Below are 55,609 nucleotides of genomic sequence, written 5' to 3' on the forward strand. Positions count from 1 at the left end.
ACGCGTCGACGCGAACAAGAAGCTGCACACGAAGGTGCCCGTGCACTTCATGAACCAGGAAACGAACCCGGCCGTGAAGCTCGGCGGCGCGATCATCTCGCACGTCATCACGGAAGTGGAAATCGAGTGCCTGCCGGCCGATCTGCCCGAATTCGTCGAGCTCGACCTGGCGAAGGTCGAAGCCGGCCAATCGCTGCACGCGAAGGACATCACGCTGCCGAAGGGCGTGTCGCTCGTGGCGCACATCGAAAGCGAAAACCCGGTCGTGGCCGCAGCAGCGGTGCCGGCTGGTGCCGCGGCTGACGCCGCTGCGGAAGGCGCCGCGGAAGGCGAAACGCCCGCCGCCTAAGGCGTTTCTCGCGCCTATCCTCTCGATCCGTTTCTTTGAAACGGACGACGTGACCCGCCGCGGCTTGCCCGGCGGGTTTTTTTTCGCATATTTTCGTCTCTCGTTCTCGGACCGGTTCTCCGGCAACACAGCAATGATCAAGCTCATCGTCGGGCTCGGTAACCCGGGCGCGGAATATACGGCCACTCGGCACAATGCCGGCTTTTGGCTCGTCGATCAGCTCGCGCGCGACGCGGGCACCCAGCTTCGCGACGAACGGCGCTTCCACGGCTTCTATGCGAGGGCGCGCTTGCACGGGGAAGAGGTCCATCTGCTCGAACCGCAGACGTACATGAACCGCTCCGGGCAATCCGTCGTCGCCGTGGCTCAGTTCTTCAAGATCCTGCCCGATGAAATTCTCGTCGCGCACGACGAACTCGACCTGCCGCCCGGCGCCGTCAAGCTCAAGCTCGGCGGCGGCAGCGGCGGACACAACGGGCTCAAGGACATCTCGGCGCACCTATCCTCGCAGCAGTACTGGCGGCTGCGGATCGGCATCGGCCATCCGCGCGATTTGATTCCCGAAGGCGCGCGCGCGGGTGCGAAACCCGACGTGGCGAACTTCGTGCTGAAGCCGCCGCGCAGAGACGAACAAGATGTGATCGATGCGGCGATCGAGCGTGCGCTCGTCGTCATGCCGCACGTTATTCAGGGCGTGCCCGAGCGCGCGATGATGCAACTGCACAGCGGCGGCTGAATCGCCCCTTATGCCTTGTGCTCGTTGGCCTTGGCCGCTTGGAGCGCGTGGTATTTCGCGAGCAGCCCTTCGGGCGTCTCGAGGTGTTGCGGGTCGTTGGGGATACATTCGACGGGGCAGACCTGCCGGCACTGCGGTTCGTCGAAGTGGCCGACGCATTCCGTGCACTTCGAGGGGTCGATCACATAGATCTCGGGCCCCATCGAAATCGCGTCGTTCGGGCACTCGGGCTCGCATACGTCGCAGTTGATGCACTCGTCGGTAATGAATAAAGCCATGCTTTCACCGGAAAAACGATATCGAACGGTTCGCGGTAGGCGAAACGCCTGCTGCAAGCTCGATATTTTACGCCCGGCTTGCGCTCGCGTCGGCCAGACGTTCGGACGCTAGGGGCTTTCCGGCGCTCAAGGCCGCGGCTGCGACCCTTGCGTCATTTCGGCAACCTTGTCCGTCAGCCATTTCTCGACCGAGGGGAACACGAATTTGCTGACGTCGCCGCCGAGCTGCGCGATCTCGCGCACGATCGTGCCCGAGATGAACTGGTATTGATCCGAGGGCGTCATGAACATGGTCTCGACGTCGGGCAGCAGATAGCGGTTCATGCCCGCCATCTGGAATTCGTACTCGAAATCGGACACGGCTCGCAGCCCCCGGACGATCACGCGAGCGCTGTTGGTCCGCACGAAATCCTTCAGCAGCCCCTTGAAGCTCATCACCTGAACGTTCGGATAGTGGCCGAGCACTTCCTGCGCGATGTCCAGCCGTTCTTGCAGGGTGAAAAACGGTTTCTTGCTACGGCTGTCCGCGACGCCGACGATCAGCGTATCGAAGATGCTCGACGCGCGCCGAACGAGGTCTTCATGACCGCGCGTAAGCGGATCGAACGTACCCGGGTACACGGCGACTACCATCGGCGATCTCCTGTCATTGTGGGGCGCGGGCATGCGTTCGACCGCCGCCGGCCTTGACGCGGCTTACCGTGGCCGGCGTCTATTGCTGTTCGAAAGGCGCATTATTCATCATTTTCGCGCTGCAGCAAATGGTAGTGTACGGCGCCCGCCTTGCCTTGTCGCGCGATCTGCCAGCCTGCCAGAGCGTCGATCTCGGCGAGCTCCAGCGACGCCCCCGCCTCGACATACAGATAGCCGCCTTCGGCGACGAGCGGCGCGGCCGATTCGAGCGCGCGAGCCAGCACGAGCGGCTCGCCGAACGGCGGATCGAGAAAAACGACGTCGAACGAGCACGGCGGCAACCCGGCCGCAAGCCTCATTCCATCAGCCTCGACGACCTCCACGGCCTGCGCCGACAAGCGCTCGCGAATCTCGCGCAGCTGGCGCGCCGCCTTCGCGTTGCGCTCGACCATCAGCACGCGAGCGGCGCCGCGCGAAGCCGCCTCGAATCCAAGCGCACCCGTGCCGGCGAACAGATCGAGACAGCGCAAGCCGTCGAGCCGCTGGCCCAGCCAATTGAACAGCGTCTCGCGCACGCGATCGGGCGTCGGACGCAAACCTTCGAGATCGAGCACTTGCAACGGCGTGCGCTTCCAATCACCGCCGATGATGCGGACGGTGTGCGGCTGCTTGCCGCGGGCGGGCGCCGCGCTGGGCGTGCGGGAGGCGGTGGAGGAACGGGGCATGCAGGGTAAAAGGGGTAGCGAGTAAAAGGCAACGGGACCCGAGGGCAAAACCCATGCGGACATGAGCGCCAACGTTACCACAGCCGCCACCCCGCCTGGGAGGCGCGGCCGGGAAGCAAGGCAACCCCGCCGCACTCGGCGCGCCTGGTAAAATAATGCGCTCATTGAGCGTATCGCCGCATCGTCGGTCCGCCGCGGCGCATGCGCGGCCATGCGCCATCCATTGCCGCCGCCGGCGCCTCGCCGCGGCACCCATCACGGCACACCATGTTCAGCTTTTTCAAACGATTCAAGGGCGGGAAGACGTCCGACACGCCGCAGGAAACGCCGGACGCGCAAGAGCCAACTCAGGCCGAGCCCGAAGCGTCTCCCGCGCCCGCAGCCGCGCAGCGAGCACAAAGCTCGCCGAACGTGCCGAGTGCTTCCGCTCCCTCGACCGTATCGAGCACACCGGCGGCATCCAGCGCGCCCTTCACCGCACCGCCGCCTGCCGCTCCAGCCGCCGCGCAGCCGGGCGCCGCGCCATCGGCCGTCGCCACTGCGCCTGCGCTCGCCGACGAGTTCGAAACCGAGGAGATCGTCCCGCCGCCAGCCCCCGAGCCCGCGCAAAAGCAATCTTGGATGGCCCGGCTGCGCTCGGGCCTGTCCAAAACGAGCGCGGGCCTCACGGGCATCTTCGTGCGCACGAAGATCGACGAGGATCTCTACGAAGAACTCGAAACGGCGCTGCTGATGTCGGACGCGGGCGTCGAGGCCACTGACTTCCTGCTCGGCGCATTGCGCGAGAAAGTCCGCACGCAGCGGCTCACCGATCCCCAACAGGTGAAGACCGCGCTGCGCACGCTGATCGTCGAACTCCTCCAGCCGCTTGAAAAATCGCTCATGCTGGGCCGTGCGCAGCCGCTCGTCATGATGATCGCGGGCGTGAACGGCGCCGGCAAGACGACGAGCATCGGCAAGCTCGCCAAGCACCTGCAGCGCTTCGAGCAATCGGTTCTGCTGGCTGCCGGCGACACGTTCCGCGCCGCTGCACGCGAGCAGCTCGCGATTTGGGGCGAGCGCAACAACGTGACGGTCGTCTCTCAAGAAAGCGGCGATCCGGCCGCCGTCATCTTCGATGCCGTCAGCGCCGCGCGCGCGCGCAAGATCGACGTCGTCATGGCCGATACGGCCGGCCGTCTACCCACCCAGCTGCATTTGATGGAAGAACTGCGCAAGGTCAAGCGCGTGATCGGCAAGGCCTACGACGGCGCGCCGCACGAAGTGCTGCTCGTCATCGATGCCAATACCGGTCAAAACGCCCTCGCGCAGGTGAAAGCGTTCGACGACGCGCTGTCGCTGACGGGCCTCATCGTCACGAAGCTCGACGGCACGGCCAAGGGCGGCATCTTGGCAGCGATCGCGCGCCAGCGCCCGGTACCCGTCTATTTCATCGGGGTCGGCGAGAAAGTCGAGGATCTGCAGCCGTTCGACGCCGAAGAATTCGCCGACGCCCTGCTCGGCTAAGCCTCGAGGGCAAAAGCGCGCGTCCCGCTCGTTGGCGGCACGCGCGCTTTTTCATTTCCGGCGGCCATCGTAGCCTCCCGTGCGCACTACTCCGCGTCGGGCTGCGCCGCGGGTGCCGCGCGCACGAACGCATCGTGCCGCATCGCCTCGTCGTAGATCCGTTGAATCGTCGGATACGGCTGCATGTCGACGTTGAATCGCTGCGCGTTGAACACCTGCGGCACGAGCGCGAGATCGGCCATCGTCGGCGTATCGCCGTAGACGAACTTGCCCGTGCGTGGATCGCCGGCAAGCGTCGACTCGAGCACGCCGAAGCCGTTCTTCACCCAGTGCTGGTACCAAGCGTCCTTCGCTTCGTCCGCGACACTGAGCTGGTGCTTCAGGTACTTGAGCACGCGCAGGTTGTTCAGCGGATGGATTTCGCAGGCGATTTGCAGCGCGATCGCGCGAACGTACGCGCGATCGACCGGCGTGCTCGGCAGCAGCGGCGGATTGGGATGCGTCTCCTCGAGGTACTCGATGATCGCGAGCGACTGCTGCAGCACCGCGTCGCCATCGACGAGCGACGGCACGATGCCGTCGGGGCACACGCGCCGATAGTCGGGGGCGAGCTGCTCGCCGCCGCCGCGCAGCAGATGCACGGCGGCGTATTCGTACGGCAGGCCCTTCAGATTGAGCGCGATGCGCACGCGATAGGACGCCGAGCTGCGGAAATAACTGTAGAGCTTCATCGATCGTCTCCTTGCCTTCTTGGCGTTCGAATCCCGCCTTAGACCACACGCACGTTCAATTCGCCCAAGCCCTCCACGCCGCCCGTCATGAGATCTCCGCGCGCAACGGCCGCGACGCCCTCGGGCGTGCCCGTAAATATGAGGTCGCCAGGCTGGAGCGTGAACAACGTCGACAAATAGGCGATCGTCTCGGCCGTCGACCAGATGAGCTGCGACACGTCGGAGCGCTGGCGCTCGACACCGCCCACCTTCAGCCATATCGCGCCGTGATCGATGTGCCCGACGCGCGAGACGGGATGGATGGGGCCGAGCGGAGCGGAATGATCGAAACCCTTCGCGACGTCCCAAGGACGGCCCGTCTTCTTCGCTTCGGCTTGCAGATCGCGCCGCGTCATGTCGAGACCGAGCGCGTAGCCGTACACGTGGTCGAGCGCCTCGCCGACGGCGATGTCGCGCCCGGCGCGGCCGATCGCAACGACGAGTTCCATTTCATGATGAACGTCGTTCGAGCGCGGCGGGTACGGAAATTCGCCGGTCGTGCCGGGCGCGACGTACACCACGGCGTCGGCCGGCTTGGAGAAGAAGAACGGCGGCTCGCGGTCCGGGTCGTGCCCCATCTCGCGCGCGTGCGCCGCGTAATTGCGGCCGACGCAATAGATGCGGCGTACCGGAAAGGCTTCCCGCGTGCTGGCGACATCGGCGCTGTCCGCAATCGGCACGGCGACTGCCGGCGCGGGGGCAAAAACAAATTCCATCGCTCTCTCCTTTTAGTCATTGAGCGCCACTGACCGGTGCGCACGGCGTGGGCGAAAGCATCGAGTTTAGCGCGGCCACGCGAGCGCCGCCCGCCATCCGTTCGCCCGCCCGGCTCTTCCTAGCGGCGGACCCGGGGCGCGAATCCCAGCGCGGCGGCTTGCCAGATCGCGGCGAATGCGGTACTCGTTGAGCTTTCCCCCAATTTTTTCGGCGGGCCATCGCCGCCCGCCTTCGCGCCACATGACCGAATCCGTCGTCGAACCTTTCCCGTGCGCCCGTTTCATCAAGGAAATCGGGCGCGGCCCGCACGGCGCCCGCGCATTGTCGCGCGAGGACACCTACGCGCTTTACGGCGCGATGCTCGATGGGCGCGTCTCCGATCTCGAACTCGGCGCCGTGCTGCTGGCCTATCGCCTGAAAGGCGAGAGCGCCGACGAACTCGCCGCCATGCTGGCCGCGGCTCAGGCCTCGAGCGCGCCGCTGCGAGTAAGCGGGGCCGTATCGATCCCGAGCTACAACGGCGCGCGCAAGCAGCCGAATCTCGTGCCGCTGCTCGCCTTGCTGCTCGCGCGCGAGGGCGTGCCCACGCTCGTGCACGGCGTCACCGAGGATCCGGGCCGGGTGACGAGCGCCGAGATCTTCGCCTGCTTGGGGATTGCCGCCTGCGCCTCCCATTCGGACATCGAGACGGCACTGGCCGAGCGCCGTCTCGCATTCGCGCCCGTCGAAGTCCTCGTACCGAAGCTCGCGCGGCTGCTCGCGCTGCGGCGCGTGATGGGCGTGCGAAATTCCACGCACACGCTGATCAAGATCCTGCAGCCGTTCGCTCCGGCCGGCCTGCGGCTCGTCAACTACACGCACCCGTCGTATCGCGACAGCCTGGCCGAGTTGTTTCTGGGCCATCCCGAGGCGGCCGCGGGCGGCGCGCTGCTCGCGCGCGGCACCGAAGGCGAAGCGGTGGCCGACACGCGCCGGCAGGTGCAGATCGACTGGCTTCACGACGGCATCGCCGACACGCTGGTCTCGCCCGAGCGCTCATCGCAGGGCGAGACCGGCCCCGAACTGCCGGCCGCGCGCGACGCGGAAACGACGGCACGGTGGATCGAATCGGTGCTGGCCGGAAAGGCGCCCGTGCCCCCGACGCTCGCCCGGCAGGTCGAACACATCGTGGGAATCGCCCAGGGACAAGCTCGTCAAGGCTGAGAAGGCTGATCCCGCCTCGCTTTCGCCCCGCTGCGCGCCGGCCACACCGGGGGCTGCGGGGCCTTTTCGCACCGTCGCCTCCCGCTTACCCTGTTGACAGTTTGCCGCGCGCTGTCATAGAGTGCGATTCATGTGTTCTATCCTGAACCCCCTCCGAATTACCTCCGGCCGCCTAGCGCGGCCCCTATCGCTACGACTAGCGTAAGCCAGGCGTAGTGCCGCGCATCGTCCGCGCGGTCCTCCAGCAGTACCCCGAGCCGTTTCCGTATCACCCCAAACCGCAGTTCCTTCTACAACCCGTAGTCGTCAGCATTCGGCCGAGTATCGCTCGGACGGATCGCGAAACATCCGACGCGGCAGCATCGCGTCCCGGTGGAAATCGGCCAGCCGCTCGATCCGCCCTGTTTCGCAGACGACCCGACGAACCGAGGTCCGTCATGCTTCGCCACCCAGCAGTCAAGTATCGCCCCTTCCCGCCCGTGCAATTGACCGGGCGCAAATGGCCCAACCGCACGATCGAACGCGCCCCGATTTGGATGAGCACTGACCTGCGCGACGGGAATCAGGCCCTCATCGAGCCGATGAGCATCACGCAAAAGCTCGAGTTCTTCGAAATGCTCGTCGCGATCGGCTTCAAGGAAATTGAAGTCGGCTTCCCGTCCGCCTCGCAGACCGACTTCGAGTTCGTGCGCAAGCTCATCGACGAAAAGCGCATTCCCGACGACGTGACGATCGAGGTGCTCGTCCAATCGCGCGCCGATCTGATCGCCCGCACATTCGAGGCGCTCGCGGGCGTGCCGCGCGCGATCGTGCATCAGTACAACGCGATCGCCCCGTCGTTCCGCCGGATCGTTTTCAACACATCGAAGGACGACGTCAAGGCGCTGGCGGTGGAAGGGGCACGCCTGATCAAGGCGGAAACCGAGCGGCGGCCCGAAACGCACTGGACCTACGAGTATTCGCCCGAGACGTTCAGCATGACCGAGCTCGCCTTCGCACGAGAAGTGTGCGATGCGGTGAGCGGCGTCTGGCGCCCCACGCCTGCGCGCAAGATGATCGTCAATCTGCCGGCGACGGTCGAAGCGGCGACGCCGAACGTCTTCGCCGATCAGATCGAGTGGATGGACCGCAACCTCGCCTACCGCGACAGCATCGTGCTCTCGGTGCACCCGCACAACGACCGCGGCACCGCGGTGGCCGCGGCCGAACTCGCGCTCTTGGCGGGCGCGGATCGCATCGAGGGATGCCTCTTCGGCAACGGCGAGCGCACGGGCAACGTCGATCTCGTCACCCTCGCGCTGAATCTCTACACGCAGGGGATCGACCCGCAGCTGGACTTCTCCGACATCGATGCCGTGCGCCGCGTCGTCGAGCGCTGCAACGCGATCGCCGTCCATCCCCGTCATCCGTACGCCGGCGAACTCGTCTTCACGGCATTCTCCGGCTCGCACCAGGACGCGATCCGCAAGGGCTTCGCCCATCAAAAGGCCGATGCGCTCTGGGAAGTGCCGTACATGCCGATCGATCCGGCCGACGTCGGACGCGGGTACGAAGCCGTCATCCGCGTGAACAGCCAATCGGGCAAGGGCGGCGCCACCTATCTGCTCGAGCGCGGCCTCGGCTTCGCGCCGCCGCGGCGCGTGCAGATCGAGTTCAGCCATGCCGTGCAGCGCATCGCCGACGATTCGGGTGCCGAAGTCACGGGCGATGCAGTCTGCGCCCTGTTCTCGAGCGAATACTTCGATGCGAGCGGGCCCGCCGAACGTGTCGATGCCGTCGTGCGCTGGCGCCGTCGAGAGGTCGCCCGCGTCGATGCGGCCGCCGGCTACGACAATGGCGAAGCGTGGCTGCGGGCCGTTGCCGAAGCGATCTCGACGGCCTCGCGCGAGCGCGTGCAAGTTTGCGATTACGAAACGGTCCAGACGAGCGACGGACGCACCGCGGCTTTCGTTGCGTGCCGCGTGGAGGGACAAGACGACGCCGACGCGGGCGTTCACGCCGTACGGTACGGCGCTGGCGTACATATGAATCCGGCGACGGCCGCTGCCGATGCGCTCGTCTCCGCGGTCAATCGGCTTCAATGGGATCGAGAGTGCGAGGACGAACCCGCCGCGGCTTGAACCGGCTTTGATCGACCGGGCGGCCGCCTGTCACGAGCGGGCGGCGCCCACGGTGCGCTGCGCGGCTCTACTCGAGCGCGCAGCGCGTCGCCTGCCAAGCGACGAGGCGCCAATGCCCGCCTTCCTGCGCTTGGATCGCCGTATAGGCGATCGGGAACAGCAGCGCGCCGTTGTTCGCCTCCATCTCGAGCAGGGCGCGCCCCGTGACGACGCACGTTTCCCTGCCGACGGCCACGACGTCCTGAGATTGCACTTCGATCTGCCGGTAACGGCGATGCCCGCCCGAGATGGCGTCGATGAACTGCTGCTTCGTCTCGCGTTTGCCGCTGGTGTGGATGAAGCTCACGCTGTCCGACAGCAACTGGTTGAGCAACGGGACGTCGCCGTCCACCATCGCGCGAAACCGATCTCGCTCAAGCGCCCGAATCGCCTCGATCACCTTTGCCGCCATCGCTCCGCCCCCATGCCCCGGCGTGGATGCGCCGGCTTCAGAAGTTGTATTGCACGTATAGCTGGGTGAAATTTATACCAGGATTCGGCTCTTTCATACCGCCATTAGAGATGTGCTGCAGGCGAACTCCCGCTTGATACTGCTGATGCCCACCAAACTGTGCGCCGATGCCGACGGTTTCGGTGAATTGAAACGCCGTGGACAGCGTGTAGGTATTGGTGATCGTCGGGTGCGAGAGCAGGCGCACACCGGCGCCGGCCTCGATGTACGGGCGAATGGCACCCGAGTCCTTGATGAAGCGCACCATCGGCTGGACGCCGAGCGCGTAGACGTCGTTGTGGAAAGCCCCTTCGCTCGTATGCCAGTAGGCCAGATGCGCTTCGCCGGTCAGCGAAAAATGCCAGCCGCCGATCTCCCACCCGTTCAGCCCCGGATCCCAGACGAACCCGAGATCGACTTTGTCGACCTTGTGCTGCGCGACGCCGTAGGCGAGCTGGGCGCCGAAGGTGTGATCCGCGGACGGATCGATCAACGCCGTGGCGTGCGCTGCGGCCGCACCGCCAAGCAATGTCGCCGACACGGCGCAGTGGAGCGCGATTGCTTTGACCCGGATCAAATCGTTCTTTTTCTTCATATCGATACTCCAACGAACGGGGTTGGGCTGTCGAATGGTCCGGGACGCACTCCCGGGGGTCGGATGATTTTACTTTGTAGACATAGTTCGTACGGTACCGTTTCCTGCAAAACATTGTTGGCGAGTTGCATAGATCCTTGCGCCGTGGGCGGATCGGCCGGATTTCGCTGCGCGGCGGCGCCGCACGCGGTTGCTGCAAGGGGTGTAAAATAATCTATCAAATTCAGATTTCAATAGGGATCATGGGAACTTCGCATCGAAGGCTGACTCGAATGGTTAGCACTCGATGAAAGGGAGTGCTAATATCCCCCGTGGACTTTGTCTTCGTGTCTGTCGTGATTGAGCAGTGATCTGTTTCACAAGGAGTTTGTTACGTGAGCAACGCTATGACCCTTCCGAATACTCTGCGCCCGGCGTCCGCTAAGGCGGCTTCGGCAGGTGCTCTGACGCTCGCGCCCTCGATGTTGCCCGGACAGCTCGGCAACATCGACGCCTACATCCAGGCCGTCAACCGGATTCCGATGCTGAGCGCCGAGGAAGAACGCGAGCTCGCCACCGATTACCGCCAGAAGGCCAGCCTCGATTCGGCTCGCCGTCTGGTGATGTCGCACCTGCGCCTCGTCGTCTCGATCGCGCGCAACTACCTGGGCTACGGCCTGCCGCACGCCGATCTGATCCAGGAAGGCAACATTGGTCTGATGAAGGCCGTGAAGCGCTTCGATCCCGAGCAAAACGTGCGCCTGGTGTCGTACGCGATCCATTGGATCAAAGCGGAGATTCACGAGTACATCCTGCGCAACTGGCGCATGGTGAAGGTCGCCACGACGAAGGCGCAGCGCAAGCTGTTCTTCAACCTGCGCAGCCATAAGCAGGGCCTGCACGCGTTCACGCCCGACGAGATCGACGGCCTGGCGAAAGAGTTGAACGTCAAGCGCGAGGAAGTCTCGGAGATGGAGACGCGTCTGTCGGGCGGCGACGTCGCGCTCGAAGGGCAAGTCGAGGACGGCGAGGAGTCGTTCGCTCCGATCGCCTATCTGGCCGATTCGCACAGCGAGCCGACGGCCGTGCTGGCCGCGCGCCAGAACGACCGGCTGCAAACGGACGGCATCGCGCAGGCGCTCGAATCGCTCGACGCGCGCAGCCGCCGCATCATCGAAGCACGTTGGCTCAACGTGGCGGACGACGGTTCGGGCGGCTCGACCCTGCATGAACTTGCCGACGAATTTGGCGTGTCCGCCGAGCGCATTCGTCAGATCGAGGCCAGCGCCATGAAAAAGATGCGCACGGCGCTGGCCGAGTACGCGTAAGCGGATTCGAGCCGACGCAAGCCGGCGCAACAAGCAAACGAAAAACGGCGCTTCGAATCACGAAGCGCCGTTTTTCTTTACTGCGTTTTTACTGCGGACGCCTCTTACGAGGCGTCAGGTTCTATCGATGAACCCTCAAACCGGTTGCGGCGTGGGTCCGCCCGAAGCGGGCAGGCGCGTCGCGAGTTGCTGCGCGTAGCGCTGCGCCGCCGGTCCGCAGACGATGTGGAACGTGTCGGCCGACACCCAGGCTACATCGAGCACGGCCAAGCGCTGACGGTCGACGGACGCCGGATCGCGCACGACGACGCGCAGCCGCGTAGCCGCCACCGAATCGAGCGCCACGACGTTCGTCGCGCCGCCGAACACGGCCAGCCAGCGCATCGGATCCGGGTCGAGCGGGCCCGCCTGGCCGTCCGGCGCCTTCGCAGCCGCGGCAGGAGCCGATGCAGCTTGCGCGGCACCGCCCGCCACCACTGCCCGCATTTCGTCGGCGATCATATCGGCCTCGGGCCCGATCACCACTTGCACGTTGCGCGCGTCTTTCTTGAGCACGCCGCGGGCACCCGCTGCCTTCAAGGCAGGCTCCGAAATCTTCCCCGAATCGGCGACGGACAAACGCAGCCGCGTCGTGCAGGCATCGATCAGCGTCAGGTTCTGCGCACCGCCCAGCGCGGCGATATAACGATCCGCGCGCGAATTCGCGGCACTGGCGACCGGGGCGACGTATCCGCCCGTGGCAAACGACTCGACTTGCGCTTCGGCCGTCGCGGGTTCACGGCCCGGCGTGGCCATGTTGAACTTGCGAATGAAGAAGCGGAACAGCACGTAGTAGACGACGCCATAGGCGAGACCAACCGGAATCGCGAGCCAGCCCTTTGTCGACAGGCCGTAGTTGAGCACGTAGTCGATCGCACCGGCCGAGAACGTGAAGCCGAGATGGATGCCGAGCGCTTGGCAGATCGCAAGCGAGAGCCCCGTCAGCACCGCGTGAATCACGTAGAGCACCGGCGCGAGGAACATGAACGTGTACTCGACCGGCTCGGTCACGCCCGTGAGGAACGACGTGAGGGCCATCGAGAGCAGCAGGCCGCCGACCAGCGCGCGGCGCTCCTTCGGCGCTTCATGGAACATCGCGAGACAGGCCGCCGGCAGACCGAACATCATGATCGGGAAGAAGCCCGTCATGAAGCCGCCCGCGGTGGGGTCGCCCGCGAAGAAGCGGTGCAGGTCGCCCGTCACGGCCGCGCCGCCGCCCGGGGGCGTGAACGTGCCGAAGACGAACCAGGCGAGCGAGTTGATGATGTGGTGCAAGCCCGTCACGAGCAGCAGCCGGTTCAGCGTGCCGTAGACGAACACGCCGATCGCGCCGGCCGTCGTCAGCCAGTGGCCCGTGGCGTTGATCGCCAGCTGCACGGGCTGCCAGACGTATCCGAACACGACACCGAGCACCACACACGCTAACCCTGTGATGATCGGCACGAATCGCTTGCCGCCGAAAAAGGCCAGGTACTCGGGCAGCTTGATGTCCTTGTACCGGTTGTAGAGCAGCCCGCCGACGACACCGGCGATGATGCCCGAGAGCACGCCCATGTCGAGCTTGGCGTTGATGTCCTTCATCACGGCGATCTCGACGAGATAACCGATCGCACCGGCGAGCGCCGCCACGCCGTTGTTTTCCTTTGCGAAACCCACCGCGACGCCGATCGCGAAGAGAAGCGGCAAATTATCGAAGATCGTGCCGCCTGCGTCGGCGATCATCTTGATGTTCAGGACGTCGGCTTGTCCGAGTCTGAGCAAGATGCCCGCGACGGGCAAGACCGCAATCGGCAGCATCAGCGCCCGCCCTAGGCGCTGTATCTTTAGAAATGGGTTCGCATCCATTGAATCCTCCAGTTGGTCTGTCTCGTCGTTGATAGTTCGTTTTGTCTATCAACTATCGTCTAATTGCGATTTCGGCGCCCGAATTAGTTAGTAATCCTAATAATTAGGATTTCCAATCAATCCAACGGCCAGATTTCGCGGCTTGCTGCTCTTACCGCCTGCGCCGAGTCGAGCGCGAGCAAATCGCTCGCACGCTGACGGCACAGCTGATAATCGAGATTGCGCACGCGCGCCTTGATGCCGGGCACGGCGACCGGATCCACCGACAGCTCCGTGACACCGAGGCCCACGAGCAGCGGGACGGCCACGGGATCGCCCGCGAGCGCACCGCATACGCCCACCCACTTGCCGTGCTTGGCCGCGCCTTTGGTCGTCTGGTCGATCAGACGCAGCACGCCCGGGTGCAAACCGTCGGCCTGCGCGGCGAGATCGGCTTGGCATCGATCCATCGCGAGCGTGTATTGAGTCAAATCGTTCGTGCCGATCGACAGAAAATCGGCATGACGCGCGAGCTGGTCGGCGAGCAGCGCCGCCGACGGCACCTCGATCATCACGCCCACTTCGATCGGATCGGTGCGTCCCAAACCGCGCGCGAGATCGTCGATGCGTTTGCGCACGCGCACGAGTTCGCCCGCATCGGTCACCATCGGCAGCAGGATGCGAACGCTCCCGGCCGGCTGCACCGCGATGAGGCCGCGCAATTGATCGTCGAGCAGATCCGGGCGCACCTGCGCGAGCCGGATGCCGCGCAGGCCGAGCGCCGGGTTCGTCTCGGGCGGCAGCGTCAGGTAGGGCACTTCCTTGTCGGCGCCGACGTCGAGCGTGCGAATGATCGCCGTGCGGCCGCCCAGCGCTTCGACGATCGCTTGGTAGCTTTGCCGGTGCTCGTCGGCGTTGGGGGCCGACTCGCGATGAATGAACAGCAGTTCGGTACGCAGCAGGCCCACTGAATCGGCGCCGTTCTCGACCGCCGTGCGTGCATCGTCGATCGTCGCAATGTTCGCGGCGACTTCGATCGCGCGGCCGTCGCGCGTCGCCGCGGCTTGCTGCGACGTGCGGCGGTTCGCTTCACGCACGCCGGCCAGACGATCGCGCTCGAGACGCGCGCGTTCGACGTCGAGTTCGGTCGGCGCGTATTCGAGCCGGCCCGCGCTCGCGTCGACGACAACTTGAGTGCCGTCGGGAATCGCATGCAATGCATCGCCCACGGCCACGAGCGCCGGAATCCCGAGTTGACGCGCGATGATCGCGGCATGCGACGTGGCCCCGCCGGCGGCCATGACGAGCGCGGACACGCGCGAGCGGTCGAGCGAGGACAAGTCCGACGGCGTGAATTCGGCCGCGGTCAGCACCGCTTCCTCGGGCAGCACGCGCGCCGCCGAATTCGTATGGCCTAGCGCGCGCAGCACGCGCTTCTCGATGTCGCGCAGATCCGCGGCGCGTTCGGCGAGCAGCAGATCCTCGACGTTCGCCAGCACGGCGATTTGCGCGCGGATCGCCTCGCGCCAGGCGAAGCCCGCGCTCTTGCCGAGGCTGATGAGATCGCGCGCCGCATCGACGAGCGTCGGGTCTTCGAGCAGCACGCGATGCACCGCGAAAATACCCGCTTCTCCAACGGCGCCGCGCTGCGATGCGTCACGCACGGTCGTGTTCAACTCCGCATCGACGGTGGCCAGCGCACGGTCCAGCAAGCGGCTCTCGGCCGCCGACGTGCCGCTCGCGAGCTCGGGCGGGGTGAGGTCGGCATCGTCCCAGCGCACGAGCTTGCCCACCGCGATACCGGGCGCCGCGCACACGCCCGCGAGCGTGTTCGGATCGAGCGGAATACCCGAGGGCCGAGTCGCTGCCCCCGGCGCGGGCGACTTCATGCGTGCCGGCGTTTCCTCGAGTTCGCCGTGCACCTCGCGCAGCAGCTCGCGCGCCACCGCATCGACCGCTTGCGCCGCATCGCGGCCCGTGCCGATCAACTCGACGGTCGCCCCCTCTCCCGCGCCGAGCCCCAGCAAACCGACGACGCTCTCGACGTTCGCCTGCCGGCCCTCGTGATGCACGTCCACGCGCGCCTGCAGCCCGCGCACGGCCTCTCTCGCGCGCGCCGCGGGACGGGCGTGGAGGCCCCCCGCCTGCACGAGTTTGATCGTGCGGCTCGCTTGAACTCTCACTTCGCTCGGGCTCGTGCCGGCGCTCTCCTCGGCGGCCGTGCCGCCTTTCGCGCGCAGCGACAGCAGCGGGCTCACGCCGGCCGTCACGCGTCCCGATCCGCGCTCGATCACGTCGAACGCCTCGGAGTTCGCGATCGCGATGACGGAAACGAGACTCGGCGCCTTCATGCCGACCGCGTCCTGGTCGAATTCGATGAGCAGGTCGCCGGCGCGCACGTGATCGCCTTGGGCCACCTTTGTCGTGAACCCCTCTCCGCCGAGCTCGACCGTGTCGATACCGATATGCAGCAAGATCTCGGCGCCTTCGCGCGTTTGCAGCGTGACGGCATGGCCCGTGCGCGCGAGATGGGTGACGACGCCGTCGCAAGGCGCCAGAAGGCGCCCGTCCAGCGGATCGATAGCGATGCCGTCGCCGAACATGCCGCCCGCGAATACGGGATCGGGTACGTCGGCGAGCGGCACTACGGGACCCGTCAGCGGCGCGAGCAGAATCACTTTGTCCGGGGACTGATTCATTAATCGGGACTCCTCAGCACGTTCCATCTGCATCTCTCGCTCAGTGGGTTTCGGTGATTTTGTTCAAATGGCGCGGCGCATCGGGATCGCGTCCGCGCGCGGCCGCGAGTTGGGCGGCCATCACATAGAACGTTTGGATTGCCGCGATCGGGTCGAGCGACACGTGGCGGCTCGTCGCGAGCATCAGCCGCGCATCGAAGCCCGATGCGCCGGCGATATCGGCCGGGGCGGCCAGCAGCACGCGCGCACCGCGCGCGCGCATGTCGGCGGCGAGCCGGATCAGTCCGGCTTGCTCGGGACCGCGCGGGGCGAACACGAGCAGCGGGTAATCGCGGTCGATCAGCTCCATCGGGCCATGGCGCACTTCCGCGCTCGAGAACGCCTCGGCTTGTATGCCCGACGTTTCCTTGAGCTTGAGCGCGGCTTCTTGCGCGATGGCCAGCCCGAGGCCGCGGCCGATCACGATCATGCGCTCGACGTCGCGCAGCATATCCACCGCCAGCGTCCAGTCGAGCGCGGCCGCGTCGCGCAGCGTATCGGGCAGCGCGCGCAGCGCGTCGAGCAGCATCGGGTCGCGCTGCCAGTAGGCCACGAGCTGTGCGGACATCGACAGCATCGCGATGTAGCTCTTCGTGGCGGCGACCGAGCGCTCCGGTCCCGCCAGCAGCGGCAGCTGCCATTCGCAGGTATCGGCGAGCGGCGATTCGGGTGCGTTCACCGCACTCACGGTCAACGCGCCGGCCTCGCGCAGCGCCTTCATCGTGTCGACGAGATCGGGGCTTCGCCCCGACTGCGAAAACGCGATCGCCAACTCGCCGGACACGCGCAACGGCGCCGCCTGCAGCGTGGCGATCGACATCGGCAGCGAAGCGACGGGCAGGCCGATGCGGCTCATCGCGAGGCTCGCGAAATAGCTCGCGGCGTGATCGGAACTGCCGCGCGCGATCGTCAGCGCGACATGGCGCGGCGACGCCGCAAGCCGCGCGGCCAGTTGCTCGACACGCGCGCTATCGGCGCACTGCGCCTCGACAACGTCGCTCGCGGCGAGCGCCTCTTCAAGCATATTCGACAATCTGTTCCCCTTCGACATAGGTCGCGGCCAACGTGAGGTCGCGTTCGAAAACGACGGCGTCGGCCCATGCGCCGCGCGCAAGGCGGCCGCGGTCTTCGATACCGAGGTAGTCGGCGGCATAGCGCGACATACGGTTCGAGACATCGGCGAGCGGCAGGCCGATCGAGACGAGATTGCGCAGCGCCGCGTCCATCGTCAGCGTGCTGCCGGCGAGCGTGCCGTCGGCCAGGCGTACACCGCCCAAACACTTCGTCACGTGCTGGCTGCCCAGGCGATATTCGCCGTCGGGCATACCCGTCGCCGACGTGCTGTCGGTCACGACATACAGACGCGGAATCGCGCGCAGCGCCGCCCGGATCGCACCGGGATGCACGTGCAGCAGATCGGGAATGATCTCGGCGAATTCGGCATGCGCGAATGCGGCGCCGACCAAGCCGGGATTGCGGTGATGCATCGGCGACATCGCATTGAACAAATGCGTGAATCCGCAGGCGCCGTGCTTGAGCGCGGCCACCGCGTCGTCGTAGGTGGCGAGCGAATGGCCGAGCTGAACGCGCACGCCTCGCGCGACCATCTCCGAAATGATTTCCATGTGCCCTGCGATCTCGGGCGCCAGCGTGACGACGCGGATCGGCGCGACCGACAGGTACTTCAGCACCTCGTCGAGCACGGCCGAGACGGCTGCGTCGGGCTGCGCGCCGAGCTTGCCGGGATTGATGTAAGGGCCTTCGAGGTGGACGCCGAGCACGCGTGCGCCGCCCGGCGTGCGCGTACGCGTGACTTCGCCGAGGCCGGAGACGACAGCGAGCAACTCGTCCCGGGGCGCCGTCATCGTCGTGGCCAGCATGCTCGTCGTGCCGTGGTGAGCATGCGTGCGTGCAATCGTTTCGATGGCCGCGCCCGATTCCATGACGTCGGCCCCGCCGCCGCCGTGAACGTGCAAATCGATGAAGCCGGGCAGGATGTAGGGATCGCCATTCTTGGAAGGATCGGCAGGCGAGCCTTCGAGCGCCGTGATGCGCCCGTTCTCGCAATGCAGCGTGCCGCGAATCCAACCGTCCGGCGTGAGGATGTTTCCGTTCAGCATGGGGTTGCTATCTCAATAAAGCGCGAGCACGCGAAGCGATGCGATGCGTGACGTTGTTACTGGGCAATGCGCCCCCGCGTCTGTCGAACGCGGGAGCGTTCTCGTGATGGGCGATTAAATTGGAGCCCATTATATAACCAGAATAGTACCAGTCAATCGGCCCTACGAACGGCCGGAAAAATCTTCCAGAGCCTTGCTGGGCAAGGCATTAACGTCGAAATCGGCGATACTTGCCGGCGATTTTCGGCATCGGGATTTACCCGGATGGCATACCAGTCGCGCCCTCCGGACAGGCCCGCGAGTGGTGGAGAAATCGTTGCGGCAAGTGGAAGCACCTGTTTAGTACCACCTGGTCTGCCGAGCAAAACTTGTTTGTTGACGACGATCCCATATAGTTCTGGATAATTTAGACGATACGGTGACGCCCGCATTGACCGAGACCACTCTGCAGCACCGCGCGGAAGCGGTGCGCCGCTTCAACCGTTTCTACACGCAGCACATCGGCGTGCTGCACGAGTTTTTACAGAAAAGTCCGTTCTCTCTGACCGAAGTGCGGGTGCTGCGCGAGCTGATGCTCGGGACCGTTTCCACCGCCACGGAACTCGCGCGCGTGCTGGGCCTCGACAGCGGCTATTTGAGCCGCTTGCTGACGAGCTTCGAGCGCCGCCAACTGATCACCCGCCGCCAATCCGAAGCCGATGCGCGCCAGTCGCTGCTCGAGTTGACGCCGGCCGGAAGGGCGGCTTATGCGCCGCTCGAGGTTGCCGCCATCGACGAGGTGTGCGGTGTATTGAAGGTGCTCTCCGCCGCGGGGCAGGAGCAGTTGATCGCGGCGATGCGCATCATCGAACGTCTGCTCGACCGGTTGCCGCCGAACACGGCCGTTTCACTACGCGCGCCGAAGCCCGGCGATTACGGGTGGCTCGTGCATCGGCAAGCGCTGCTGTTCGGTGCCGCATATGGCGCGGATATGGGGTTTGAGGCGTTCGCGGCGCAGGAGATGGCGGAATTTTCGCGGCTGCGCGATCGCGAACGCGCGATGTGCTGGATCGCCGTGCAGCACGACAGCATCGTCGGTGCGGCCTTTGTTGCCGCGCTGTCGGAGCGCGCGGCACGCATGCGCCTTCTGTACGTTGAACCGGAAGCGCGCGGGCTCGGCATCGGGACGCTGCTCGTCGCGCAAAGCATCGGCTTCGCGCAGCGCGCCGGCTACGACACGCTGACGCTGACCACGTGCGGCGTACTCAACGACGGCCGGCGCGTGTTCGAGCGCGCCGGCTTTCACTGCGTCGCGACGGAGCCCGAGCGGCGCTTCGGGCGCAATCTCATCGCGCAGACTTGGGAGCGGAAGTTGTGAGGTGGTGGCTTCAAGCCGCTTAGAACGACGGCACCATCGAGCCCTTGAACTGCGTGTCGATGTAGTCGCGCACTTCTTGCGAGTGATAGGCCGCGACGAGCTTCTTCACCCAGGGCTTGTCTTTGTCCTGTGCACGCACGGCGATCAGATTCGCGTAGGGGCTGTGCACGTCTTCGCGCGCGATCGCGTCCTTCGTCGGGCTCAATCCCGCCGACAACGCGTAGTTCGTGTTGATCACGGCCGCATCGACGTCGCCGAGCGAGCGCGGCAATTGCGCCGCATCGAGTTCGACGAGCTTGAGCTTCTTCGGATTCTCCGCCACGTCGAGCGCCGTAGCATTGTTGCCGTTCGTGCCTGCACCGGCATTCAGCTTGATGAGCCCCTGTGCTTGCAACAGCAGCAGCGCGCGATTCTCGTTCGACGGATCGTTCGGCACCGCAATCTTCGCGCCCTTGCCCAGATCCTTCAGCGACTTGAGCTTCTTCGAATAGATGCCGATCGGCGAAATGTACGTCAGGCCGGCGGTGACGATCTTGTAGCCGCGCTGTTTGATTTGGCTGTCGAGGTAGGGCTGATGCTGGAAGGCGTTCGCGTCGAGGTCGCCCGCATCGAGCGCCGCATTCGGCTGCACGTAGTCATTGAACGTGACGATCTTCACGTCGAGCCCTTCGCGTTTTGCCACTTTCCGCACGACTTGCCAGGTCTGCTCGTCGGGCCCTGCGATCGTGCCGACCTTGATGACTTGGTCCGCATGCGCAGCGGAGCCGACGACGAATGCCGCCGTAGCCGCGACCGACGAGAGGAGCTTTAGAAGCGTTCTGCGTTGCATAAAATCTCGCTTTCTTTATAGGAAAAATAAGATGACGGTGTGATGGTGTCATGGCCGTCTCGCAAAGTGAAATACGTTGATTGCATATCGATATGCTGCAGCGCAACGCGGTTTTGCCTGGGTCGCAACGGCGCACCGAACCGGCCGCGCCAGCAGACCGGTTCAGCCGATTCAAGATCGATTCAATTAGGAGTGCGAACGAATGGGACGAAAGCGCTCCGGCCGAATCATTCGGAGCCGGAACGTCAAAGCGGATCGGGAGATCAGTCGACCAGCAGCTTGAGGTCGTGAACCCACGGCTGCACGCCCTGCCCGTCGCGGGCGAACAAGCGCAACTGGCCGGACGGATCGAACACGTAGCTCGCCGCGGTGTGATTCATCGTGTAGTTGTCGGGCTTATCGCCCGGCACCTTCGCGTAATAGACGCGAAAATCCTTCGCGACCTTGGCGAGCTGCGCGTCATCCGGCCGCAAGCCGACGAACGCGGGGTCGAACGCATGCACGTATTGCGAGAGCACCTGCGGCGTATCGCGCTCGGGATCGACCGTCACGAACAGCACTTGCACGCGCTTGGCGTCGGGCCCGAGCTGCTGCATCGCTTGCGCGAGTTCGGCCATCGTCGTCGGGCAAACGTCGGGACAGTGCGTGTACCCGAAGAACAGCACCACGGCCTTACCCTTGTAGTCGGCGAGCGTGCGAATCTTGCCGTTCGTGTCGGGCAGCGAGAAATCGGAGCCGAACTGCTTGTTGCCCGTGAGGTCCAGATTTTGGAAAGCGGGCTCGCTCTTGCCGCAGCCGGCAACGAGAAGCGTGCCGCCGACCAGGCACGCAGCGAGCAAAGCGCGCGCAGCGCGCATCATCGAAAGCTTGGGCATGTGAAGTGTCAAAGGCCGATCAGGCCACGCGCGTAGTGATCGACGAGCAGCGCGGCGAACAGCAGGGACAGATAGACGATCGAATACCGGAAGGTCTTGCGCGCGAGCGCGTCCGAATACTCGCGGTAGATCTTCCATGCGTAACCGAGAAATATCGCGCCGAGCACGACCGCCGAAACAAGGTAGACGAGCCCGCTCATGCCCGAGATGAACGGCATCAGCGTCACTGCAAGCAAAATCACCGTGTACAGCAGGATATGCAGCCGCGTGTATTGCTCGCCGTGCGTGTTCGGCAGCATCGGCAGGCCTGCGTTTTCGTAGTCCTTGCGGCGATACAGCGCAAGCGCCCAAAAGTGCGGCGGCGTCCATACGAAGATGATCAGCACGAGGATCCAGGCATCGCCGGGCACGTGGCCCGTCACGGCCGCCCACCCGAGCGCCGGCGGCATGGCGCCCGACGCCCCGCCGATCACGATGTTTTGCGGCGTGGCCGGCTTGAGCAGCAGCGTATAGATCACGGCGTAGCCGATGAACGTGGCAACCGTCAGCCACATCGTCAACGGATTGGTGAGCGTGTACAGAATCCACATGCCGACGCCGCCCAAGACGGCCGAGAACAGCAGGATCTGTGTGGTGGTGATCTCGCCGCGCGCGGAAGGACGCCATGACGTGCGGCGCATCTTCGCGTCGATCTTCTGTTCGACGAGGCAGTTGATCGCGAAAGCGGCGCCAGCCGTCAGCGCGATGCCGACGGTACCGCCGATCAGCACCTTCCACGGCACCATGCCCGGCGTCGCCAGGAACATGCCGATGACGGCGCAGAACACGGCGAGCTGCGTCACGCGCGGCTTCGTGAGTGCTAGATATTGGGAGATTCGGGAGCCCGGATGGCGGGCGATTGTTGTGCTTTCCATGGGATCACGCAGGTGCGGCCTCGCGCGGAGCAACAGCGGCGCGGCCAAGTCGGCTGGAAGCGGTTCGAAAGTTTAGCATAACGACAAGCAACAGCAGGACCGCGGCACCGCCGTTGTGCGCCACCGCGATCGGCAGCGGCCATTGCAGGACGATGTTCGACAGACCCGTCGCGAATTGCAGCGCGAGCACGATCAGCACGCCCGTCGCCGGCCGCCGCAGCGATTCGTAGCGCCGCATCTTCAGTGCCAGACCCGCCAGGTAAGCGATGACGACGAACGCGAACGTGCGATGCGTCCAGTGAATCGCCACCAGCGCGTCTTGCGTGATGACCTCGCCGTTGCCCGTCATGCCGAGTGCGCGCCACAGATGAAAGCCTTGCGCGAAGTTCATCGGCGGGATCCATTGACCGTTGCAGGTCGGGAAATCGGTGCAGGCGAGCACCGCATAATTCGTGCTCACCCAGCCGCCCAGCGCGAGCTGGATGGCAAGCAGCACGAGGCCCGCGAGCGCCGCGGCACGGTAGCGCGCGATCTCGGGCTCGTAAGCCGGCAGCGGCGTCAGCCGCGCGGCGAACCAGGCGAGCGAGCCGAGCAGCGTGAGGCCCAGCAGCAGGTGCGTCGTCACGATCACGGGCTGCAGCTTCAACGTGACCGTCCACGCACCGAACGCGCCTTGCACGACGATGAGCAGCAGCAGCGCCGTCGGCCACCATGGCGAAACGTGCAGCGATTTGCGCTTGATTCGCGCGACCCAGGCACTCGCCGTCTGCGCGATGATGAGCACGCCGATCGCCGTTGCGAAGTAGCGATGGATCATTTCGATCCAAGCCTTCACCATGCTCACGGGCCCGCTCGGCAGCGCCGCATGCGCGGCCGCGATCTGCGCGTGCGCGAGAAACGGCGAGGCCGTGCCGTAGCAGCCGGGCCAATCGGGGCAGCCGAGCCCCGAATCGGTCAGGCGCGTGAAGCCGCCGAACATGATCAGGTCGAGCGTGAGAAACGTCGTGACCCAGACGAGCTTGCGGAATTTATCGTCGCTCGCCTTGATCCATACGTAGCTCAACGGAAGCAGTGCGATACAAATCGCCGTCGCACCCATTTGCAGCAAAAACATCGATTCCCCTCCAACCAATCGGCCCCGCCGGACAAAGCCGGGCCAGGCCCCGCTTCAGCCGATACTCGACCACTTCAAGAGCCTCGTGACGTCGCTCTTGATCTTGTTCGGATCCGGCTGCTTCGGAAAACGCATCATCAAGTTGCCGTTCGGATCGACGAGATAGATGTGATCCGTGTCGGTCGTCCCCGCGTCGGCCGGCAGCCAGGCCGACAACGCCGCCGGATCGGCGATGAGCTTGAGCGTATCGGGATAGGCTTGCTCGATGAGGGGCGGTACGGCGTCGGCATCGGTGCGCAGCCAAACGGTCAGCATGCGCTCGCGCTCTCCGCCCTGCGTCACGCGGATCTGCCGCATGAAGTAGAGCTTGGTCGCGCATGCTTTATCGCAAGCGCTGCGATCGACGCTGATCATAAGCCAGCGCCCGCGCAGCGACGCGAGCGGCATCGTCTTGCCGGTCTCGTCCTTGACGAGCAGCGCGTCCGAGATCGGGCGCTGCGGTTCGATCAGCGTGCCGTAGTTCGTCGATCCGCCTTTCGGCTTGATCACGTAATAGGTGAAATACGACGCGATGATCGGCGCCGCGCACATGAGCCCGATCGCGAGCACGACCCACCGGCCGCTCTTCCATGAGCCACGCGGCGCGCTTTGCTGCCCGGACTGTGCGGCGCGGCTTCGATCGGTATTGCCGCCGCGCTCGCGGGAACGTTCAGATGACATCGACAAGCGTGACTCCCTCAATTTCCTTTTTTCGCGGCACGTCTGGCCGCGTACAAACCGAAGCCCAAAGCCGCGGCCGCCATGCCCCACCACTGGAACATGTACCCATAATTCGTGTCGACGCCCATCGTCGGCACGGGCCAGTCGCGTACGAGCGCGTCGCCGTCGTCGCTCGTCTGCTCGATGACGAACGACTGCAGCGCGAGCCCCGTTTCCTTGGCGAACGCTCCAACGTCGACGTTCTGCCGAATTTTCTGGTGCTCGGCCGAGCCGCCTTGGCCGAGTTCGAACGCACGCGACGCGTTGGCGCGTGCAATGCCTTCGATCGTGATCTCGCCCGCCGGCGTGCGGTAGGGCGCGATCGCGGTGCGCATGTCGGCATTGCGCGGGATCCAGCCTCGATTGACGAGAACATAACCGCCGCCGGCAAGCTGGAACGGCATCACGACGTAAAAACCGGGTTGATCGTTGTACGGGCGGTTGTCGAGATAGACGACGTCTTCCGGCATGAAACGGCCGACGGCTCGCACCCGATGATATTCGATCGATGCGAGCGGGATCGGCTGCGCGCCCACGCTCTGAGCCGGCGCATGCTCGTATCGCTCGATGTGCGCCTGCAGCGCTTCCTTTTGATGCGCGCGATCGCGCTGCCAGAAACCGAGCCGGATCGTCACGGCCATGACGAACAGAATCAGCAGCACGGGAACGAGACGAAACTTCATGTCAGACCACGCGCTCCCCGGAAATCATCGAATGCCGCGACGCACGAACGAACGAACACGATCGGACCCCGGACGCCTGCATGAGTGCGCGTGGTCGGTGCGATAATTGCATCGATTGTTTTTCGTCGATTCCGAACATCGGTTGGTTCCATGCACATTCTCGTTGCCGTCGCTTTCATCCTCATCATCGCCAGTATGGTGTCGGCCCTGTACTTCATGATGCACGACCGCGGCAAGTCCAAGCGGATGGTCTGGTCGCTCGCCACACGCGTCGGGCTGTCGATCTCGCTGTTCCTGTTCCTCTGGCTCGCCCACTGGCTCGGCTGGCTTCAGTACAGCCACGTGCCGCTCGGCCGCTGAGCCATCCGTACGAATCGGCCGCGAGCGCTTCGCGGCCCGCCTCGCCTCTTGGCTGCGGCACATTGCCGCAGCATCTCCGCCCAAAAATCAAACGCCGCCTCGATCGACTCGTAGGCGGCGCACGAAAGACTTCACTAGGCTAAGGCTACACCGCACGGCATTCGCGCGATGCGCTACGGCCCGTCTTTTTCTGCCGGACGGGCCCGGATCCGCATTACAGCCAGTAGACGACGACGTACAGGCCGAGCCAGACGACGTCGACGAAGTGCCAGTACCATGCCGCGCCTTCGAACGCGAAGTGATGCTCGGCCGTGAAGTGGCCGCGGATCAAGCGCACGAGAACGACTGTCAACATCGTGCCGCCGAGGAACACGTGGAAACCGTGAAAGCCCGTCAGCAGGAAGAACGTCGAGCCGTACACGCCCGAGGCCAGCGTCAGGTTCAGTTCGTTGTACGCGTGGATGTACTCGGACGCCTGCATGATCAAGAAGCAGAAGCCGAGTGCGACCGTCGCGGCGAGCCATACGATGGCCTTCTTGCGATGATTGTCACGCAGCGCGTGGTGCGAGACCGTCAGCGTCGCGCCGGAGGTCAAGAGCAGCGCCGTGTTGATCGTCGGCACGGGCCACGGCACCATCCGCTTGAAGTGGCCGGCCAGCTGCGCCGGGCCTTCGTTCGGCCATACCGCCGAGAAGTCGGGCCAAATGAGTTTGAAGTCGAGGCTGCCCAACTGGTGCATCGCGATCTCGCGTGCATAGAACAGCGCACCGAAGAAGGCACCGAAGAACATCACTTCGGAGAAGATGAACCAGCTCATGCTCCAGCGATACGACTGGTCGACGCGCTTGCCGTACATGCCCGTCTCCGATTCGGAGATGGCGTCGCCGAACCAGTGCCACAGCACGAAGAGCAGCCACAGCAGGCCCGCGAACAGCGTGTACGGAGCCCAATCGACGTCGTTGATCCACAGCCCCAGCGACCCGAGCATCACGAAGACGCCGATGGACGCCGTGACTGGGTGCCGAGACGGATTCGGCACGAAGTAATACGGGCTCTCGTTTTGACCGCTCATTGTTGATTCTCCACTTCAGTCCAATTGTTTCGCAATGTGTCGGCGCGTCGATACCGCACCGCTTCGCTTTAAGTTGCTTCGTCCGCCGGGGCGTCCGAGACGCGCGCTCAGCTCGTCACCGCGTGCACGACGGCGATCAGCACCGCGATGAACACGGCCACCGCAATCAGCGCCGCCGCGATCACATGCAGCGGATTGAGCTTCATGTCGGCTTCGTGATCGGAGCGCCGGCGCACGCCGAAAAACGACCAGAGCACCGCTTTCATCGTCCTGGCAAAGCTGCTTTTGCCGTCAGAGGTCATCGCGCCTGTCTCCAATCCCAACCCCACCTTCTCGTTTCTCATGCGCCGCGCGGCGACTTCGTCACCCGCGCGGCTTCAGCCACCGGCGCCGCATCGCTGCTACCCGCGCCGACGCTGGCCGTCTTGCCTGCCGGCACGTTCAACTCGAAAAACGTGTACGACAGCGTGATCGTCGTGACGTCCCGCGGCAGCTTCGGATCGACGAAGAACACCACGGGCATCTCGCGCGTCTCATGGGGCGCGAGCGTCTGCTGCGTGAAGCAAAAACACTCTATCTTCTCGAAATACTCACCGGCGACCCGCGGCGCGTAGCTCGGAATCGCCTGCGCGCGGATCGTGCGGTTCTGTTCGTTCGTCACGCGATACTTCACCACCGTGACCGCGCCCGGATGCACGTCGAGCGCGTTCTGCTCGGGCTTGAACGCCAGCGCGCCGCGCGCGTTCGCATCGAACTCGACCGATATCGTCCGGCTCATATCGACCTGCGTATTCTTCGCATCGGCGCGGGTGGCGTCACGCTTCACGAGGTTGTTCACGCCGGAGAACTGGCACACCGCGCGATAAAGCGGCACGAGCGCGAAACCGAAACCGAACATCACCGCCGCCATCACGACGAGCTTGATCAGCATCGATCGGTTCAACAGACGGTCGCCATCGTGCGGAGGAGGCGTCGACATGTTTTCCTCGCTAAACGTCCAGCGCACGGCTCAATGCCACAGCCACTGCCTCAGAACAAAACCCAGAAAGAAGACGGCTGCGATGGCGAACAAAATCAAACCGAGCCGCAGATTGCCGGCGCGGACCTGCTCCGGCGTACGTCTTTTTTGTGGGTGGTTCATTGTCTGTTTCTTTACCAAGTGCCCCCAACCTGTCGCTATGCGCCACCTCCCCAAGGGAGCAAGGAAATTTGGGGCAGCCCGGCGTTTCCTCGAGAAAGGGAAGGCGGCGTACCGCCCTCGCCTCGTTTCTCGCGGCCCCGCTCGCGGCTCGCCCATGCGTTTCGCACGCGCGAGCCGGCAAGCACCGGCCGCATCGTATTACTCGACCGTCGGCGGGGTCTCGAACGTGTGGAACGGAGCCGGGCTCGGAATCGTCCATTCGAGGCCGGTCGCGCCGTCCCACGGCTTGTCCGACGCCTTCTCGAGTTCGCCACCGCCGCGGTATGCGGGCAGCACGACGGCGAACAGGAAGTAGACCTGCGCCAAGCCGAAGCCGAACGCGCCGATCGTGATCACTTGGTTCCAATCCGTGAACTGCGCCGGGTAATCGGCATAGCGACGCGGCATGCCGGCCAGGCCGACGAAGTGCATCGGGAAGAACGTCAAGTTGAAGAAGATCATCGACGCCCAGAAGTGGATCTTGCCGCGCGTCTCGTTGTACATCCAGCCCGTCCACTTCGGCGCCCAGTAATACCACCCTGAGAACAGCGCGAATAACGACCCCGCAACGAGCACGTAGTGGAAGTGCGCCACCACGAAATAGGTGCCGTGGTATTGGATGTCGATCGGCGCCATCGCGAGCATCAGGCCCGTGAAGCCGCCCATCGTGAACACGAACAGGAAGCCGATCGCGAACAGCATCGGCGATTCGAACGACAGCGAACCGCGCCACATCGTGGCCAGCCAGTTGAACACCTTCACGCCCGTCGGCACGGCGATCAGCATCGTCGCGTACATGAAGAACAGCTGGCCCGTCACCGGCATGCCCGTCACGAACATGTGGTGCGCCCAGACCATGAACGACAGAATCGCGATCGAGGCCGTGGCGTACACCATCGAGCTATAGCCGAACAGCGGCTTGCGCGAGAAGGCCGGGATCACCTGCGACACGATCCCGAACGCCGGCAAGATCATGATGTAGACCTCGGGGTGCCCGAAGAACCAGAAGATGTGCTGGTACATGATCGGGTCGCCGCCGCCGGCCGCGTTGAAGAACGACGTGCCGAAGTGACGGTCGAACAGCACCATCGTGATCGCGCCCGCGAGCACCGGCATCACGGCGATCAGCAGGTAGGCCGTGATGAGCCACGTCCATACGAACATCGGCATCTTCATGAGCGTCATGCCCGGCGCGCGCAGGTTCAGGATCGTCACGATGATGTTGATCGAACCCATGATCGACGACGCACCCATGATGTGGAGCGCGAAGATCGCGAAGTCCATGCCCGGGCCCATCTGCGTCGACAGCGGTGCATAGAGCGTCCAGCCGGCGGCCGTCGCGCCGCCCGGCGCGAAGAACGAACCGACGAGCAAGCATGCCGCGACCGGTAATAGCCAGAAGCTGAAGTTGTTCATCCGCGCGAAGGCCATGTCGGCCGCGCCGATCTGCAGCGGAATCATCCAGTTCGCGAAGCCGACGAACGCCGGCATGATCGCGCCGAACACCATGATCAGACCGTGCATCGTGGTGAGCTGGTTGAAGAACTCGGGGCGCATGATCCACAGGTACGGGTGGAACAGCTCGGCCCGGATCCCCAGCGCGGCGACACCGCCCGCGAGGAACATCGTGAACGAGAACACGAGGTACATCGTCCCGATGTCCTTGTGATTGGTGGCGAACAGCCACCGGCGCCAACCGTGCGGCGTAGCGTGCGCATGGTCGTCGTGACCGTGGCCCGCGGCTACATCGTGTCCGATGCTAGACATGAGAATCTCCTAATGCGAATAGTGCGGCGACACGTCAAGCCGCCGGCGCGGTGCGGGCAGCGACCGCTTCCGGCTGAACCTTACCCACCCGGCTGGCCAGCACGGCGCGCTTCGCGCCGATCGAGGCCGTCGGCCCGCTCGCGGCAGCGGCGCCGCTGGCGGCCGGTGCCGCGCTAGCGCCCGCCGGCGCGGCAGCCGCGCCCGACAGGTGATCGCCGCCTTCGGGCATCTTGCCGTTACGGGCATCGGCAACCTGACGCGGCTGCAGAATGTCGCCCGTGTGGTTGCTCCACGAGTTACGTTCGAACGTGATGACCGAGGCAATCTCGACGTCGTTCAGCGTCTTGCCCCAGGTCGGCATCGCACCCTTGCCGTTCAGCACGATGCTGACGTGGTTCGCGATCGGACCGTTGGCGATCTTGCTGCCGTCGAGCGCCGGGAAGATGCCCGCGCCCTTGCCCGTGGGCTGGTGGCACACGGCGCAGTTCGACTTGTACACCTCGGCGCCGCGGGCCATCAACTCGGCCATCGTGTAGGTCCGGTTCGGATCGTCGTTCTCGTTCGCCATCTTCTTCTTTTGATCGTCGACCCACTTGGCGTAGTCCTCGTCGGACAGCACCGTGACGACCACCGGCATGAACGCGTGCTCCTTGCCGCACAGTTCGGTACAGAAGCCGCGGTAGGTACCCGTCTTCTCGGCCTTGAACCAGGTGTCGCGCACGAAGCCCGGAATCGCGTCTTGCTTGACGCCGAACGCGGGCACATACCAGGAGTGAACGACGTCGTTGGCCGTCGTGATGATGCGGATCTTCTTGTTCACCGGCACGACGAGCGGGTTGTCGACTTCCTGCAGGTACGTATCGGTGAGCGGCGCTTTGCCGTCGATCTCGGCGCGCGGCGTCGTGAGCGTCGAGAAGAAGTTGATGCCTTCGCCCGGGCCCTTCACGTAGGTGTAGCCCCACTTCCACTGGTAGCCCGTGACCTTGACCGTGAGATCGGCGTTGCTCGTGTCCTTCATCGCGACGACCGTCTTCGTGGCCGGCAGCGCCATCAGCACGACGATGATGAACGGCACGATCGTCCAAATGATTTCGACGGTCGTGCTTTCATGGAAATTGGCGGCTTTGTAGCCCTTCGACTTCCGGTGCACGATGATCGAATAGAACATCACACCGAACACGCCGATGAAGATCACCGTGCACAGCAGCAACATCCACATGTGCAGGTGATAGAGCTCCTCAGCGATTTTCGTCACGGGCGGCTGGAAATTGATCTCGTTGACGGCGGGGCCGCCCGGACTATCACCGACTGCCAAGGCGGCATGCGCGCTGAGCAGCCCGCACGTCGCCAGCACGCCCATGAGGGCTCGCTTGATTGTTTTCATAGCTTCCTTACCCAAAATTTCCATTCAAACCCTCGCCCCCGCCTGACGTCCGGCTCGAGCCGCCTCAACCGCACCGCATCAGGGCCGCGCGCAACTCGCTCGCGAACGACGCGCGCCGATATTGCGCGAGATGCACGCCGACCACGACCGCTTGACCGCGCGACACCACCCTGATCGGATCGCGCGGCGAAGCGCCGCGCTCGATCCGCACCCAACGCGGATTGAATTCGTACTGCGTCAACCGCTGCCCGCTCATCTGCTCGATCAAGAGCCGGTTCGGAAAGAGCCGAATCCGCTCGTAATCGACCGCATGGCGCGCATGAATCACAAACGCGACGCCGACCGCCAGCACTTCCATGCCGGTGAACGGCAAGACCGGCCACGCGCCGCGCACGACCAGCAGAACCGCGATGACCGCCGAAAACAAAGCCAAAGATGCATAGAACCAAACGAACTGCCGCGGCGATACCGCGCAGTTGCGCTTCATCAGCCAGTCTCGCAGGACCGGCTCCGCATCCGCGTGCAGGGTTGTCGCTTCCATCGCCGCCTCCCGCGCATGCCGATCAGCACACCGCGCTATTCGGGGCCCGCCGCCCCGGATTATGGGGAACTCCGGGCGACAAACTGACGCATTATAGGCGCGTTCAATGGCATCCACAAGCAAACGACTATCGCCCCGCAAGCCAAGTGCGACAAGCCTTTGCGGGGTTTCGGCCGCTTTTTTTGCGTACCTTCCCGCTCACTGATTTCGACCATAACGGATCGCAACTTTACGATCCGCGACAAAGCGTCGCAGCCTGCGATTTTTCGGGATGCACCGCTCGGACCGTTCGAGCGGTACATCGATCCGATCGGCCGCCGGACTTTAACCCCGCTGGCCCTTATCCTTTAACCCGGCCGGCGGCGCACGATGTCTTCCACCCGCACGATCGCGTGGCCGTCCGCGGTCGTGCGCGGCACCGCCTTCCAGGCGTGGCCGTAGATCACCTCGAAGGTCAGCGCGATCGTGCCGTCCGCGCGGCGCCGCGCCTCCAATGCCTCGAGCAGCGCCGCGTGCAGACGCCGCGCGCGCGCGGTGCCGGCCTCCTCGCGCCGGTGCGGATACGCGCCCCAGCGGCGCACGTCGGCGAGCAGCGAGCCTGGTGACTTGTAGGTGATCGTCAGCGTCTCCTGGTCCATCACGGGGATTTCGAACCCGCTCTCGACAAGCATATCGCCCAAATCGTGCATGTCGACGAAGTCGATCACGTGCGCCCGGCTCGGCGCGCCATGCGCGGCCTCGACTTCGGCATACGCGCCGCGCAGCTCCCGCAGCGTGTCGGGACCGAGCGTGCTGAACATGAGGAGGCCGTTCGGCTCGAGCACCCGTTGCCATTCGGGCAGCACGAGATCGGGCTGCGAATGCCAATGCAGCGCGAGATTGGACCAGATGAAATCGAACGCGCCGGACGCGAACGGCAGCGCCCCGAAGTCGGCTTGCGCCAGGCGCGGCCCGCGCACACCGAGCGAGCGCTGCAGCGCGGCCGGCAACAAGCGGCGCCAGCCGGCATCGCCGGCCGAGTGAGGCAGCGCGCGCGCCAGCATCGAATGGGACAGATCCACGCCGACGAGCGGCGCTTCGGGAAAGCGTTCACGCAAAAGCGGCAGATCGTCGCCCGCGCCGCAGCCCGCATCGAGCATGCTCGTCGGGCTCACCTTGATGTATTCGAGCCGTTCGCGCATCCGCCCGGCGATTTCGCGAGGCAAGAACGCCACTTCGCCGAACTTGGCTGCGCGGCGGTCGAAAATGCGCCGCACAAGTCGGGAATCGTAGGCCGGACGGCCGGACTTTGCGGATGTGAGGGACATGACGGTCGAACGTGCGAGGAGCCCGAAGTATACTCGCTCGCTTAGATCCGTCCAGCGAGGGAAGCCGCCCATGGCCAACGCACCGGGCTTGCAGCCCGAAGGCATCGAGCCGGCGGCGAGCGGCGGCCTCGCGCGTTCCATCGCAAGGCTTGCGCCGTTCGCCCGGCGCCTGATCGCCATGGCGCTGCCCCGCCACTGCCTGCTCTGCGGCCTATCATGCGGCAGAATGCCGCAAGGTCCGATCTGTCCGGCGTGCGACGCGGCCTATTGGAACGAGCCGCGGCTGCGGTGCACGGTTTGCGCGCTGCCGCTGCCCCGGCTGCGCGCGCGGCACGGCGGCGCCGCGCGATTTTGCTGCGCCGCGTGCTCGCGCACGCCGCCGCCGTTCGACGCGACGCTCGCGCTGGCCGATTACCGTCCGCCGCTGGAGCGGCTCGCGCTCGGCCTCAAGTTCCGGTCGCGGCTGGCCGTCGCCCGCGAGTTCGGCGCGCGCCTTGCGCGGCTGGCCGACGATCACCCGGCCTGCACGCCGGCGCCCGACGTCCTCGCGCCGATGCCGCTCGCGCACGCCCGGCTCGTCGCGCGCGGGTTCAACCAGGCTTGGGAAATCGCGCGCCCGCTCGCACACGCGCTGGGCGTGGCGACGGATCCGACGCTGCTGCGGCGCGTCGCCGAGACGGCGCCGCAATCGCGGCTCGATCGCGAGGCGCGCCGGCGCAACGTCGCGCAAGCGTTTCGCGTGACGCAGCGCGTGCGGGGTCTGCACGTGGGCCTCGTCGACGACGTCATGACGTCCGGGGCGACGCTCGAGGCAGCGGCACGCGCACTGAAGGCGGCGGGCGCAAGACGCGTGACGAATTTCGTCGCGCTGCGCACGCCACGAGATTAGATCCTTTTCAACCGAAGCCATGTTCAACGTCGTTCTCGTCGAACCCGAAATTCCGCCGAACACCGGCAACGTCATCCGCCTGTGCGCCAATACAGGCGCTCGGCTGCATCTCGTCGAGCCGCTCGGCTTTCCGCTCGACGATGCGAAGATGCGCCGCGCGGGCCTCGACTATCACGAATATGCGCAAATGCGCGTCCACAAGAGCTGGGACGCGCTCGTTTCAAGCGAGGCGCCCGATCCTTCCCGGATGTTCGCCTTCACGACGCGCGGCTCGAGCCGTTTTCACGATTCGAGCTTCTCGGCCGGCGACTGGTTCGTCTTCGGCGCGGAAACACGTGGGCTGCCCGCGGCGCTGCTCGAACGCTTTCCGGCCGGGCAGCGCGTACGGCTGCCCATGCGGCCCGGCAATCGCAGCATGAATCTGTCGAATACGGTCGCCATCGTCGTCTTCGAGGCTTGGCGTCAGATGGGATTCGAGGGCGGTGCCTAACGGCGGCGGCGCAGTTCGGCCTCGTATAGGCGCAACATGGACTCGCCGAAGCAGGCAAACACGATCCGAGACATGCCCGACACCGACGGCAAGACATCGACGACGGTACCGATCGCGATGCGCACCGCCTGCTCGGCGGGAAAGCGGTAGATGCCGCAACTGATGGCGGGAAAAGCCACGCTGGCGCAGCCCGCTTCGCGCGCGAGTTCGAGGGATCGGCGGTAGCACGACGCGAGCAGCTCGGCTTCGCCGCCGCCGCCGCGCCAGACGGGGCCGACCGCATGAATAACGTACTTGGCCGGCAGGCGATAGCCGCGCGTGCGCTTCGCATCACCGGTCGCGCAGCCCCCGAGCGTCTCGCATTCGCGCAGCAATTCGGGACCGGCCGCGCGGTGGATCGCGCCGTCGACGCCCCCGCCGCCCAGCAGCGAGGTATTCGCCGCGTTGACGATGGAATCGACGGCAAGCGTCGTGATATCGGCCTCGCACGCCTCCAATCGGCATGTGTCGACCATCAGCGTGGACATGGACATGGCAGCACCTCCTCGTCCGCAACCGGTCATAGGACCGTGGCGACCGATTACAGCGTAGCGCGGTTTCGAGGCGGATGTCGGCTGCGCCAAAGCACGCACGCCCCGAAGCTTATGGGCTTACCGGCTCATGGCACAAAACGCGCGTAGCGCTACGCGCCCGCCCCTTTCGCCCCGAACGATTCGGCACGCGCGTCGCGGCGCAGCAGCGCATGGACGGCATCGCGCGGCGCGACGCCGTCGAACAGCACGGCGCATACCGCTTGCGTAATCGGTACGTCGACGTTGTGCGCCCGCGCGATCGTGAGCACCGCCTTCGCGCAGCGCACCCCTTCGGCCACGTGCCCGAGCGCCAGCAGGATATCGTCGAGCGTTCGGCCTTCGGCCAGCTGCAGCCCGACGGTACGGTTGCGCGACAAGTCGCCCGTGGCCGTGAGGATGAGATCGCCGAGCCCCGTCAGGCCCGTGAACGTTTCGGGACGGCCGCCGAGCGCGGCGCCGAGCCGCGACATTTCCGCGAGCCCGCGCGTGATCAGCGCCGCTCGGGCATTCATGCCGAGCGCGAGCCCGTCGGCAATGCCCGTCGCGATCGCGAGCACGTTCTTCACGGCGCCACCCACCTCCACGCCGACGACGTCGTCCCCGGTATAGATGCGCATCGCGCCGTGATGGAACGCCGCGAGCGCGCGCTCGCGGCAAACGGCCGACGTGCTGGCGACCGTCAGCGCGACCGGCAGCCCGGACGCGACCTCGCGCGCGAAGCTCGGCCCCGACAGCACGCCGATGCTCGGGTGCCCGGCGAGTTCGGCCGCGACGACCTGATGCGGCAGCAACTGCGTATCTGCTTCGAATCCCTTGCAGACCCAAACGAGATGCTTCGGCACGCAGCGCGCCTCGTCGCGCATCGCGCGGCACAGCGCGCCGAGCCCGGCAACGGGCGTGGCGACGACGACCAGCGACGCATCGTCGGCCGCATGCGCGAGCGCGGCCGACAGGCTCGCCTCGAAACGCAGCGCGGCCGGCAGCGCGACGCCGCCGAGGTAATGCGCATTCTCTTGCTTGGCCGCCATCTCGGCCATCAGCGCGGGATCGCGCGCCCACAGCACCGTGTCGTGCTTGGGGGCGAGATGCGCCGCGAGCGCGGTGCCCCACGCCCCGGCCCCGAGCACGGCGACCTTCATGGCCGGCACCGCTCGCGTCAAGCTCAATGCTGCGTGGCGTTCGCCGCCGCGCCGCCTTCCTGCCCCGCGTTGATCTGCGCGAGGCGCTGCTCGTAGAGCGCCTGGAAGTTGATTTCGGCCAGGTGGATCGGCGGGAAGCCTGCGCGCGTGATCGCATCGGCGATGTTCGAGCGCAGGTACGGGAAGATGATCGTCGGGCAGGCGATGCCGACGAGCGGGTCGATCTGCTCGGCCGGAATGTTGCGGATATCGAAAATGCCCGCTTGCTTGGCCTCGATGAGGAAAGCGATCTTATCGCTGACCTTGGCCGTGACCGTGCCCGTCACGAGGATTTCGTAGATGCTGTCGGCAAGACGGTCGGCCTTGACGTCGACTTCCACTTCGACCGACGGCATATCCTGCTCGAGGAAGATCGCCGGCGAATTCGGCTGCTCGAGCGACAGATCCTTCAGGTAAACGCGCTGGATGTTGAAGAACGGCTGGTTGTTCTGGTCCGACATGGTGACTCCGATGGATAAATGGTGCGGCGGCCGTGAGCAAAACGGCCACCTGGGTGCGTATGGCGCCCGAGCCCAACCTCTACTCGTGCGCGTGCAGCTTGGGAACCGTGAAGGAACGGACAAACGATCGTGCGCGGCCGGACGACCGGCCGCGCACGGCTTACGCCTCCTGGCCGAGCAGCGGCATCAAGCCGCCGGCGCGATCGAGGGCGGAGAGGTCGTCGTAGCCGCCTACGTGCGTATCGCCGATGAAGACTTGCGGCACGGTACGACGCCCCGTGCGCGTCATCATCTCCTCGCGCCGAGCCGGATCCTTGTCGATCAAGACCTTCTCGATGTGCTGAACGCCGCGAGATTTCAATAGACGTTCGGCCATCTGGCAATAGGGGCACACCTGCGTGCTGTACATGACGACTGAATTCACTCTTGCACTCCTTTACTTGACGACCGGCATCCCGGCCTGCTGCCAGGCGCTCAAGCCGCCTTGCAGCACGTGGACTTCGGTAAAGCCCGCCGCCTGAACGATGTGCGACGCCTTGTTGGACTGCAGGCCCGTCTGACAAACGAGCAATACCGGCGTAGCCTTATTTTTCGCGATTTGGCCGATTTTTGCTTGAAGCTCGTCCAGCGCGATGTGGCGGGCCGCGGGCACGTGGCCGGCGGCGAAGTCGGTCGCCGCGCGCAGATCGACGACCACCGCGTTGCGCCGGTTGATGAGCTGGGTCGCTTCGGCGGCGGACAGGCCGCCGCGGCCGCGCCCGGCGATCATCGGCCAAACGAGGAGCGCGCCCGAGATCACGAGGGCGGCGAGCAGCACGAGGTTGGTGTAATCGGTAAAGAACGTCACGGTATCGTCAAAAAGAGAAGAAATCGGAGCAGGCAATCCGGCCATTATAAAATAACCGTTTGATGACGCGGCGGTCCCCCCTATCGGCCAACGCCGGCGCGCATCATGCGCTTCCTCACTACCGACCGACAACCTCATGTACAAGCTCGTTCTCATCCGCCACGGCGAATCGACGTGGAACAAGGAAAACCGCTTCACCGGCTGGGTCGACGTCGACCTCACCGAGCAAGGCAACCGCGAAGCCGCTCAAGCGGGCCAACTGCTCAAGGAAGCCGGCTACACGTTCGACATCGCCTACACGTCGGTGCTCAAGCGCGCGATTCGCACGCTCTGGCACGTGCAGGACCAAATGGACCTCATGTACATCCCCGTCGTCCATTCCTGGCGCCTGAACGAGCGCCATTACGGCGCGCTCGCCGGGCTGAACAAGGGCGAAACGGCTGCCAAGTACGGCGACGAGCAGGTCCTCGTCTGGCGCCGCAGCTACGATACGCCGCCGCCCGCGCTCGAGTCGACCGACCCGCGCGCGTCCTACGACGATCCGCGCTACGCGAAGGTGCCGCGCGCCGAGCTGCCGCTCACCGAATGCCTGAAGGACACGGTCGCCCGCGTGCTGCCGGTCTGGAACGAATCGATCGCGCCGGCGCTCAAGGGCGGCAAGAAGGTGCTGATCGCCGCGCACGGCAACTCGCTGCGCGCGCTGATCAAGTACCTGGACGGGATCTCCGACAGCGACATCGTCGGGCTGAACATTCCGAACGGCGTGCCGCTCGTCTACGAACTCGACGAAAACCTCAAGCCGATCACCCACTACTACCTGGGCGATCAGGAAGCGATCGCGAAGGCGCAGGCAGCCGTCGCCAAGCAAGGCAAGGCCGGCTGAGGCCAGCCAGCGTGGGCGCGGCCCGGCCGGCAAGAGGCCCGGGCCGCCGCGCTTCCCGCGCGAACCGATCGGCCCGGCGCCGGTCCAACGTGCGCTTATATGCGTCATCCGGCACGCCGGCCCGCGCTTACCCTGCCGAGCAGTTATACTTGACCGTCCTTCGCCCACGGCACTCACACCCCGTTTCCCGACCGCACCAGACTCTATGCGCACGAAACTCAAGAACATCGGCTTGATCGCCGCTGGCCTCGCCACCGGCGTCTTCGCAACGCTGCAATTTTCCGCCGCGGCGCAGCAGCAAACCACGACGCCGCTGCCACTCGATCAGTTGCGCCTTTTCGCCGAGGTGTTCGGGCAGATCAAGCACGACTACGTCGTGCCGGTCGACGACAAAAAGCTGCTGACCGAGGCGATCAAGGGCATGGTGTCGAGCCTGGATCCGCACTCCTCGTACCTCGACAAGACCGATTACCAGGAGCTGCAGGAACAGACGAAGGGCCGCTTCGCCGGTCTGGGCATCGAGATTTCGCAGGAAGACGGCCTCATCAAGGTCATTTCGCCGATCGAGGATACGCCCGCGTTCCACGCCGGCATCCGTCCCGGCGATCTCATCACGCGCATCAACGATAAGCCCGTGCGCGGCATGACGCTCGATCAAGCCGTCAAGCAAATGCGCGGCGATCCGGGCACGAAGGTCACGCTCACGATCTTCCGCAAGACGGACGACCGCACGTTCCCCGTCACGGTCACGCGCGCGATCATCCGCGTGCAAAGCGTGAAGTCGAAGATTCTCGCGCCCGGCTACGCTTACGTGCGCATTACGAGCTTCCAGGAGCGCACCGTCCCCGATCTGGCGACGAAGCTCGAGGACATCGCCCGCGAACAGCCGAATCTGAAGGGATTCGTGCTCGATCTGCGCAACAACGGCGGCGGCCTGCTGCAAAGCGCCGTCGGCGTGGCCGGCTCGTTCCTGCAACCGGGTTCGGTCGTCGTGTCCACGAACGGCCAGATCGCCGATTCGAAGCAGGTCTATCGCGACACGTACGATAACTACCGCCTGCCGTCGTTCGATTCGGATCCGCTGAAGAACCTGCCCGAGATCTACAAGACGGTGCCGATGATCGTGCTGACGAACGCGTACTCGGCGTCGGCCTCCGAGATCGTCGCCGGAGCGCTGCAAGACCAGCACCGCGCGCTGATCATGGGCAAGACGACGTTCGGCAAGGGCTCCGTGCAGACGGTGCGTCCGCTCACGTCGGACACGGCGCTGCGCTTGACGACGGCCTACTACTACACGCCGAGCGGCCGTTCGATCCAGAACAAGGGCATCCGCCCCGACGTCCCGGTCGATCAGTACGCCGACGGCGATCCCGACGACGCACTCGTCACGCGCGAGGTCGATTACTCGAACCACCTCGCCAATACGCAGGATCCGAACGAGAAGAAGGAAGAGGAGCAGCGCGAGAAGGACCGCATGCTGCAACTGCAGCAGCTCGAAGAGAAAAACGACAAGATGACGCCGGAGCAGCGCGAGAAAGAGCGCGACCGTAAGCCGGTCGAGTTCGGCTCCGCCGACGACTTCATGCTCCAGCAAGCCTTGGACAAGCTCGAAGGCAAGCCGGTGCAGCTGTCGAAATCGATCGCCGAGCGCAAGCTCGCCGAGAACAAGCCGCCGCGCTCGGCATCGGCTCCCGTCGCGGTCAAGCCGGCGTCGGCCGCCGCACCCGCCGTGCCGGCTTCCGCGCCGAGCAAGTAACACCGCCCAAGGCGAACCTTCGGCCTCGCCCCTGCCCGCGCCCCGCGTGGACAGGGCGCGCCGGCGGAGGCGCCGCCTGTCGCTGCGCCAGCGTATCAACACTTCCCTCCGGCGCGCCGCCATGAACGACGATCAACTCCTTCGCTACTCCCGCCACATCCTCGTCGACGAGATCGGCATCGAGGCGCAGCAGCGCTTTCTCGATGCGCACGCGATCGTGATCGGGGCGGGCGGTCTCGGTTCGCCCGCGGCCATGTATCTGGCCGCCGCCGGCGTCGGCACGCTCACGCTCGTCGATGCCGATTCGGTCGATCTCACGAACCTGCAGCGGCAGATCCTGCATGCGACGGCGTCGATCGGGGAGAAGAAGGTGGAGTCGGGGCGCGAGACCATCGCGCGATTGAATCCCGAAGTGCGCGTGCAGCCGGTCGATCGGCGTGTCGACGATGCCTGGCTCGAGGCCCATGTCCCGCTCGCGACCGTCGTGCTGGACTGCACCGACAATTTCGCGACGCGCCATGCGATCAACCGTGCGTGCGTCAAGCATCGCGTGCCGCTCGTTTCGGGCGCGGCGCTGCGTTTCGACGGGCAGATCAGCACGTTCGATTTCCGCGACGAACACTCGCCCTGCTACGCCTGCGTCTTCCCCGAGGATCAGCCGTTCGAGGAAGTCGCGTGCTCGCAGATGGGCGTGTTCGCGCCGACGGTCGGCATCATCGGCACGATGCAGGCGGCCGAGGCGCTGCGCGTGATCGGCGGCATCGGCCAGACCCTGATGGGCCGGCTCATGATGCTCGACTCGCTCCGTATGGAATGGACGACGATGAAAATCTCGCGCCAGCAGGAGTGTCCGGTTTGCGGCAGCGGCGGCTCACACCTGCCCGAGACACCTTAACGCGGCCTGCACTTCTTCGGGCTCGAATGCCGCGAGAACATCGGCGACGGGCTTCTCCAGCATCGGCAGATTCGCGCGCAAGATCTCCTGCTTCACGACGAGCAACTGGCTCGGGTGCATCGAAAATTCGGTGAGGCCCATGCCGAGCAAGAGCCGCGTCAGTTGCGGGTCGCCGGCCATTTCACCGCAAACCGATACCGACACGCCGGCGCGCTTGGCTTCGCGCAGCGTGAACGCGATCAAATGCAGCACCGCCGGATGCAGCGGATCGTAAAGATGCGCGACGGCGTTGTCCGCGCGATCGATCGCGAGCGTGTATTGAATCAAGTCGTTCGTGCCGATTGACAGAAAATCGACGCGCTTCAAGAACAGCGGCAATGCAATCGCGGCGGCGGGAATTTCGATCATCGCGCCGATCCTCACGCCCGGGTCGTACGGTAAACCCGCGTCGTCGAGTTGGCGCTTGGCCTCGCGGATCAAGTCCAGCGTCTGATCGATCTCCTGAGCGTGAGCGAGCATCGGCACGAGAATGCGCACTTGGCCGAACGCCGAAGCGCGCAAGATCGCGCGCAGTTGCGTGAGGAACATCTGCGGCTCGGACAGACTCCAGCGGATCGCGCGCAGACCGAGCGCCGGATTCGGCGCGCTTTCGTAGCCCTCGGCACCGATCGCATCGAGCGGCTTGTCGGCGCCGACGTCGATCGTGCGAATCGTCACGGGCAGGCCGCCCATGAGTTCGACCGCGCGCTTGTAGGCTTCGAACTGCTCTTCCTCCTCGGGCAGCCGGTCCTTGTGGTTCATGAACAGGAACTCGGTGCGGAACAGGCCCACGCCGACCGCCCCGGCCTCGACGGCCGCACGCGCATCCTCGGGCAATTCGATGTTGGCGAGTAGGGAAATCTTCGTGCCGCACAGCGTTTGAGTGGGAGAGAACTTCAGCCGCTGCAGCTTCTTTTGCTCGAGCAGCTTCTCGCTTTGCCGATACGAATACTCTTCGAGCACGATCGGCGCGGGATCGACGATCACGATGCCGTGATCCCCGTCGACGATGATCAAGTCGTCCTGACGGATCAGCGCGCTCGCGTGCGCCACGCCCACGGCCGCCGGAATGCCTAGGCTGCGCGCGACGATCGCCGTGTGCGACGTGCGCCCGCCGAGGTCCGTCACGAAGCCTTGGAACGTTTGCGTTTTGAACTGCAGCATGTCGGCCGGCGAGATGTCGTGCGCGACGACGATCATTTCGTCCCTCGCATCGCCGTTGGCGCCGTCGACGAGCGCGGCCGCGGACGACGCCCCCGCCAACGCCTTCAAAATGCGCTCCACCACCTGCTGCACGTCGGCCTTGCGCTCGCGCAGGTATTCGTCCTCGATGTCGTCGAAGTGCCGGGACAGCCGCTCGAGCTGCTCGGTCAAGGCCCATTCGACGTTGTAGCGGCGCGTGCGGATCAGATCCATCGTCTCTTGGACGAGCATCGCGTCGTTCAGGATCATCGTATGAACGTTGATGAACGCGCCGACTTCGCTCGGTGCGTCGGCCGACAGATCCTCGCTCAGCCGTTCGAGCTCGCTCTGAACCGCCTTCAATGCGGCGCGAAAGCGCTCGATCTCGCCTTCGATCTGCGGCGGTTCGACGAGGTAATGGTCTACGTCGAGCGCTGCAGGCGCGATGAGATAGGCCCGCCCGATCGCGATGCCGCGTGACACCGGAATACCATGCAGCGAAAACGACACGCGCACCTCCTCGAGTTGGGTAATGCCGCGGGTAATACCGCTGCACAATAAGACCTTAATTGTCGATTATAAATTCGAGAGGGCCCTGTTGACTGCGTGCGGCGCAGCATTGCACGAACAATAAAGAGTTGCCCGGCAGGAAACAAAACGCCGCGGCATCGGCCGCGGCGTTTCGGTCAGACTCGGAAGGCTCGGGCGTCCCGCTTATTGCCCCTCGCCGAATTTATCCGCGATGAGTTTCATGAGCGCTTCCATCGCGTCTTGCTCGTCCGGCCCTTCGGTTTCGATCGTCACCGTGCTGCCGATGCCGGCCGCGAGCATCATCACGCCCATGATGCTCTTAGCGTTGATTCGGCGCCCGTTGCGCGTCATCCAGATTTCCGATTGATAGTTGCCGGCGAGTTGCGTGAGCTTGGCCGAGGCACGTGCATGCAAACCCAACTTATTGACGATCGTCGTTTCTTTTTGAAGCATGTGCTCGTCCTGAAGAACGGAAAAAGGGAAATCAGCGCGGGTTGCCGTTCGGATTCGCCCCGCACGCCGATGGGCATGCGGCCTCGCTCGGAGCGGCCGTACTTAGATTCGACGGCGTGACGATCGGCACGCCCGGCGGTGCGCATTCGGCCTCGCCGGCCGGTTTGCAGCCGTCGGTTTGTGCAACGAGCGGCCCAATCGCATGCACGCCCTTCGCCGCGCCCGCGAGCGCCTTGTCGACGAGCGTATCGAGGTCGCACGTACGATAGCAAACGCCGCGCACGAGCATCGGCAAGTTCACGCCGGCGAGCACGCGCACGCCGGGCAGCGTCGCGAGCCGGCTCGCGATATTGGCGGGCGTGGCGCCGAACATATCGGTCAGCACCAAGATACCGTTCTCCTCGCGCAGGCGGTCGATCTCGCTGTGCGCGAGCGCGACGATCTGCACGGGATCGCAGTCGGGCAGGACGTCGATGGCGCCGATGCGCGCGGGGAGCCCGCCGTAGATATGCGCGACGCATTCCTTCAACGCCGAAGCGAGCGGCGCGTGCGCGATGATCAATATGCCAGCCATGTCAGTGTTGCAACGAAAAGCACCGCAAAGGGCCAGATCAGACCAGCCCAAACGCCCGGCGCGAGCGCACCCCACCGGCCGAGGCCGCGGTATGCGAAAGGCGCGCCCGGCGAGCGAACCGTCTCAGGAAGCGGTCATTGTAGCAGGCGCATCTTTCCCTAACCCACGCATAGCCCGCCCCCGCGCGGGCGGCTCATCCAGCCGCGCGCTCGAGTGCGTCGACGAACAGCGCGGCCACGTCGAAGCCGGTCTGCTCCATGATCTCGCGGAAGCAAGTGGGGCTCGTGACATTGACCTCGGTCAGCCAGTCGCCGATCGCGTCCAGGCCGACGAGCAGCAGCCCACGCGCGGCCAGCACGGGCGCGAGCGTATCGGCGATCTCGCGGTCCCGGGCGCTCAGCGGCTGCGCGACGCCGAGCCCGCCAGCCGCCAGATTGCCGCGCACTTCGCCGCCTTGCGGAATCCGCGCAAGCGAATACGGCACGGCTTGACCGCCGATCAGCAAGATCCGCTTGTCGCCGGCCGCGATCTCGGGAATGAATTTTTGCGCCATCACCGAACGTGCGCCGTCGTGGCTGAGCATTTCGACGATCGAGCCGAGATTCATCCCCTCGCGCGTCACACGGAACACCCCCATGCCGCCCATACCGTCGAGCGGCTTGAGAATGACGTCGCCGTGCTCGGCATGGAACGCGCGCAACCGGGCGGGATCGCGCGTCACGAGCGTCGGGGCGACGAACTGCGAAAATTCGCCGATCGCGAGTTTTTCCGAATGGTCGCGGATCGCCTGCGGCTTGTTGAACACGCGCGCGCCCGCCCGCTCGGCCAATTCGAGCAGCCAGGTCGACGTCACGTACTCCATGTCGAACGGCGGATCCTTGCGCATCACGACGGCGCCGAACGACGTCAGCGTCCGGTTCTCCGGCGCACCGCTCTCGTGCCACGGATGACGATGCAGGTCGGCCGTATCGCCGACGATACCGACGCGGCTCACCGTGGCCTCGACATTCGCGCCCGTCCAGGCCAGATGCTGCGGTTCGCACGCATAGACGACATGGCCGCGGCGCGCGGCCTCGGCCATCATCGCGTAGGTCGTGTCCTTGTAGATCTTGAACTTCGCCAGCGGATCGGCAATGAAAAGAATGTCCATGAAACCCCTGCTGCCCGAGTCCGGGCTCTCGTTCGTTGGATGCGCGCGCCGGTCAGACTTGAATCGCTTCCGGGTCCGTCTTTTCGAGTTCGACCGACGCCGCGAGCAGCCCGAGCCGCGCGACGACGCCGTACATATAAAAGCGGTTCGGCGGCGCCGCGCCGGGCTTCGCGTGCGCATCGGGCAAGGCCGTGTGCTCGAAGCCGAGCGGCACGAAGTGCATGCCGGGCGCGTTCAGGTTCTGATCGCGCTCGCGGCTGCCGTGCACGCGATAGAAGCCGCCCACGACATAGCGATCGATCATGTAGACGACGGGCTCGGCCACTTCCTCGCCGATCCGCTCGAACGTATAGACCCCTTCCTGCACGATGACGTCGTGCACCTGCAGCCCCTCTTTCGTGGCCGACATGCGCGAGCGCTCGCCCTTCGTGAGATTCGCGACTTCCGACGCGTCGTGCACGGTCATCACACCGCGCCCGTCGGTGCCCGCATCGGACTTGATGACGACGTACGGTTTTTCGCCGATCCCGTATTCGCGATACTTGCGCGCGATCTTCTTGATCACGGCGTCGATCGCATCGGCCAGCGCTTCTTCCCCCGTGCGCGCCTCGAAATCGACATCTTCGACGCGCGTGAAGTAGGGGTTCACCATCCACGGGTCGATCTCGACGAGCTTCGCGAACTTCTTGGCGACGTCGTCGTAGCAAGAGAAGTGCGTCGACTTGCGGCGCACGGCCCAGCCCGCATGCAGCGGCGGCAGCACGTACTGTTCGTGCAGGTTCTCGAGCACGGGCGGCAAGCCCGCCGACAGATCGTTGTTCAGCAGAATCGAGCAGGGATCGAAATTCTTCAGGCCGAGCCGGCGCGGCGTGCGCTCGAGCGGCTCGAGGACGATCTTCTGTCCGTCCGCCAGGGGGATCGTGACCGGGCCGACGATGTTCTCGTCGAGCGTGCCGAACCGCACGTTCAAGCCGGCTTGGCGCATGATCATCGCGAGCCGCGCGACGTTCTCGAGGTAGAACGCGTTGCGCGTGTGGCGCTCGGGGATCACGAGCAGGTTCTTGGCATCGGGGCAGATCTTCTCGATGGAGGCCATCGCCGCCTGGACGGCGAGCGGCAGCACTTCCTCGGGCAGATTGTTGAAGCCGCCGGGGAACAGATTCGTATCGACCGGCGCGAGCTTGAAGCCCGCGTTGCGCAAGTCGACCGAACAATAGAACGGCGGCGTGTGCTCCTGCCATTCGAGCCGGAACCACCGCTCGATCGCCGGCGTGGCGTCGAGGATCTTCCGCTCCAGTTCGAGCAGAGGACCGTTTAACGCCGTTACTAGGTGCGGGACCATTGATTACTCGATGAACAGGGGAGAAAAAGATTGTAGAGCAATTGCCTAGCCGATTTGGGGGTGGTTTGGCGGAACGCAAGGGCATTGCCCTTCGGCGGTCGCTATTGACCCGATAGGGGGCAGGGTCAATATTGCACCCGATCAAAGACGGCCGAGGGGTGTCCCATGTGACGAACGAGCAACAAAAAAGCCCGCCGAGTGGCGGGCAAAAATCGCGCTTCAATCTCTTTCTGAGGATCGAGGGTCCAGACAGCGGGGCCGTCCCGACAGCAGGGCCGGCTTCCGATCCGCCCGCCCTGCCTTTTATGGTGTCGATTACTCGACGTGTTCGCCGTGCAGCACCACGTCGAGACCTTCGCGCTCTTCCTCTTCGGCCACGCGCAGGCCGATGACGAGGTCGATGATCTTGAGCAGGACGTAGCTCAGAATGCCGCTGTAGACGAGCGTCGTCAGCACGCCCTTGGCTTGCAGCAGCAGGCTGCCGTCTGCGCCGCCGATGTCCTTGACCGCGAACACGCCCGTCAGCAGCGCGCCGACGATGCCGCCCACGCCGTGCACGCCGAAGCAGTCGAGCGAATCGTCGTAGCCGAGCTTCATCTTGAGCCAGGTCGCCGACCAGAAGCAGACGACACCGGCGATGAAGCCGATCGCGAGCGCACCGCCCACGCCGACGTAACCCGACGCCGGGGTGATCGCCACGAGGCCGGCCACAGCGCCCGACGCGATGCCCAGCGCGGACGGCTTGCCCTTCGCGATCCACTCGACGAACATCCAGCCGAGTGCCGCGCAAGCGGTCGCCACTTGGGTCGTCAGCATCGCGAAGCCCGCACGGCCGTCAGCCGCGACCGCCGAACCGGCATTGAAGCCGAACCAGCCCACCCACAGCATCGCGGCGCCGATCAGCGTCAGCACCAGGTTGTGCGGCGCCATCGCCTCGCGGCCATAGCCGACGCGCTTGCCGAGCACCAGGGCGCAAACGAGGCCCGCGATACCGGCGTTGATGTGCACGACGGTGCCGCCTGCGAAGTCGAGAATGCCGGCGGACGAGAGCCAGCCCGTCGGTTCCCAGACCATGTGCGCGATCGGTGCATAAACGATGATCGACCACAGCGACATGAACACGAGCATCGCCGAGAACTTCATGCGATCGGCGAACGCACCGGTGATCAGCGCCGGCGTGATGATCGCGAACGTCATTTGATAGACGAAATAGACGGTCTCGGGAATCGTCGGCGCGAGGTGGCTCACGGTGAGCGTCGTCGCCTTGTCGCCGTGGATGTAGTTCATCCCGGCCAGCAGCACGCGCGAGAACCCGCCGATGAACGCGTTGCCCGGCGTGAACGCGAGGCTATAGCCGATCACCGTCCAGATCACCGTGACGACGCAGGTGATCGCGAAGCTTTGCATCACCGTGGCGAGCACGTTCTTCTTGCGCACCATGCCGCCGTAGAACAGCGCCAAGCCGGGGATCGTCATGAACAACACGAGCGCGGTCGAGGTCAGCATCCAGGCCGTGTCGCCCGAATTGATCTTGGAGGCGTCGACCGAGAACGGGGCCGTCGGCGTGGCCGGCGCGGCGGCAGCCGCGGGTGCGGCCGCGGCGGGGGCCGACGCTTCGGGCGCTGCGGCGTTCGACGCTGCGCTCGCCTGGGCCGCGGCGGCGGGAGTGGACGCGGCCGCGGCGGGGGCCGACGACGCGTCGTCGGCGAGCGCGGTGCCCAGGCTGCCCGCGAGCAGCGTGGCGGCCATCGCCAAGGACATCAATAGTTTGCGCATCTTTCGGTTTCCTCTTTGTCGCTAAATATTCGAATCTTGGATTTCGAACTACAGGGCCTCGGCGCCCGTTTCCCCGGTGCGGATGCGAATCACCTGCTCGATCGGCGTGACGAAGATCTTGCCGTCGCCGATCTTGCCCGTGCGGGCAGCGCGCTCGATCGCTTCGATTGCCTGCTCGACGATGTCGTCCGACACGGCGGCCTCGATCTTGACCTTCGGCAGAAAGTCGACGACGTACTCGGCGCCGCGATAGAGCTCGGTGTGTCCCTTCTGACGCCCGAAACCCTTCACTTCGGTGACCGTGATGCCCGACACGCCGATCGCCGACAGCGCCTCGCGCGCCTCATCGAGCTTGAACGGCTTGATGATTGCGGTAATGAGCTTCATGAAAGTCCTCTTTTCGTTGCGAAAACTGTGCTGTGTTGCCGCGCGCCGTGCCGGCAATTCCGCCGGCGTCGGGTGCGAGCCCCCGATTCGTGGGGCCATAAAAGCAACAGCCGTGCCATGCGAGCCCCGGCGGAGCCGGGAACGAGGCGTGCGTACTTGGCCGCCGAGCCGGCCGAACGGCCAACGACGGGCCGTTCCGCTGGCGCGGCCCTTCGATCGTTGCTAGAGTGTTCGCACGCCCAAGATTCGGGTACGCACCAACGGTGCTCGTCGATGCACGAGCGCGCGCCATACGACGCACCAACTTCGGTCATGTGTGCGCCGGTGGCGCAAGTCGGGAGAACAGCTGCACATTTTTTGTGCAACGAAGGGGAACAAAATGAAGCAACCCAATGATTTATTTCAGGATTTTCAGAACCGCATGAGCGATCTGCTCAAGAATTCGCCCGCGAAGGACGTCGAGCGCAACGTGAAGGCCATGCTGTCGCAGGGCTTTTCGAAGCTCGACCTCGTCACGCGCGAGGAATTCGATACGCAAACGCAGGTGCTGCTGCGCACGCGCACGCGTCTAGAGGAACTCGAGCGCCGCGTGGCAGAGCTCGAGCAGCGGCTCGCCACGTCGCAAGAGTCTTAGTCCCCAGCGCGCCGCAACGGCGCGCACGCCCGATCGCGCAAGCGGGCGCTCGCCTCACGACGAAATATCGAGCCCGGGCCGCAGAGCCGGCCGGCTCTGCATGACGGCGCCTCTCGGATGCCGTCCGATCCGGAGAGATGCCATGTCGCTTGCCGTGGTGCGTTCGCGCGCGCCGGCCGCCGGCCGCGCGCCTGAAGTAACCGTCGAAGTTCATCTTGCCAACGGGCTCCCGTCGTTTTCGATTGTGGGTTTGCCCGATCTCGAAGTCCGAGAGAGCCGCGAGCGCGTGCGCGCCGCGCTGCAGAACTGCGGCTTCGATTTCCCAGTCCGCCGTATCACTGTCAATTTGGCGCCTGCCGATCTGCCGAAAGAATCGGGGCGCTTCGATCTGCCGATCGCGCTCGGCATCCTGGCGGCGAGCGCGCAGATCCCGGCCGCCTCGCTCGCCGAGCGCGAGTTTGCGGGCGAACTCTCACTGACGGGTGCGCTGCGGCCCATGCGCGGGGCGTTCGCGATGGCGTGCGGGACGGCGCGCAGTCATCGCGGCTTGCCGTCGTTGATGGCGGCGCCCCCGGTACGCGCAAACATGGGCAACGAGGCGGGCGGCGGTGCGTCGCCGCACGATTCGAGCGACCCGCCCGGCGACATCCCCGAGTTGTATTTGCCGGCCGCAAGCGCGGGAGAAGCCGCGCTCGTGCCCGGCGTGGCCGTGTTCGGTGCAGCAGACTTGCCTTCGCTCTGCGCGCACCTTAGCGGGGAACGAGACGCGCGGCTCGTCCCGATCGCGCCGCCTCCGATCGAGCGGGTGGCACCAGGCGCCGCGCCGCCCGACATGGCGGACGTCATCGGGCAACATGGCGCGCGACGCGCGCTCGAAGTGGCCGCCGCGGGCGGACATCACGTGCTGATGGTCGGCCCGCCCGGGGCGGGAAAATCGATGCTGGCCGCGCGGTTGCCGAGCTTGTTGCCGCCGATGACGGACGACGAAGCGCTCAGTTCGGCCGCGCTGCTTTCGGCCAGTGCGTATGGTTTTTCGCCGGCGCACTGGCGGCAAAGGCCGTTTCGCTCGCCTCATCACTCGTCGAGCGCGGCCGCGCTCGTGGGTGGACGCAATCCGCCGCAGCCCGGAGAGATCACGCTGGCGCACCTCGGGGTCCTATTTCTCGACGAGTTGCCCGAATTCGATCGCCATGTGCTGGAGATGTTGCGCGAGCCTCTGGAGGTCGACCGCATCACGATCTCCCGTGCGGCGCTGCAGGCCGATTTCCCGGCCGCTTGCCAACTCGTTGCGGCGATGAACCCGTGTCCGTGCGGCTGGCGCGGCGATCCGGGTGGGCGGTGCCGATGTACGTCCGACATGGCGGCACGCTATCTCCGCAAACTCTCGGGCCCGCTAGTCGATCGCATCGACATTCAGATCGAGTTGCCGGCGCTGACGCCGGCCGAGTTGAGCGCTCGCGCCGCGGAAAGCGGCGAGCCGAGCGCCGTGGTCGCGGGACGCGTCGCCCTGGCCCGGGAGCGGCAGATCCGTCGACAGGGCAAGTGCAATCGCGAACTGACGGGGCGCGAGACCGACGAGGTTTGCCGCCTGGATTGCGCGGGCGAATCGCTGCTGCGCGAGGCGAGCGAACGCTTCAGATGGTCGGCGCGGGCTTATTACAGAGTGCTGAAGGTGGCACGATCGATCGCCGATCTGGCCGGCGATGTCACACCGAATGCTGGGCACATCGCGGAAGCGATTCAATACCGGCGAGTCCTTCCGACCGGGTGATCGGCTAGCTGCATCGGTCGGCTAATTGCCGAACCGCGTTAGGCGTCGGGAGTGCGCCAGTCGACGCCACCGGGGGCAATCCCGATTTCATAGCGGTCTAGAAATCCCGGAAGCGCCCTGTGGCGAGCCGGAGGGATCGAGTCTCCACGGGGGACGAGCACTGCTCGATCGCTGAAGACCGCAACCGAGGGGGCGTTTGCGTAGCGCGACACGAAGTAAATCCCGTCTAGCCCGTGGACGTTATTGTGTATCGCGAGGCTCCAGAGATTCGGCACCGTGTAGTCGGGCACCGACAGCACACCGGCATTGAAGCCAAAGCGCCACAATGGCGCGGTCAAATCCGCAAGGCGCAGAGGCCTCGCCTCGTCAAGACCGAGCGTCGCAACAGACCGCTCCGTGATGTCCGATTCGTCGATCATGTGCGGGGCGGACGCGTCAATACCATGATATCGGCCTCGCATAATCGACTCTGCCAAGCACACTTCCAATGACGGCGACGCGTACAACACCCCATATTCGTCGTTGGGCGCTCGAACCGATACGTCGTGCCTGTGACCGCGCGTCGGTTGTAATGAATCGGGTCGTAGGTTCGCCGGTGGATCCGATGCAGGTTTGTCACCGACAGATTCAACTCATGGGTCGGTATCCGCGCGCTGTCAAAGCCCTCCGGCGGAAGCGGACAATCGAAGCTCGCAGGCGCGCTGCTCTCCTCGATCGTCAAATCGCCCCCTGGTCGCCAACGAGATCCCGGACCGCGAGGTCGACAACGTGGTTCACGTCCTCCTTAACGTCGAGAACGATCTCTCGAGGAGATCTTCCGCGAAGGGCGTCGCGCTTGGACACCATGAACGAATGAATAACCCAGCAGTTCGATTTTGCGTCGACGAAGGGCCGCAGCGCAGCCTTCAGACGATCGGGCTCTGCGTCGAACTGCCACTTAGGGTACCGAAAACCACGTGTTTTCCCAGGCGGAAGCAGCGCATAGAGCGCCCCCTTCTGACGCTCCTCATTAATCGAGCGCTCATTGCGGCCCGCGTAGTCGCGTGCCTCCAGCAATCCGAGGTTGTCCGGACTGTCATACATTTCCAGGGCAAACCGACGCCCACGCGCTCGAGCAGCCGCCAGCGGGTCGCCCGTTTCGCTTGGTGCTTTCTCCGTGCTCGCTACCTTGGAAAAAAATTGCTCCGGCTTCTTTACAGCCGCTGCCAACGTGCCAGCGGCGCTAACTTGGGCCTCTGCAGAGACTTTTGCGAACGCACACGCAAGGACATCCACAGCACGCGCCGCCGGCCTGCTATGGATCTGCTTTAGGACCTCTTTGGCCAAACTCTGATACTCAGCCCGCGCAGCCACGGTCTTAAGGGGCCGACCGATAAGCCGAGCCTCCTTTAAACCGCCCCGCGCTTGCGCGCGCTTGCCGTTACAGATTTCCAAAAGCTTATCGGCACGGACGGCTGAGTTTCGCTGGTCCTGCATCGTCTTGGAGTCGTTCGGAAAAAACCTGCACGCCAAAGGTCGGCCGTCCACGAGAAAAGTAACGACTACGCCCGATTGATGCGCCCCTTTTTTGCTTACGTAAGTTGCATCGGTGACCCCATTCTCATTGGTTGCGAGATGGGGCGAATGTTCGTCGCAGCTGGCGGCGCGGTTTGTGAGCTTGGTCATGTCACCATCGTAGTTCATGACTTTCATGACGTCAATTTCCGAAGCGACACTGCTCCAATGCCGGAAGCGCGCTTCGGCCGGGGGTGTCTCCTCACTAGATCCGGCGAGCATCGAAGTGTCGAGCATATGTCACCACCCTTCGTTGTCCGAAGTAGCCGACAAAGGTCGCCGCCCCGTTCGGATCGAGCCCGTCAGGTAAACACGGGCCACATCACAAAATCGCCCCCGCCTACCCGCCATTTTTCAGATCGTAAGAACGAAAAAATCGCTGTCAAGACTTGACTTATGCACACATTGCCAGTTTGTTACATCTGACGCCCGTTTAAAGGCAGCGCGTGAGCATCCGGCCACATTCCCTTGATTTTTATGATCTTTTTCAGAGTGCCGCGTTCATGTGCAATGCGTCAACAAGGCCAGCCTGTGGGCTTCTCGGACCGACGGAGACGATTTCCCCACAGACTTATCCACACCCTCTGTGGATAGCCGAAAAACCCATGAGAAATCCGGGGATTAGCGTCATTTCTTGCGATGGAACCTTCACTCGCATGTGCCCCTATCATTCGTCGAAATGCGCCAACTACTCGAGCTTCAGCGAGCCGAAAAATTGATCGGACTGCTCCTGCGGCGGCATATGCGCCGCGATGACGGCCGCCTGATAGACATGCCGCCCGCGGGCGGCGATCCAAGCGTGAATCGTCCGCTGCTCGTGCACCTCGCCTGCCGCCCCCGTCGCGACGACATCCACACCGGGCGCGGCCGCTCCTGCCGCCACCGGCACTTGCACCGCATGCTCGGCCGGAGCCGCGCTGACATTGCGGGCAAGCGCGCCGCGCAAAGCGCCAGCCACGGCTTGCCGCAGCTGGTCGTCGTCGCGCGGCAGATCGATGACCGCGATCGAAAAGACAGCGCCTTGCGTATGCGCCGCCCGCACGTGCATCGGCAGCGCGTTGCCGGCGATGTCGACCTGCCGCTCGTCGGCGAATGGCTTGGCCGGCAAATCGATGGCATAGCCTTCGGCCGCATCCGTCACCGTTCTCCAGTTGTAGGCCGGCGAGCACGCGGCGGCCAGCGTCACGCCGACCAGCACTGGCAGTCCGACCGAAGAAAGCCCGCGCAGGCGCGAAAGACACGACGAAAAATAAGACAAAAGGCGAGACAAGCGAGACAGGCGCATAGACGGCGGAGGGATCGAAACGAGACACATCGGCGAAAACACCATTATCCGCCATCGCGCGGTCAAGCCTGCGAGCCTTCAGCCGGCCGGTGACGGCAGCCGTCGGCCGTTTTCGCCGAATACGGGTAAAATGGCGACGCCGAATCGCGCCGACCGGGCCGCCTGCCATCGAGCCACCCGCATTTTGTCCGCCGCGATCGTCCGCACGAGGTCGTCACCATGAGCCAAACCCCAGTTTCCCCCGCCCGCCGCAACGGAGCGCTGCGCTACGTCGCGTTCGCCTGCGCCGCCGCGGCGATTGCGATCGCCGGCTATTTCACGTTCGGCCGCAGCCAGCACGTGCCCGCAGCAACGTTCACGCTGCTGTCAGGGCAGAAGGTGTCGACGTCCGACTTGAAGGGCAAGGTCTACCTCGTCAACTTCTGGGCGACCGACTGCGAAACCTGCATCAAGGAAATGCCGCAGATGGTCGACACGTACAACCGCTTCAAGGGCCGTGGCCTGGAGTTCGTCGCCGTCGCGATGCAATACGATGCGCCGATGTACGTCGTCAACTACACGCAAACGCGCAAGCTGCCGTTCAAAGTGGCCATGGACGACGGCACCGCGGCCAAGCAGTTCGGCAACGTGCAAATGACGCCGACGACGTTCGTCGTCGACAAAAACGGCACGATTCTGAAGCGCTACGTCGGCGAGCCGCAGTTCGCCGAACTCGACCAGTTGCTGAAGAAGGCGCTCGGCTCGGCCTGAGCCTGAACCGGCGTCCTAGCCCATCGGCGCTCGACGTCACACGATCCGCGCCGCGCGCCGAACTTAAAGTCTTAGCCTCCTTCCTTCCCGGCCTCGCCTCGTTCGGCGAGGCCGTATCGTTTGATCTTCTCGTAGAGCGTCGCCTTGCCGATCTGCAGTTCGTCCGCCGCGGCCGAAACCGCGCCGCCGTGCTGCTCGAGCACTTCGGCGATGACCGCCCGCTCGAACTGTTCGACGCGCTCTTTCAGCGCGCATGCCGGCCCGCCGCCGGCCACGCCTGCGCTCGATGCGGTGTCGATCCCAAGCACGAGCCGGTCGGCCGCGTTGCGCAGTTCGCGCACGTTGCCGGGCCAATCGCGCGCCATGAGATCCGCGCGCTGGCGCGCGGTCAGCATTGGCGCAGGCCGGCCGTAGCGCACGGCGGCCTCGAGCACGAAGTGTTCGATCAGCGGCACGATGTCCTCGCGGCGCTCCGCGAGCGGCGGCACGTCGATCGTCACGACGTTGAGCCGATAGAGCAGATCGCGCCGGAACGTGCCTGCCGCGACGAGCGCCTGCATATCGCCCTTGGCCGCCGCCACGACACGCAAATCCACGCGCACGGGCTGGTTCGAACCCAACCGCTCGAGCGTGCCTTCCTGTAACACGCGCAGCAGCTTCACTTGCAACGGCGGCGGCATGCTCTCGATCTCGTCGAGAAACACCGTCCCGCCCGACGCATATTCCAGTTTGCCGATGCGGCGTTTCGCCGCGCCGGTGAAAGCGCCGGGTTCGTAGCCGAACATTTCCGACTCGAACATCGATTCGGGCAGTGCACCGCAATTGACGGCCACGAACGGCTTCTCCTCGCGCGGCGACAACTCGTGCAGGCTGCGGGCGACGAGTTCCTTACCTGCTCCCGTATCGCCGATGACGAGCACCGGCGCGTCGGTCGGCGCGATATTGACGATGAGCCGGCGCACCTCGCCGATCGCCGCGCTGCGGCCGATGATGCGCGGCACTAGGGCATCGCGCGCGGCCAGCTCGCGGCGCAGCGCGACGTTTTCCAGAACGAGGCGGCGGCGCTCGAGCGCACGCCGCACGGTGTCGACCAGCCGCTCGGAGGCGAACGGCTTTTCGACGAAGTCGTAGGCGCCGTCGCGCATCGCCTGCACGGCCATGGAGATGTCGCCGTGCCCTGTCACGAGGATGACCGGAACGTCCGGAGCCGTGTCGTGGCATTGCGCGAGGAGATCGAGCCCGCTCGCGCCGGGTAGCCGGACATCGCTGACGATGACGCCCGCGAACCGCTCGTCGAGGGTACCGAGCGCGTCCATCGCCGCCTCCACGGATCCGTAGCCGCTGACCGCAAGCCCGGCTAATTGCAGGCTTTGCACGCTCGCTCGCCGCACGAGTTCGTCGTCCTCGATGAAGATCACTTGTGGGTTGTCGGTCGTCGTCGCGTTCATACCGGTTTCGAAATTCAGGAGACCTAAAAAGTTTGCACCGAACCAGCACTAGGTTGGCGAAGCGGTGTCGCGCTGCGCCACGGCCGCGTGCGCGGGCAAGGCTGCCCGGCGCAGCGTCAAGACGAACGCGGCGCCGCCGCCCGACTCGTTGCGTGCAGCAAGCGATCCGCCGCAATCGCGCGCGATCGAGGACGCGATGGCCAAGCCGAGTCCGAGCCCCTTGCCCACTTCCTTCGTCGTGAAGAACGGCTCGAACAGCCGCGGCAGCACGTCGTCGGGAATACCGGGGCCATTGTCGCGCACGGCGATCGCCAGCGCGTCGCGACCCGCGTCGATATCGATCGACAGGCGCGGGGCCGCTGCGGATTCCATCGACTCCATCGCATCGAGCGCGTTGCCGATCAAATTGATGAGGGCCTGCTCGAGACGCAGGCCGTCGCAATAGGCAATCAAAGCCGAGGACTCGTCAT

Annotated in this window: 58 protein-coding genes (2 of these 58 cut by a window edge); 16 read left to right on the forward strand and 42 right to left on the reverse strand. The window is 65.0% G+C overall.

The window, feature by feature from the left end; genetic code table 11:
- On the forward strand, positions 1–349 hold the 3' portion of the coding sequence (locus DWV00_RS05725; protein WP_115532575.1) for a 50S ribosomal protein L25/general stress protein Ctc. Its footprint begins 272 nt before the window's first position; 349 of the gene's 621 nt are visible here — the last part of the coding sequence; its start codon lies beyond the left edge, outside the window; its stop codon occupies positions 347–349.
- Positions 350–482: 133 nt separating this feature from the next.
- The gene (pth, locus tag DWV00_RS05730; protein WP_115532834.1) at positions 483–1,085 is read left to right on the forward strand and encodes an aminoacyl-tRNA hydrolase; all 603 of its coding nucleotides are present in this window, start codon (positions 483–485) and stop codon (positions 1,083–1,085) included.
- Between the two features lie 8 nt (positions 1,086–1,093).
- Here pth and DWV00_RS05735 read toward each other — a convergent pair whose 3' ends face one another.
- From DWV00_RS05735 to rsmD, 3 genes are all read right to left on the reverse strand, one after another.
- Entirely contained in the window at positions 1,094–1,363 is a 270-nt protein-coding gene (locus tag DWV00_RS05735) for a YfhL family 4Fe-4S dicluster ferredoxin (protein WP_115532576.1), read from the reverse strand.
- A gap of 126 nt (positions 1,364–1,489) precedes the next feature.
- Positions 1,490–1,996, reverse strand: coding sequence for a pantetheine-phosphate adenylyltransferase (gene coaD, locus DWV00_RS05740; protein ID WP_115532577.1), 507 nt, complete (start codon positions 1,994–1,996; stop codon positions 1,490–1,492).
- 101 nt (positions 1,997–2,097) lie between these two features.
- A complete protein-coding gene (gene rsmD / locus DWV00_RS05745) occupies positions 2,098–2,721 on the reverse strand; it encodes a 16S rRNA (guanine(966)-N(2))-methyltransferase RsmD (protein WP_115532578.1) in 624 nt (207 codons plus the stop codon).
- 267 nt (positions 2,722–2,988) lie between these two features.
- Between rsmD and ftsY the strand changes: the two genes are divergently transcribed.
- The gene (gene ftsY / locus DWV00_RS05750; RefSeq protein ID WP_115532835.1) at positions 2,989–4,227 is read left to right on the forward strand and encodes a signal recognition particle-docking protein FtsY; all 1,239 of its coding nucleotides are present in this window, start codon (positions 2,989–2,991) and stop codon (positions 4,225–4,227) included.
- An 86-nt stretch (positions 4,228–4,313) separates the two neighbouring features.
- On the opposite strand, the gene maiA is transcribed toward ftsY, so the two are convergent.
- Entirely contained in the window at positions 4,314–4,958 is a 645-nt protein-coding gene (gene maiA, locus DWV00_RS05755) for a maleylacetoacetate isomerase (RefSeq protein ID WP_115532579.1), read from the reverse strand.
- Positions 4,959–4,996: 38 nt separating this feature from the next.
- Entirely contained in the window at positions 4,997–5,713 is a 717-nt protein-coding gene (locus DWV00_RS05760; RefSeq protein WP_115532580.1) for a fumarylacetoacetate hydrolase family protein, read from the reverse strand.
- Between the two features lie 241 nt (positions 5,714–5,954).
- On the opposite strand from DWV00_RS05760, the gene ybiB reads away from it, so the two are divergent.
- Both ybiB and leuA read left to right on the forward strand, forming a co-directional pair.
- Positions 5,955–6,917, forward strand: a complete 963-nt coding sequence (gene ybiB, locus DWV00_RS05765; protein ID WP_115532581.1) for a DNA-binding protein YbiB — start codon at positions 5,955–5,957, stop codon at positions 6,915–6,917.
- Positions 6,918–7,354: 437 nt separating this feature from the next.
- Positions 7,355–9,037 carry a 2-isopropylmalate synthase gene (gene leuA, locus DWV00_RS05775; protein ID WP_115532836.1) on the forward strand — a complete coding sequence of 561 codons (1,683 nt, stop codon included), beginning with the start codon at positions 7,355–7,357 and terminating at the stop codon, positions 9,035–9,037.
- 67 nt (positions 9,038–9,104) lie between these two features.
- On the opposite strand, the gene DWV00_RS05780 is transcribed toward leuA, so the two are convergent.
- Together DWV00_RS05780 and DWV00_RS05785 are read right to left on the reverse strand one after the other, a co-directional pair.
- On the reverse strand, positions 9,105–9,488 hold the full coding sequence (locus tag DWV00_RS05780) for a nuclear transport factor 2 family protein (protein WP_115532582.1): 384 nt from the start codon (positions 9,486–9,488) through the stop codon (positions 9,105–9,107).
- 37 nt (positions 9,489–9,525) lie between these two features.
- On the reverse strand, positions 9,526–10,122 hold the full coding sequence (locus DWV00_RS05785) for an acyloxyacyl hydrolase (protein ID WP_115532583.1): 597 nt from the start codon (positions 10,120–10,122) through the stop codon (positions 9,526–9,528).
- A 374-nt stretch (positions 10,123–10,496) separates the two neighbouring features.
- Here DWV00_RS05785 and rpoH point away from each other — a divergent pair, with 374 nt between their 5' ends.
- Positions 10,497–11,429 carry an RNA polymerase sigma factor RpoH gene (gene rpoH, locus DWV00_RS05790; protein WP_115532584.1) on the forward strand — a complete coding sequence of 311 codons (933 nt, stop codon included), beginning with the start codon at positions 10,497–10,499 and terminating at the stop codon, positions 11,427–11,429.
- Between the two features lie 135 nt (positions 11,430–11,564).
- On the opposite strand, the gene nagE is transcribed toward rpoH, so the two are convergent.
- From nagE to nagA, 4 genes are all read right to left on the reverse strand, one after another.
- Entirely contained in the window at positions 11,565–13,313 is a 1,749-nt protein-coding gene (gene nagE, locus DWV00_RS05795) for an N-acetylglucosamine-specific PTS transporter subunit IIBC (protein ID WP_115532585.1), read from the reverse strand.
- Positions 13,314–13,429: 116 nt separating this feature from the next.
- Entirely contained in the window at positions 13,430–16,018 is a 2,589-nt protein-coding gene (gene ptsP, locus DWV00_RS05800) for a phosphoenolpyruvate--protein phosphotransferase (RefSeq protein ID WP_115532837.1), read from the reverse strand.
- A gap of 13 nt (positions 16,019–16,031) precedes the next feature.
- Positions 16,032–17,054 carry an SIS domain-containing protein gene (locus DWV00_RS05805; protein ID WP_115532586.1) on the reverse strand — a complete coding sequence of 341 codons (1,023 nt, stop codon included), beginning with the start codon at positions 17,052–17,054 and terminating at the stop codon, positions 16,032–16,034.
- The gene (gene nagA, locus DWV00_RS05810) at positions 17,047–18,150 is read right to left on the reverse strand and encodes an N-acetylglucosamine-6-phosphate deacetylase (protein WP_115532587.1); all 1,104 of its coding nucleotides are present in this window, start codon (positions 18,148–18,150) and stop codon (positions 17,047–17,049) included. Before nagA ends, DWV00_RS05805 begins: the two co-directional genes overlap by 8 nt.
- Before the next feature lie 430 nt (positions 18,151–18,580).
- On the opposite strand from nagA, the gene DWV00_RS05815 reads away from it, so the two are divergent.
- Positions 18,581–19,507, forward strand: coding sequence for a helix-turn-helix domain-containing GNAT family N-acetyltransferase (locus tag DWV00_RS05815; RefSeq protein ID WP_115532838.1), 927 nt, complete (start codon positions 18,581–18,583; stop codon positions 19,505–19,507).
- Between the two features lie 19 nt (positions 19,508–19,526).
- Here DWV00_RS05815 and DWV00_RS05820 read toward each other — a convergent pair whose 3' ends face one another.
- The 6 genes from DWV00_RS05820 to DWV00_RS05845 all read right to left on the reverse strand — a co-directional run bounded on the left by DWV00_RS05820 (position 19,527) and on the right by DWV00_RS05845 (position 24,681).
- On the reverse strand, positions 19,527–20,336 hold the full coding sequence (locus DWV00_RS05820; protein ID WP_115532588.1) for a MetQ/NlpA family ABC transporter substrate-binding protein: 810 nt from the start codon (positions 20,334–20,336) through the stop codon (positions 19,527–19,529).
- Between the two features lie 263 nt (positions 20,337–20,599).
- The gene (locus DWV00_RS05825) at positions 20,600–21,211 is read right to left on the reverse strand and encodes an SCO family protein (protein ID WP_115532589.1); all 612 of its coding nucleotides are present in this window, start codon (positions 21,209–21,211) and stop codon (positions 20,600–20,602) included.
- 8 nt (positions 21,212–21,219) lie between these two features.
- Positions 21,220–22,125, reverse strand: coding sequence for a heme o synthase (cyoE, locus tag DWV00_RS05830; protein WP_115532839.1), 906 nt, complete (start codon positions 22,123–22,125; stop codon positions 21,220–21,222).
- Between the two features lie 4 nt (positions 22,126–22,129).
- Positions 22,130–23,239: a COX15/CtaA family protein gene (locus DWV00_RS05835; RefSeq protein WP_115532590.1), complete on the reverse strand. Its 1,110-nt coding sequence runs from the start codon at positions 23,237–23,239 to the stop codon at positions 22,130–22,132.
- A 54-nt stretch (positions 23,240–23,293) separates the two neighbouring features.
- Positions 23,294–23,830 carry an SCO family protein gene (locus tag DWV00_RS05840; RefSeq protein ID WP_115532840.1) on the reverse strand — a complete coding sequence of 179 codons (537 nt, stop codon included), beginning with the start codon at positions 23,828–23,830 and terminating at the stop codon, positions 23,294–23,296.
- 146 nt (positions 23,831–23,976) lie between these two features.
- Positions 23,977–24,681: an SURF1 family protein gene (locus tag DWV00_RS05845; RefSeq protein WP_115532591.1), complete on the reverse strand. Its 705-nt coding sequence runs from the start codon at positions 24,679–24,681 to the stop codon at positions 23,977–23,979.
- Between the two features lie 150 nt (positions 24,682–24,831).
- Between DWV00_RS05845 and DWV00_RS05850 the strand changes: the two genes are divergently transcribed.
- Entirely contained in the window at positions 24,832–25,041 is a 210-nt protein-coding gene (locus tag DWV00_RS05850) for a twin transmembrane helix small protein (protein WP_115532592.1), read from the forward strand.
- A 214-nt stretch (positions 25,042–25,255) separates the two neighbouring features.
- Here the strand turns inward: DWV00_RS05850 and DWV00_RS05855 are convergent, their stop codons facing one another.
- From DWV00_RS05855 to DWV00_RS05885, 8 genes are all read right to left on the reverse strand, one after another.
- On the reverse strand, positions 25,256–26,113 hold the full coding sequence (locus DWV00_RS05855) for a cytochrome c oxidase subunit 3 (protein ID WP_115532593.1): 858 nt from the start codon (positions 26,111–26,113) through the stop codon (positions 25,256–25,258).
- Between the two features lie 107 nt (positions 26,114–26,220).
- A complete protein-coding gene (locus DWV00_RS05860; RefSeq protein ID WP_115532594.1) occupies positions 26,221–26,415 on the reverse strand; it encodes a DUF2970 domain-containing protein in 195 nt (64 codons plus the stop codon).
- Positions 26,416–26,453: 38 nt separating this feature from the next.
- Positions 26,454–27,092, reverse strand: coding sequence for a cytochrome c oxidase assembly protein (locus tag DWV00_RS05865; RefSeq protein ID WP_115532595.1), 639 nt, complete (start codon positions 27,090–27,092; stop codon positions 26,454–26,456).
- A gap of 30 nt (positions 27,093–27,122) precedes the next feature.
- A complete protein-coding gene (locus DWV00_RS34315) occupies positions 27,123–27,254 on the reverse strand; it encodes a cytochrome oxidase small assembly protein (protein WP_220274661.1) in 132 nt (43 codons plus the stop codon).
- A gap of 198 nt (positions 27,255–27,452) precedes the next feature.
- Complete coding sequence (ctaD, locus tag DWV00_RS05870) at positions 27,453–29,060, reverse strand: cytochrome c oxidase subunit I (protein ID WP_115532596.1); 1,608 nt, start codon at positions 29,058–29,060, stop codon at positions 27,453–27,455.
- A gap of 34 nt (positions 29,061–29,094) precedes the next feature.
- On the reverse strand, positions 29,095–30,468 hold the full coding sequence (coxB, locus tag DWV00_RS05875) for a cytochrome c oxidase subunit II (protein ID WP_245964735.1): 1,374 nt from the start codon (positions 30,466–30,468) through the stop codon (positions 29,095–29,097).
- 40 nt (positions 30,469–30,508) lie between these two features.
- A complete protein-coding gene (locus DWV00_RS05880) occupies positions 30,509–30,985 on the reverse strand; it encodes a DUF2244 domain-containing protein (protein WP_115532598.1) in 477 nt (158 codons plus the stop codon).
- 347 nt (positions 30,986–31,332) lie between these two features.
- Positions 31,333–32,292, reverse strand: a complete 960-nt coding sequence (locus DWV00_RS05885; RefSeq protein ID WP_115532841.1) for a methyltransferase domain-containing protein — start codon at positions 32,290–32,292, stop codon at positions 31,333–31,335.
- Between the two features lie 70 nt (positions 32,293–32,362).
- Between DWV00_RS05885 and DWV00_RS05890 the strand changes: the two genes are divergently transcribed.
- Together DWV00_RS05890 and trmL are read left to right on the forward strand one after the other, a co-directional pair.
- Positions 32,363–33,181, forward strand: a complete 819-nt coding sequence (locus DWV00_RS05890; protein ID WP_425452720.1) for a ComF family protein — start codon at positions 32,363–32,365, stop codon at positions 33,179–33,181.
- Between the two features lie 19 nt (positions 33,182–33,200).
- Positions 33,201–33,671, forward strand: coding sequence for a tRNA (uridine(34)/cytosine(34)/5-carboxymethylaminomethyluridine(34)-2'-O)-methyltransferase TrmL (trmL, locus tag DWV00_RS05895; RefSeq protein ID WP_115532599.1), 471 nt, complete (start codon positions 33,201–33,203; stop codon positions 33,669–33,671).
- Here the strand turns inward: trmL and DWV00_RS05900 are convergent.
- The 5 genes from DWV00_RS05900 to DWV00_RS05920 all read right to left on the reverse strand — a co-directional run bounded on the left by DWV00_RS05900 (position 33,668) and on the right by DWV00_RS05920 (position 36,729).
- Complete coding sequence (locus DWV00_RS05900; protein ID WP_245964736.1) at positions 33,668–34,204, reverse strand: O-acetyl-ADP-ribose deacetylase; 537 nt, start codon at positions 34,202–34,204, stop codon at positions 33,668–33,670. The two genes, trmL and DWV00_RS05900, sit on opposite strands and share 4 nt — an antisense overlap.
- 149 nt (positions 34,205–34,353) lie before the next feature.
- A complete protein-coding gene (locus DWV00_RS05905; RefSeq protein ID WP_115532844.1) occupies positions 34,354–35,382 on the reverse strand; it encodes an NAD(P)H-dependent glycerol-3-phosphate dehydrogenase in 1,029 nt (342 codons plus the stop codon).
- Positions 35,383–35,405: 23 nt separating this feature from the next.
- The gene (gene secB, locus DWV00_RS05910; RefSeq protein ID WP_115532600.1) at positions 35,406–35,882 is read right to left on the reverse strand and encodes a protein-export chaperone SecB; all 477 of its coding nucleotides are present in this window, start codon (positions 35,880–35,882) and stop codon (positions 35,406–35,408) included.
- 160 nt (positions 35,883–36,042) lie between these two features.
- Positions 36,043–36,306, reverse strand: coding sequence for a glutaredoxin 3 (gene grxC / locus DWV00_RS05915; protein WP_115532601.1), 264 nt, complete (start codon positions 36,304–36,306; stop codon positions 36,043–36,045).
- Positions 36,307–36,318: 12 nt separating this feature from the next.
- Positions 36,319–36,729, reverse strand: coding sequence for a rhodanese-like domain-containing protein (locus DWV00_RS05920; RefSeq protein WP_115532845.1), 411 nt, complete (start codon positions 36,727–36,729; stop codon positions 36,319–36,321).
- Positions 36,730–36,865: 136 nt separating this feature from the next.
- Between DWV00_RS05920 and gpmA the strand changes: the two genes are divergently transcribed.
- The 3 genes from gpmA to DWV00_RS05935 all read left to right on the forward strand — a co-directional run bounded on the left by gpmA (position 36,866) and on the right by DWV00_RS05935 (position 40,263).
- Positions 36,866–37,612, forward strand: a complete 747-nt coding sequence (gene gpmA, locus DWV00_RS05925) for a 2,3-diphosphoglycerate-dependent phosphoglycerate mutase (RefSeq protein WP_115532602.1) — start codon at positions 36,866–36,868, stop codon at positions 37,610–37,612.
- A gap of 205 nt (positions 37,613–37,817) precedes the next feature.
- Positions 37,818–39,368, forward strand: coding sequence for a S41 family peptidase (locus DWV00_RS05930; RefSeq protein ID WP_115532603.1), 1,551 nt, complete (start codon positions 37,818–37,820; stop codon positions 39,366–39,368).
- A gap of 121 nt (positions 39,369–39,489) precedes the next feature.
- On the forward strand, positions 39,490–40,263 hold the full coding sequence (locus tag DWV00_RS05935) for a HesA/MoeB/ThiF family protein (RefSeq protein WP_115532604.1): 774 nt from the start codon (positions 39,490–39,492) through the stop codon (positions 40,261–40,263).
- Here the strand turns inward: DWV00_RS05935 and ptsP (DWV00_RS05940) are convergent.
- The 7 genes from ptsP (DWV00_RS05940) to DWV00_RS05970 form a co-directional block, all read right to left on the reverse strand.
- Positions 40,240–41,994, reverse strand: a complete 1,755-nt coding sequence (ptsP, locus tag DWV00_RS05940) for a phosphoenolpyruvate--protein phosphotransferase (RefSeq protein ID WP_115532846.1) — start codon at positions 41,992–41,994, stop codon at positions 40,240–40,242. The two genes, DWV00_RS05935 and ptsP (DWV00_RS05940), sit on opposite strands and share 24 nt — an antisense overlap.
- A 204-nt stretch (positions 41,995–42,198) precedes the next feature.
- Positions 42,199–42,468, reverse strand: coding sequence for an HPr family phosphocarrier protein (locus DWV00_RS05945; RefSeq protein ID WP_115532605.1), 270 nt, complete (start codon positions 42,466–42,468; stop codon positions 42,199–42,201).
- A 31-nt stretch (positions 42,469–42,499) separates the two neighbouring features.
- Entirely contained in the window at positions 42,500–43,042 is a 543-nt protein-coding gene (locus tag DWV00_RS05950) for a PTS sugar transporter subunit IIA (RefSeq protein WP_115532606.1), read from the reverse strand.
- A gap of 193 nt (positions 43,043–43,235) precedes the next feature.
- Positions 43,236–44,192 carry a glutathione synthase gene (gshB, locus tag DWV00_RS05955; protein WP_115532607.1) on the reverse strand — a complete coding sequence of 319 codons (957 nt, stop codon included), beginning with the start codon at positions 44,190–44,192 and terminating at the stop codon, positions 43,236–43,238.
- A 52-nt stretch (positions 44,193–44,244) separates the two neighbouring features.
- Positions 44,245–45,534: a glutamate--cysteine ligase gene (gene gshA / locus DWV00_RS05960; RefSeq protein WP_115532608.1), complete on the reverse strand. Its 1,290-nt coding sequence runs from the start codon at positions 45,532–45,534 to the stop codon at positions 44,245–44,247.
- 315 nt (positions 45,535–45,849) lie between these two features.
- Positions 45,850–47,310 (reverse strand): ammonium transporter, encoded by a 1,461-nt coding sequence (locus DWV00_RS05965; RefSeq protein WP_181885369.1) that lies wholly within the window; start codon positions 47,308–47,310, stop codon positions 45,850–45,852.
- Between the two features lie 48 nt (positions 47,311–47,358).
- Positions 47,359–47,697, reverse strand: a complete 339-nt coding sequence (locus DWV00_RS05970; RefSeq protein ID WP_115532609.1) for a P-II family nitrogen regulator — start codon at positions 47,695–47,697, stop codon at positions 47,359–47,361.
- 379 nt (positions 47,698–48,076) lie between these two features.
- Between DWV00_RS05970 and DWV00_RS05975 the strand changes: the two genes are divergently transcribed.
- Positions 48,077–48,331, forward strand: coding sequence for an accessory factor UbiK family protein (locus DWV00_RS05975; RefSeq protein ID WP_115532610.1), 255 nt, complete (start codon positions 48,077–48,079; stop codon positions 48,329–48,331).
- Between the two features lie 142 nt (positions 48,332–48,473).
- Positions 48,474–50,102, forward strand: a complete 1,629-nt coding sequence (locus DWV00_RS05980; RefSeq protein ID WP_115532611.1) for a YifB family Mg chelatase-like AAA ATPase — start codon at positions 48,474–48,476, stop codon at positions 50,100–50,102.
- 38 nt (positions 50,103–50,140) lie between these two features.
- On the opposite strand, the gene DWV00_RS05985 is transcribed toward DWV00_RS05980, so the two are convergent.
- The 3 genes from DWV00_RS05985 to DWV00_RS05995 all read right to left on the reverse strand — a co-directional run bounded on the left by DWV00_RS05985 (position 50,141) and on the right by DWV00_RS05995 (position 52,854).
- A complete protein-coding gene (locus DWV00_RS05985) occupies positions 50,141–50,611 on the reverse strand; it encodes an RES domain-containing protein (protein ID WP_245964737.1) in 471 nt (156 codons plus the stop codon).
- Positions 50,612–50,819: 208 nt separating this feature from the next.
- Positions 50,820–51,794 carry a hypothetical protein gene (locus DWV00_RS05990; protein ID WP_147297845.1) on the reverse strand — a complete coding sequence of 325 codons (975 nt, stop codon included), beginning with the start codon at positions 51,792–51,794 and terminating at the stop codon, positions 50,820–50,822.
- 550 nt (positions 51,795–52,344) lie between these two features.
- Positions 52,345–52,854, reverse strand: coding sequence for a hypothetical protein (locus DWV00_RS05995; RefSeq protein ID WP_115532613.1), 510 nt, complete (start codon positions 52,852–52,854; stop codon positions 52,345–52,347).
- Between the two features lie 306 nt (positions 52,855–53,160).
- Between DWV00_RS05995 and DWV00_RS06000 the strand changes: the two genes are divergently transcribed.
- Positions 53,161–53,691, forward strand: coding sequence for a TlpA disulfide reductase family protein (locus DWV00_RS06000; protein WP_115532614.1), 531 nt, complete (start codon positions 53,161–53,163; stop codon positions 53,689–53,691).
- Between the two features lie 71 nt (positions 53,692–53,762).
- Here DWV00_RS06000 and DWV00_RS06005 read toward each other — a convergent pair whose 3' ends face one another.
- Positions 53,763–55,139, reverse strand: coding sequence for a sigma-54-dependent transcriptional regulator (locus DWV00_RS06005; protein WP_115532615.1), 1,377 nt, complete (start codon positions 55,137–55,139; stop codon positions 53,763–53,765).
- A 48-nt stretch (positions 55,140–55,187) separates the two neighbouring features.
- A protein-coding gene (locus DWV00_RS06010) for a sensor histidine kinase (RefSeq protein WP_115532616.1) crosses the window boundary here: on the reverse strand, positions 55,188–55,609 show its 3' end. Its footprint extends 1,552 nt past the window's final position; 422 of the gene's 1,974 nt are visible here — the last part of the coding sequence; its start codon lies beyond the right edge, outside the window; the stop codon is at positions 55,188–55,190.

Origin of the sequence: Trinickia dinghuensis (genome assembly GCF_003367175.1) — a bacterium.
In the GTDB taxonomy this organism is placed as follows: Bacteria; Pseudomonadota; Gammaproteobacteria; order Burkholderiales; family Burkholderiaceae; genus Trinickia; species Trinickia dinghuensis.

Excerpts from the sequence above, each read along its gene's own strand:
- nagA (WP_115532587.1), bottom strand. The coding sequence starts at position 18,150 with ATGCTGAACGGAAACATCCTCACGCCGGACGGTTGGATTCGCGGCACG.
- DWV00_RS05785 (WP_115532583.1), bottom strand. The coding sequence starts at position 10,122 with ATGAAGAAAAAGAACGATTTGATCCGGGTCAAAGCAATCGCGCTCCAC.
- cyoE (WP_115532839.1), bottom strand. The coding sequence starts at position 22,125 with ATGGAAAGCACAACAATCGCCCGCCATCCGGGCTCCCGAATCTCCCAA.
- DWV00_RS05990 (WP_147297845.1), bottom strand. The coding sequence starts at position 51,794 with ATGAAAGTCATGAACTACGATGGTGACATGACCAAGCTCACAAACCGC.
- ftsY (WP_115532835.1), top strand. The coding sequence starts at position 2,989 with ATGTTCAGCTTTTTCAAACGATTCAAGGGCGGGAAGACGTCCGACACG.
- DWV00_RS05825 (WP_115532589.1), bottom strand. The coding sequence starts at position 21,211 with ATGCCCAAGCTTTCGATGATGCGCGCTGCGCGCGCTTTGCTCGCTGCG.
- DWV00_RS05885 (WP_115532841.1), bottom strand. The coding sequence starts at position 32,292 with ATGTCCCTCACATCCGCAAAGTCCGGCCGTCCGGCCTACGATTCCCGA.
- DWV00_RS05855 (WP_115532593.1), bottom strand. The coding sequence starts at position 26,113 with ATGAGCGGTCAAAACGAGAGCCCGTATTACTTCGTGCCGAATCCGTCT.
- DWV00_RS05970 (WP_115532609.1), bottom strand. The coding sequence starts at position 47,697 with ATGAAGCTCATTACCGCAATCATCAAGCCGTTCAAGCTCGATGAGGCG.
- maiA (WP_115532579.1), bottom strand. The coding sequence starts at position 4,958 with ATGAAGCTCTACAGTTATTTCCGCAGCTCGGCGTCCTATCGCGTGCGC.
- pth (WP_115532834.1), top strand. The coding sequence starts at position 483 with ATGATCAAGCTCATCGTCGGGCTCGGTAACCCGGGCGCGGAATATACG.
- DWV00_RS05840 (WP_115532840.1), bottom strand. The coding sequence starts at position 23,830 with ATGTGCGCGGCGCCGATCATCGCGTCGTATTTCACCTATTACGTGATC.
- DWV00_RS05835 (WP_115532590.1), bottom strand. The coding sequence starts at position 23,239 with ATGTTTTTGCTGCAAATGGGTGCGACGGCGATTTGTATCGCACTGCTT.
- DWV00_RS05860 (WP_115532594.1), bottom strand. The coding sequence starts at position 26,415 with ATGACCTCTGACGGCAAAAGCAGCTTTGCCAGGACGATGAAAGCGGTG.
- DWV00_RS05930 (WP_115532603.1), top strand. The coding sequence starts at position 37,818 with ATGCGCACGAAACTCAAGAACATCGGCTTGATCGCCGCTGGCCTCGCC.
- DWV00_RS05735 (WP_115532576.1), bottom strand. The coding sequence starts at position 1,363 with ATGGCTTTATTCATTACCGACGAGTGCATCAACTGCGACGTATGCGAG.
- secB (WP_115532600.1), bottom strand. The coding sequence starts at position 35,882 with ATGTCGGACCAGAACAACCAGCCGTTCTTCAACATCCAGCGCGTTTAC.
- DWV00_RS05850 (WP_115532592.1), top strand. The coding sequence starts at position 24,832 with ATGCACATTCTCGTTGCCGTCGCTTTCATCCTCATCATCGCCAGTATG.
- DWV00_RS05880 (WP_115532598.1), bottom strand. The coding sequence starts at position 30,985 with ATGGAAGCGACAACCCTGCACGCGGATGCGGAGCCGGTCCTGCGAGAC.
- leuA (WP_115532836.1), top strand. The coding sequence starts at position 7,355 with ATGCTTCGCCACCCAGCAGTCAAGTATCGCCCCTTCCCGCCCGTGCAA.
- nagE (WP_115532585.1), bottom strand. The coding sequence starts at position 13,313 with ATGGATGCGAACCCATTTCTAAAGATACAGCGCCTAGGGCGGGCGCTG.
- DWV00_RS05780 (WP_115532582.1), bottom strand. The coding sequence starts at position 9,488 with ATGGCGGCAAAGGTGATCGAGGCGATTCGGGCGCTTGAGCGAGATCGG.
- DWV00_RS05965 (WP_181885369.1), bottom strand. The coding sequence starts at position 47,310 with ATGCGCAAACTATTGATGTCCTTGGCGATGGCCGCCACGCTGCTCGCG.
- DWV00_RS05820 (WP_115532588.1), bottom strand. The coding sequence starts at position 20,336 with ATGCAACGCAGAACGCTTCTAAAGCTCCTCTCGTCGGTCGCGGCTACG.
- DWV00_RS34315 (WP_220274661.1), bottom strand. The coding sequence starts at position 27,254 with ATGAACCACCCACAAAAAAGACGTACGCCGGAGCAGGTCCGCGCCGGC.
- DWV00_RS05805 (WP_115532586.1), bottom strand. The coding sequence starts at position 17,054 with ATGCTTGAAGAGGCGCTCGCCGCGAGCGACGTTGTCGAGGCGCAGTGC.
- DWV00_RS05945 (WP_115532605.1), bottom strand. The coding sequence starts at position 42,468 with ATGCTTCAAAAAGAAACGACGATCGTCAATAAGTTGGGTTTGCATGCA.
- DWV00_RS05950 (WP_115532606.1), bottom strand. The coding sequence starts at position 43,042 with ATGGCTGGCATATTGATCATCGCGCACGCGCCGCTCGCTTCGGCGTTG.
- DWV00_RS05975 (WP_115532610.1), top strand. The coding sequence starts at position 48,077 with ATGAAGCAACCCAATGATTTATTTCAGGATTTTCAGAACCGCATGAGC.
- DWV00_RS05760 (WP_115532580.1), bottom strand. The coding sequence starts at position 5,713 with ATGGAATTTGTTTTTGCCCCCGCGCCGGCAGTCGCCGTGCCGATTGCG.
- DWV00_RS05845 (WP_115532591.1), bottom strand. The coding sequence starts at position 24,681 with ATGAAGTTTCGTCTCGTTCCCGTGCTGCTGATTCTGTTCGTCATGGCC.
- gpmA (WP_115532602.1), top strand. The coding sequence starts at position 36,866 with ATGTACAAGCTCGTTCTCATCCGCCACGGCGAATCGACGTGGAACAAG.
- DWV00_RS06000 (WP_115532614.1), top strand. The coding sequence starts at position 53,161 with ATGAGCCAAACCCCAGTTTCCCCCGCCCGCCGCAACGGAGCGCTGCGC.
- coaD (WP_115532577.1), bottom strand. The coding sequence starts at position 1,996 with ATGGTAGTCGCCGTGTACCCGGGTACGTTCGATCCGCTTACGCGCGGT.
- DWV00_RS06005 (WP_115532615.1), bottom strand. The coding sequence starts at position 55,139 with ATGAACGCGACGACGACCGACAACCCACAAGTGATCTTCATCGAGGAC.
- DWV00_RS05865 (WP_115532595.1), bottom strand. The coding sequence starts at position 27,092 with ATGTCGACGCCTCCTCCGCACGATGGCGACCGTCTGTTGAACCGATCG.
- coxB (WP_245964735.1), bottom strand. The coding sequence starts at position 30,468 with ATGGAAATTTTGGGTAAGGAAGCTATGAAAACAATCAAGCGAGCCCTC.
- DWV00_RS05980 (WP_115532611.1), top strand. The coding sequence starts at position 48,474 with ATGTCGCTTGCCGTGGTGCGTTCGCGCGCGCCGGCCGCCGGCCGCGCG.
- DWV00_RS05905 (WP_115532844.1), bottom strand. The coding sequence starts at position 35,382 with ATGAAGGTCGCCGTGCTCGGGGCCGGGGCGTGGGGCACCGCGCTCGCG.
- ybiB (WP_115532581.1), top strand. The coding sequence starts at position 5,955 with ATGACCGAATCCGTCGTCGAACCTTTCCCGTGCGCCCGTTTCATCAAG.
- trmL (WP_115532599.1), top strand. The coding sequence starts at position 33,201 with ATGTTCAACGTCGTTCTCGTCGAACCCGAAATTCCGCCGAACACCGGC.
- DWV00_RS05900 (WP_245964736.1), bottom strand. The coding sequence starts at position 34,204 with ATGTCCATGTCCACGCTGATGGTCGACACATGCCGATTGGAGGCGTGC.
- rsmD (WP_115532578.1), bottom strand. The coding sequence starts at position 2,721 with ATGCCCCGTTCCTCCACCGCCTCCCGCACGCCCAGCGCGGCGCCCGCC.
- DWV00_RS05935 (WP_115532604.1), top strand. The coding sequence starts at position 39,490 with ATGAACGACGATCAACTCCTTCGCTACTCCCGCCACATCCTCGTCGAC.
- ctaD (WP_115532596.1), bottom strand. The coding sequence starts at position 29,060 with ATGTCTAGCATCGGACACGATGTAGCCGCGGGCCACGGTCACGACGAC.
- gshA (WP_115532608.1), bottom strand. The coding sequence starts at position 45,534 with ATGGTCCCGCACCTAGTAACGGCGTTAAACGGTCCTCTGCTCGAACTG.
- ptsP (WP_115532837.1), bottom strand. The coding sequence starts at position 16,018 with ATGGAACGTGCTGAGGAGTCCCGATTAATGAATCAGTCCCCGGACAAA.
- gshB (WP_115532607.1), bottom strand. The coding sequence starts at position 44,192 with ATGGACATTCTTTTCATTGCCGATCCGCTGGCGAAGTTCAAGATCTAC.
- DWV00_RS05890 (WP_425452720.1), top strand. The coding sequence starts at position 32,363 with ATGGCCAACGCACCGGGCTTGCAGCCCGAAGGCATCGAGCCGGCGGCG.